The organism is Wohlfahrtiimonas sp. G9077 (assembly GCF_002252155.1).
Lineage (GTDB): Bacteria > Pseudomonadota > Gammaproteobacteria > Cardiobacteriales > Wohlfahrtiimonadaceae > Wohlfahrtiimonas.
Genome location: NZ_NEFD01000007.1, coordinates 57,672 through 115,342 on the forward strand (window position 1 = coordinate 57,672; position 57,671 = coordinate 115,342).

Annotated in this window: 57 protein-coding genes and 1 tRNA gene (2 of these 58 cut by a window edge); 17 read left to right on the top strand and 41 right to left on the bottom strand. The window is 43.8% G+C overall.

The features are described from left to right. From ispD to B9T20_RS08935, 4 genes are all read left to right on the top strand, one after another. On the top strand, window positions 1-660 hold the 3' portion of the coding sequence (ispD, locus tag B9T20_RS08920) for a 2-C-methyl-D-erythritol 4-phosphate cytidylyltransferase (RefSeq protein ID WP_094490726.1). The gene continues 39 nt to the left of window position 1, outside the view; only the last 660 of its 699 coding nucleotides appear in the window; its start codon lies beyond the left edge, outside the window; its stop codon occupies window positions 658-660. Beyond that, on the top strand, window positions 651-1,130 hold the full coding sequence (gene ispF, locus B9T20_RS08925; RefSeq protein ID WP_094490727.1) for a 2-C-methyl-D-erythritol 2,4-cyclodiphosphate synthase: 480 nt from the start codon (window positions 651-653) through the stop codon (window positions 1,128-1,130). The genes ispD and ispF overlap by 10 nt, the downstream gene beginning before the upstream one ends. A 69-nt stretch (window positions 1,131-1,199) precedes the next feature. After that, window positions 1,200-3,299 (top strand): methionine--tRNA ligase, encoded by a 2,100-nt coding sequence (gene metG, locus B9T20_RS08930; RefSeq protein WP_094490728.1) that lies wholly within the window; start codon window positions 1,200-1,202, stop codon window positions 3,297-3,299. Between the two features lie 108 nt (window positions 3,300-3,407). Next, window positions 3,408-3,638: a YccJ family protein gene (locus B9T20_RS08935; protein ID WP_094490729.1), complete on the top strand. Its 231-nt coding sequence runs from the start codon at window positions 3,408-3,410 to the stop codon at window positions 3,636-3,638. Window positions 3,639-3,696: 58 nt separating this feature from the next. Here the strand turns inward: B9T20_RS08935 and B9T20_RS08940 are convergent, their stop codons facing one another. After that, entirely contained in the window at window positions 3,697-5,085 is a 1,389-nt protein-coding gene (locus tag B9T20_RS08940; RefSeq protein WP_094490730.1) for a sodium:alanine symporter family protein, read from the bottom strand. Window positions 5,086-5,375: 290 nt separating this feature from the next. Here B9T20_RS08940 and yedE point away from each other — a divergent pair, with 290 nt between their 5' ends. Together yedE and yedF are read left to right on the top strand one after the other, a co-directional pair. Next, window positions 5,376-6,608 carry a selenium metabolism membrane protein YedE/FdhT gene (gene yedE, locus B9T20_RS08945; RefSeq protein ID WP_094490731.1) on the top strand — a complete coding sequence of 411 codons (1,233 nt, stop codon included), beginning with the start codon at window positions 5,376-5,378 and terminating at the stop codon, window positions 6,606-6,608. A gap of 27 nt (window positions 6,609-6,635) precedes the next feature. After that, window positions 6,636-6,869, top strand: a complete 234-nt coding sequence (gene yedF / locus B9T20_RS08950; protein WP_039950061.1) for a sulfurtransferase-like selenium metabolism protein YedF — start codon at window positions 6,636-6,638, stop codon at window positions 6,867-6,869. Between the two features lie 54 nt (window positions 6,870-6,923). Here yedF and B9T20_RS08955 read toward each other — a convergent pair whose 3' ends face one another. The 6 genes from B9T20_RS08955 to B9T20_RS08980 form a co-directional block, all read right to left on the bottom strand. Then, a complete protein-coding gene (locus B9T20_RS08955; protein ID WP_094490732.1) occupies window positions 6,924-8,612 on the bottom strand; it encodes a deaminase in 1,689 nt (562 codons plus the stop codon). Window positions 8,613-8,698: 86 nt separating this feature from the next. Continuing rightward, the gene (locus B9T20_RS08960; protein ID WP_094490733.1) at window positions 8,699-10,054 is read right to left on the bottom strand and encodes an adenosylmethionine--8-amino-7-oxononanoate transaminase; all 1,356 of its coding nucleotides are present in this window, start codon (window positions 10,052-10,054) and stop codon (window positions 8,699-8,701) included. Window positions 10,055-10,057: 3 nt separating this feature from the next. After that, window positions 10,058-10,738 (bottom strand): dethiobiotin synthase, encoded by a 681-nt coding sequence (gene bioD / locus B9T20_RS08965; RefSeq protein ID WP_094490734.1) that lies wholly within the window; start codon window positions 10,736-10,738, stop codon window positions 10,058-10,060. 132 nt (window positions 10,739-10,870) lie between these two features. After that, a complete protein-coding gene (locus B9T20_RS08970; RefSeq protein WP_094490735.1) occupies window positions 10,871-11,506 on the bottom strand; it encodes a TenA family protein in 636 nt (211 codons plus the stop codon). Next, the gene (locus B9T20_RS08975; RefSeq protein ID WP_094490736.1) at window positions 11,506-12,210 is read right to left on the bottom strand and encodes a class I SAM-dependent methyltransferase; all 705 of its coding nucleotides are present in this window, start codon (window positions 12,208-12,210) and stop codon (window positions 11,506-11,508) included. Before B9T20_RS08975 ends, B9T20_RS08970 begins: the two co-directional genes overlap by 1 nt. A gap of 12 nt (window positions 12,211-12,222) precedes the next feature. Further along, a complete protein-coding gene (locus B9T20_RS08980) occupies window positions 12,223-13,614 on the bottom strand; it encodes a PLP-dependent aminotransferase family protein (RefSeq protein WP_094490737.1) in 1,392 nt (463 codons plus the stop codon). A gap of 117 nt (window positions 13,615-13,731) precedes the next feature. Between B9T20_RS08980 and pdxS the strand changes: the two genes are divergently transcribed. The 3 genes from pdxS to B9T20_RS08995 all read left to right on the top strand — a co-directional run bounded on the left by pdxS (window position 13,732) and on the right by B9T20_RS08995 (window position 16,677). Next, window positions 13,732-14,583 carry a pyridoxal 5'-phosphate synthase lyase subunit PdxS gene (gene pdxS / locus B9T20_RS08985; RefSeq protein WP_063455474.1) on the top strand — a complete coding sequence of 284 codons (852 nt, stop codon included), beginning with the start codon at window positions 13,732-13,734 and terminating at the stop codon, window positions 14,581-14,583. Window positions 14,584-14,660: 77 nt separating this feature from the next. Then, window positions 14,661-16,154, top strand: coding sequence for a YifB family Mg chelatase-like AAA ATPase (locus B9T20_RS08990; RefSeq protein WP_094490738.1), 1,494 nt, complete (start codon window positions 14,661-14,663; stop codon window positions 16,152-16,154). A gap of 46 nt (window positions 16,155-16,200) precedes the next feature. Next, on the top strand, window positions 16,201-16,677 hold the full coding sequence (locus B9T20_RS08995) for an S-ribosylhomocysteine lyase (protein WP_094490739.1): 477 nt from the start codon (window positions 16,201-16,203) through the stop codon (window positions 16,675-16,677). A gap of 207 nt (window positions 16,678-16,884) precedes the next feature. Here the strand turns inward: B9T20_RS08995 and murJ are convergent, their stop codons facing one another. Continuing rightward, window positions 16,885-18,447 carry a murein biosynthesis integral membrane protein MurJ gene (murJ, locus tag B9T20_RS09000; RefSeq protein WP_094490788.1) on the bottom strand — a complete coding sequence of 521 codons (1,563 nt, stop codon included), beginning with the start codon at window positions 18,445-18,447 and terminating at the stop codon, window positions 16,885-16,887. Between the two features lie 110 nt (window positions 18,448-18,557). Between murJ and B9T20_RS09005 the strand changes: the two genes are divergently transcribed. Next, on the top strand, window positions 18,558-19,391 hold the full coding sequence (locus B9T20_RS09005) for an EamA family transporter (RefSeq protein ID WP_094490740.1): 834 nt from the start codon (window positions 18,558-18,560) through the stop codon (window positions 19,389-19,391). Between the two features lie 42 nt (window positions 19,392-19,433). Here B9T20_RS09005 and B9T20_RS09010 read toward each other — a convergent pair whose 3' ends face one another. Then, window positions 19,434-20,201, bottom strand: coding sequence for a pirin family protein (locus B9T20_RS09010; protein ID WP_094490741.1), 768 nt, complete (start codon window positions 20,199-20,201; stop codon window positions 19,434-19,436). Between the two features lie 340 nt (window positions 20,202-20,541). On the opposite strand from B9T20_RS09010, the gene B9T20_RS09015 reads away from it, so the two are divergent. After that, window positions 20,542-21,186: an alpha/beta hydrolase gene (locus B9T20_RS09015; protein WP_094490742.1), complete on the top strand. Its 645-nt coding sequence runs from the start codon at window positions 20,542-20,544 to the stop codon at window positions 21,184-21,186. 38 nt (window positions 21,187-21,224) lie between these two features. Here the strand turns inward: B9T20_RS09015 and B9T20_RS09020 are convergent, their stop codons facing one another. The 13 genes from B9T20_RS09020 to B9T20_RS09080 all read right to left on the bottom strand — a co-directional run bounded on the left by B9T20_RS09020 (window position 21,225) and on the right by B9T20_RS09080 (window position 33,886). Next, window positions 21,225-21,353 (bottom strand): DUF3149 domain-containing protein, encoded by a 129-nt coding sequence (locus B9T20_RS09020; protein WP_008316156.1) that lies wholly within the window; start codon window positions 21,351-21,353, stop codon window positions 21,225-21,227. A 115-nt stretch (window positions 21,354-21,468) separates the two neighbouring features. Next, window positions 21,469-22,188, bottom strand: a complete 720-nt coding sequence (gene phoU, locus B9T20_RS09025) for a phosphate signaling complex protein PhoU (RefSeq protein WP_094490743.1) — start codon at window positions 22,186-22,188, stop codon at window positions 21,469-21,471. A 12-nt stretch (window positions 22,189-22,200) separates the two neighbouring features. Continuing rightward, on the bottom strand, window positions 22,201-22,971 hold the full coding sequence (pstB, locus tag B9T20_RS09030; RefSeq protein WP_094490744.1) for a phosphate ABC transporter ATP-binding protein PstB: 771 nt from the start codon (window positions 22,969-22,971) through the stop codon (window positions 22,201-22,203). A gap of 4 nt (window positions 22,972-22,975) precedes the next feature. Continuing rightward, the gene (gene pstA, locus B9T20_RS09035) at window positions 22,976-23,836 is read right to left on the bottom strand and encodes a phosphate ABC transporter permease PstA (protein WP_094490745.1); all 861 of its coding nucleotides are present in this window, start codon (window positions 23,834-23,836) and stop codon (window positions 22,976-22,978) included. Then, complete coding sequence (pstC, locus tag B9T20_RS09040) at window positions 23,836-24,795, bottom strand: phosphate ABC transporter permease PstC (protein ID WP_008316150.1); 960 nt, start codon at window positions 24,793-24,795, stop codon at window positions 23,836-23,838. Before pstC ends, pstA begins: the two co-directional genes overlap by 1 nt. Window positions 24,796-24,809: 14 nt before the next feature. After that, complete coding sequence (gene pstS / locus B9T20_RS09045; RefSeq protein ID WP_094490746.1) at window positions 24,810-25,841, bottom strand: phosphate ABC transporter substrate-binding protein PstS; 1,032 nt, start codon at window positions 25,839-25,841, stop codon at window positions 24,810-24,812. Between the two features lie 83 nt (window positions 25,842-25,924). After that, on the bottom strand, window positions 25,925-27,208 hold the full coding sequence (gene phoR / locus B9T20_RS09050; RefSeq protein ID WP_233491665.1) for a phosphate regulon sensor histidine kinase PhoR: 1,284 nt from the start codon (window positions 27,206-27,208) through the stop codon (window positions 25,925-25,927). A gap of 5 nt (window positions 27,209-27,213) precedes the next feature. Then, complete coding sequence (phoB, locus tag B9T20_RS09055) at window positions 27,214-27,906, bottom strand: phosphate regulon transcriptional regulator PhoB (RefSeq protein WP_094490747.1); 693 nt, start codon at window positions 27,904-27,906, stop codon at window positions 27,214-27,216. A gap of 82 nt (window positions 27,907-27,988) precedes the next feature. Further along, window positions 27,989-28,549, bottom strand: coding sequence for a toxin-antitoxin system YwqK family antitoxin (locus B9T20_RS09060; protein ID WP_094490748.1), 561 nt, complete (start codon window positions 28,547-28,549; stop codon window positions 27,989-27,991). Between the two features lie 55 nt (window positions 28,550-28,604). Beyond that, complete coding sequence (locus B9T20_RS09065) at window positions 28,605-29,828, bottom strand: HlyD family efflux transporter periplasmic adaptor subunit (protein WP_094490749.1); 1,224 nt, start codon at window positions 29,826-29,828, stop codon at window positions 28,605-28,607. Window positions 29,829-29,861: 33 nt separating this feature from the next. Continuing rightward, window positions 29,862-32,024, bottom strand: coding sequence for a type I secretion system permease/ATPase (locus B9T20_RS09070; RefSeq protein ID WP_094490750.1), 2,163 nt, complete (start codon window positions 32,022-32,024; stop codon window positions 29,862-29,864). A gap of 146 nt (window positions 32,025-32,170) precedes the next feature. Next, the gene (locus B9T20_RS09075; RefSeq protein WP_233491667.1) at window positions 32,171-33,529 is read right to left on the bottom strand and encodes a TolC family protein; all 1,359 of its coding nucleotides are present in this window, start codon (window positions 33,527-33,529) and stop codon (window positions 32,171-32,173) included. A gap of 268 nt (window positions 33,530-33,797) precedes the next feature. Beyond that, window positions 33,798-33,886, bottom strand: a tRNA-Leu gene (locus tag B9T20_RS09080). 89 nt (window positions 33,887-33,975) lie between these two features. Here B9T20_RS09080 and B9T20_RS09085 point away from each other — a divergent pair. Beyond that, entirely contained in the window at window positions 33,976-34,704 is a 729-nt protein-coding gene (locus tag B9T20_RS09085) for a tyrosine-protein phosphatase (protein ID WP_094490752.1), read from the top strand. A 91-nt stretch (window positions 34,705-34,795) separates the two neighbouring features. On the opposite strand, the gene B9T20_RS09090 is transcribed toward B9T20_RS09085, so the two are convergent. After that, window positions 34,796-35,518: a cytochrome b/b6 domain-containing protein gene (locus B9T20_RS09090; protein ID WP_094490753.1), complete on the bottom strand. Its 723-nt coding sequence runs from the start codon at window positions 35,516-35,518 to the stop codon at window positions 34,796-34,798. 146 nt (window positions 35,519-35,664) lie between these two features. Here B9T20_RS09090 and sstT point away from each other — a divergent pair, with 146 nt between their 5' ends. Continuing rightward, window positions 35,665-36,879, top strand: coding sequence for a serine/threonine transporter SstT (gene sstT, locus B9T20_RS09095; RefSeq protein WP_094490754.1), 1,215 nt, complete (start codon window positions 35,665-35,667; stop codon window positions 36,877-36,879). A 68-nt stretch (window positions 36,880-36,947) separates the two neighbouring features. On the opposite strand, the gene B9T20_RS09100 is transcribed toward sstT, so the two are convergent. The 18 genes from B9T20_RS09100 to B9T20_RS09185 form a co-directional block, all read right to left on the bottom strand. Next, window positions 36,948-37,370 (bottom strand): F0F1 ATP synthase subunit epsilon, encoded by a 423-nt coding sequence (locus B9T20_RS09100; RefSeq protein ID WP_008316842.1) that lies wholly within the window; start codon window positions 37,368-37,370, stop codon window positions 36,948-36,950. Window positions 37,371-37,392: 22 nt separating this feature from the next. Beyond that, a complete protein-coding gene (gene atpD, locus B9T20_RS09105; protein ID WP_094490755.1) occupies window positions 37,393-38,766 on the bottom strand; it encodes a F0F1 ATP synthase subunit beta in 1,374 nt (457 codons plus the stop codon). 45 nt (window positions 38,767-38,811) lie between these two features. Then, complete coding sequence (atpG, locus tag B9T20_RS09110; RefSeq protein ID WP_094490756.1) at window positions 38,812-39,723, bottom strand: F0F1 ATP synthase subunit gamma; 912 nt, start codon at window positions 39,721-39,723, stop codon at window positions 38,812-38,814. A gap of 36 nt (window positions 39,724-39,759) precedes the next feature. After that, window positions 39,760-41,307, bottom strand: a complete 1,548-nt coding sequence (gene atpA / locus B9T20_RS09115; protein ID WP_008316835.1) for a F0F1 ATP synthase subunit alpha — start codon at window positions 41,305-41,307, stop codon at window positions 39,760-39,762. Window positions 41,308-41,356: 49 nt separating this feature from the next. After that, a complete protein-coding gene (locus B9T20_RS09120) occupies window positions 41,357-41,911 on the bottom strand; it encodes a F0F1 ATP synthase subunit delta (RefSeq protein WP_094490757.1) in 555 nt (184 codons plus the stop codon). A gap of 14 nt (window positions 41,912-41,925) precedes the next feature. After that, window positions 41,926-42,396 (bottom strand): F0F1 ATP synthase subunit B, encoded by a 471-nt coding sequence (locus B9T20_RS09125; RefSeq protein ID WP_008316831.1) that lies wholly within the window; start codon window positions 42,394-42,396, stop codon window positions 41,926-41,928. Window positions 42,397-42,470: 74 nt separating this feature from the next. Then, the gene (gene atpE / locus B9T20_RS09130; RefSeq protein ID WP_008316830.1) at window positions 42,471-42,704 is read right to left on the bottom strand and encodes a F0F1 ATP synthase subunit C; all 234 of its coding nucleotides are present in this window, start codon (window positions 42,702-42,704) and stop codon (window positions 42,471-42,473) included. Between the two features lie 59 nt (window positions 42,705-42,763). Then, window positions 42,764-43,579, bottom strand: a complete 816-nt coding sequence (gene atpB / locus B9T20_RS09135) for a F0F1 ATP synthase subunit A (protein WP_094490758.1) — start codon at window positions 43,577-43,579, stop codon at window positions 42,764-42,766. A 29-nt stretch (window positions 43,580-43,608) separates the two neighbouring features. Beyond that, window positions 43,609-43,956 carry a hypothetical protein gene (locus tag B9T20_RS09140; protein ID WP_094490759.1) on the bottom strand — a complete coding sequence of 116 codons (348 nt, stop codon included), beginning with the start codon at window positions 43,954-43,956 and terminating at the stop codon, window positions 43,609-43,611. 105 nt (window positions 43,957-44,061) lie between these two features. Then, the gene (locus B9T20_RS09145) at window positions 44,062-44,958 is read right to left on the bottom strand and encodes a ParB/RepB/Spo0J family partition protein (RefSeq protein ID WP_094490760.1); all 897 of its coding nucleotides are present in this window, start codon (window positions 44,956-44,958) and stop codon (window positions 44,062-44,064) included. Between the two features lie 15 nt (window positions 44,959-44,973). Beyond that, the gene (locus B9T20_RS09150) at window positions 44,974-45,747 is read right to left on the bottom strand and encodes a ParA family protein (protein ID WP_094490761.1); all 774 of its coding nucleotides are present in this window, start codon (window positions 45,745-45,747) and stop codon (window positions 44,974-44,976) included. A gap of 52 nt (window positions 45,748-45,799) precedes the next feature. After that, window positions 45,800-46,429 (bottom strand): 16S rRNA (guanine(527)-N(7))-methyltransferase RsmG, encoded by a 630-nt coding sequence (gene rsmG / locus B9T20_RS09155; RefSeq protein ID WP_094490762.1) that lies wholly within the window; start codon window positions 46,427-46,429, stop codon window positions 45,800-45,802. A gap of 14 nt (window positions 46,430-46,443) precedes the next feature. Further along, entirely contained in the window at window positions 46,444-47,625 is a 1,182-nt protein-coding gene (gene glp, locus B9T20_RS09160) for a gephyrin-like molybdotransferase Glp (protein WP_094490763.1), read from the bottom strand. Next, complete coding sequence (mobA, locus tag B9T20_RS09165) at window positions 47,619-48,218, bottom strand: molybdenum cofactor guanylyltransferase (protein WP_094490764.1); 600 nt, start codon at window positions 48,216-48,218, stop codon at window positions 47,619-47,621. Before mobA ends, glp begins: the two co-directional genes overlap by 7 nt. Next, window positions 48,211-48,669 carry a molybdenum cofactor biosynthesis protein MoaE gene (locus tag B9T20_RS09170; RefSeq protein ID WP_094490765.1) on the bottom strand — a complete coding sequence of 153 codons (459 nt, stop codon included), beginning with the start codon at window positions 48,667-48,669 and terminating at the stop codon, window positions 48,211-48,213. Before B9T20_RS09170 ends, mobA begins: the two co-directional genes overlap by 8 nt. Continuing rightward, window positions 48,670-48,918 (bottom strand): MoaD/ThiS family protein, encoded by a 249-nt coding sequence (locus B9T20_RS09175; protein ID WP_094490766.1) that lies wholly within the window; start codon window positions 48,916-48,918, stop codon window positions 48,670-48,672. A 9-nt stretch (window positions 48,919-48,927) separates the two neighbouring features. Next, window positions 48,928-49,794: a metal ABC transporter permease gene (locus B9T20_RS09180; protein WP_094490767.1), complete on the bottom strand. Its 867-nt coding sequence runs from the start codon at window positions 49,792-49,794 to the stop codon at window positions 48,928-48,930. Window positions 49,795-49,797: 3 nt separating this feature from the next. Further along, window positions 49,798-50,547: a metal ABC transporter ATP-binding protein gene (locus B9T20_RS09185; protein ID WP_094490768.1), complete on the bottom strand. Its 750-nt coding sequence runs from the start codon at window positions 50,545-50,547 to the stop codon at window positions 49,798-49,800. Between the two features lie 149 nt (window positions 50,548-50,696). On the opposite strand from B9T20_RS09185, the gene B9T20_RS09190 reads away from it, so the two are divergent. The 4 genes in view from B9T20_RS09190 to B9T20_RS09205 are tightly spaced (at most 58 nt apart) and all read left to right on the top strand, a layout consistent with a single transcriptional unit that may run on beyond the window. Further along, window positions 50,697-51,068: a PleD family two-component system response regulator gene (locus B9T20_RS09190; protein WP_094490769.1), complete on the top strand. Its 372-nt coding sequence runs from the start codon at window positions 50,697-50,699 to the stop codon at window positions 51,066-51,068. A 10-nt stretch (window positions 51,069-51,078) separates the two neighbouring features. Then, on the top strand, window positions 51,079-51,537 hold the full coding sequence (locus tag B9T20_RS09195; RefSeq protein WP_094490770.1) for a chemotaxis protein CheW: 459 nt from the start codon (window positions 51,079-51,081) through the stop codon (window positions 51,535-51,537). 30 nt (window positions 51,538-51,567) lie between these two features. Then, window positions 51,568-53,028: a methyl-accepting chemotaxis protein gene (locus tag B9T20_RS09200; RefSeq protein WP_094490771.1), complete on the top strand. Its 1,461-nt coding sequence runs from the start codon at window positions 51,568-51,570 to the stop codon at window positions 53,026-53,028. Between the two features lie 58 nt (window positions 53,029-53,086). Further along, window positions 53,087-57,671: the 5' portion of an Hpt domain-containing protein gene (locus tag B9T20_RS09205; protein WP_094490772.1), read on the top strand. 302 nt of this gene lie beyond the right edge of the window; 4,585 of the gene's 4,887 nt are visible here — the first part of the coding sequence; the start codon lies at window positions 53,087-53,089; its stop codon lies off the right edge, out of view.

The window sequence follows — 57,671 nt, forward strand, 5'->3', positions numbered from 1 at the left end:
GGCGCACGCATGCAAGCGGATCGTCCGAAGCAATATTTGATGCTGACAGAGTCTCAATCTGTCCTTGCAGCCACGTTATCGCTCCTTAAAAGCCAAGGTGAGCATACGATTGCTGTAGGGGTTTCTGCCGATGATGGTTATTTTGCCAACCTTGATTTACCTAAAGATTTATTGCGCTATGATGCTGGCCCCAATCGCTCTGACACCGTTCGTTTGGGTTTACAAGCCATTTCGCATTTAGCCAAAGATGATGATTGGGTGATCGTCCATGATGCAGCGCGCCCAGGTTTAACGCCCGAAGAGCTCCAACAATTCATCGAGCAAGTGATGAAAGAACCCAATTCCATTGGTGGCATCATGGCGTTGCCTGCGGTAGACACAGTCAAACAAGTCCATGCGCAACAAATCACACACACCATTGATCGGAGCACCATTCATTTGGCGCAAACGCCGCAAATGTTCCGCTATGGCATTTTAAAAGCCGCTTATGAAGAGGCATTGACGGGGAATTTAGCCGTCACCGATGAAGCCTCTGCCGTCGAAGCGCTTGGCCATCATCCATTTGTGTATCAAGGTTATCCCCATAATTTTAAAATCACGCATCCGACCGATTTACGATTGATGCAATTTTTATTTTCAGAGAGGACAATATGCGAGTAGGCATTGGTTTTGATGTGCACGCCTTTACAGAAGGTGATCATGTAATCTTAGCGGGTGAAAAAATCCCTCACACTCAAGCATTTTTAGCCCATTCCGATGGCGATGTGGTGCTCCATGCCTTAACCGATGCCATTTTAGGTGCGGCAAAATGCGGTGACATTGGCGTGCTCTTTCCCGATACAGATCCGACCTATAAAGGTGCAGACAGCATGATTTTACTGCAAAAAGCGTACGAGAAAGTCAAAGCCAAAGGCTGGTGCATTGGCAACATTGACATCACTGTGATGGCCGAACGCCCAAAACTGATGCCCCATAAAGAGAAAATGGCCTCAAACATTGCCAAAGCTTTAAATTTACCGGAAGATGATGTCAATGTGAAAGCCACCACGATGGAAAAACTCGGCTTTATCGGCCGTGAAGAAGGCATCGCCGCACAAGCCATCGTACTGCTGAACCCTTGTCAAGATTAAGGTTAATATAAATCGTGTAGAGTGCTACACTATTTCATTCGTTTTATTTTTCATTGAGAGCAAAACAACATGTCGATAGAGAAACGCAAGTTATTCATTACCAATGCACTTCCATATGCCAATGGTGATATACACTTAGGTCATTTGTTAGGTTACATCCAAGGTGATATTTGGGCGCGTTTCCATCGGATGTGTGGCTCTGAAGTGCATTTCATCTGTGCAGATGATGCCCACGGCACACCCATCATGATCCGCGCACAAAATTTAGGCATAACGCCTGAAGAGCTCATTGCCAAAGCGCAAAAAGCCCACTTAGAAGATTTCGTGGATTTCCACATCGAGTTTGACAATTACTACACCACAAACAGCGAAGAAAACCGCCGACTCGTTGAAGACATCTATTTGAAATTAAAAGATGCAGGCTTGATCGAAACCCGCGAAATTCAGCAGTTTTTCGATGAAGAGAAACAGATGTTCCTGCCAGATCGCTTCATTAAAGGCGAATGCCCTAAATGTCATGCCAAAGATCAATACGGCGACAACTGTGAAGCCTGTGGCGGTGTGTATCATCCCACAGAATTGATCAACCCGTTTTCTGTGGTGTCCGGCAAAACTCCGGTGATGAAAGGCTCTGAGCACTTCTTCTTTAAATTATCCGATGAGCGCTGCGTCACTTTCCTTCGCGAATTTTTAGCCAACAGTGATCGCTTACAACCTGAAGCGGCCAACAAAATGAAAGAGTGGCTCGGCACAGATGAAGACAATAAGCTTTCCGATTGGGATATTTCCCGCGATGCACCTTATTTTGGCTTCCCAATTCCGAACGCACCCAATAAATACTTTTATGTATGGTTAGATGCGCCGGTGGGTTACTTTGCTTCATTGGCCAATTACATTGCGCGCCATCCTGAATTTGCTTTAAATGACTTCATTGAGCGCGATGCTGCTGAAAAAGCGGGCACAGAAATGGTGCACTTCATTGGTAAGGACATCATGTATTTCCATACCTTATTCTGGCCTGCAATGCTCAATTTCTCAGGTTATCGCTTGCCCACGCAATATGCCGTCAATGGATTTATCACCGTCAATGGCGCAAAAATGAGTAAATCACGCGGTACATTCATCACGGCGCGTTCTTACTTAGATGAACAATTGAATCCTGAATGGTTGCGTTATTACTTTGCCGCTAAATCATCGGGCGCGATTGATGATCTTGATTTAAACTTAGAAGATTTGGTCAGCCGCGTCAATTCTGATTTAGTGGGTAAATTTGTGAACATTGCATCCCGTACGAGCCGCTTTGTCTCTAATTTATTTAATAATCAGCTCAGCACTTTTGCACAAGAGACCACAGAATTATTGGCCACAATTCGCACGATGCAAGCGAACATCATCAATCATTATGAAGATCGTAACTTTGCAGCAGCCATGCGCGAAGTGGCACGTGGTTGTGATTTGGTCAATGAGCACTTTGATACCACAAAACCTTGGGAATTGGCAAAAAATGAAGCCGATCATGCCCGTTTACAATCTTTGTGCACCAGTTATTTAGAAGCGTTTAGATTGCTAAGCATCTATTTATACCCAATCTTGCCACAAACGGTGAAAAACATTGCCGCTTACCTTAACAGTGATCTTTCGACGTTTGATGCCACGCGCAATAACCTAGAAAATGCCACCATCAACAATTATGAGCACTTGATGAAGCGCATTGACATCAAACAGCTCAATCAATTGGTGGATCGCAATAAAGAGTCCCTCAAAGCGGCTGAGCCACAAAAGAAAGCGGAAAAAACTGAGAAGAAAGAGAAGAAAAAAGCTGAAGTTGTGTTGCCTGAAGGCTGCATCAACATCGATGACTTCTCTAAAGTAGATTTGCGCTTAGGCAAAGTATTGAGCTGCGATTTTGTGGAAGGCTCGGATAAATTGCTCGCATTTACAGTGGATTTAGGCGAAGAGAAACCGCGCAACATCTTCTCTGGCATTCGTTCAGCATATGGTGAGCCACAATTATTGGTGGGTAAATATGTAATTGTGGTGGCCAACTTAGCGCCACGCAAAATGCGCTTTGGCGTCAGTGAAGGCATGATTTTATCTGCATCCATTGATGGCGATTTGGCCTTGTTGACCACATTGAGTGAATTAAAACCGGGTGCGAAGATTTCTTAATGCACATCAACAAAGCTTGGGTTTCCCCAAGCTTTTGTTTTATTTATCATCATGCTTTGCTATATTAAAGATGCACCATAAACATTTTCATCAATAAAGGAGATAACAATGAACGAACATAAAAAAGACATTCATGAATTAAAATCCTGGGCACAAGCGCATGAGTCCACTTCTTTAGAGATCGCTGAGGCCATTTTTGAATTGGCCAAGGGTGATGATGCATTGGCCGAAAAAATCTGGAGTGAAGCACAAGATGAAGTCTTGCCGCTCGCGTTTTCAAAAACCGACGCTGATCATCTTTTCTGGGGTTTACAGCGCATTGATCGCAAAGATGTTTAACAGAAACTGAATACAAAAATCCCCGTCGTAACGGGGATTTTTTATGATGATTCATGCACTATTTTTTCTGTGCCGCCTTGGTGATTTTCACCACAATGGTGGAAAGTAAAATTAAGGCCAAAATGTTTGGCAATACCATCAAGCCATTGAACATATCCGCCATATCCCACACCAAATCCACTTTAAAGAAAGCGGCGATGAAAATACATGCCACCACCATCATTTGGAAAATGCGGATCGCCACTTCAGAGCCAAAGAGATAACGCACATTTGTCTCTGCATAATAATACCAACCCACAATGGTGGAAAAGGCAAAACACAATAAGGCAATGCTCACAAAGTAGCTACCAAAGGCACCAAAGACCGATTGATACGCTTGCTGCGTCACGGCAATGCCTTTCACTTGATAGACAGATAAAAAGTTACCTTGCCCCACCACATTGCCAAGGGCTGCCCAATCTTTCAGTGCGGAAGTAATGATGACAAAACCCGTTAACGTCACAATCGTACACACAATGAAAACACCCATCATGGCTAAAAATGCTTGCTGTTCAGGCGCGGTGTCTTTCGCCACCGCATGCGCGTGTGGCGTTGACCCCATCCCTGCTTCATTGGAGAATAAACCACGAGCAATACCAAAGCGCGCCGCCTGTTGAATCGCAATCCCCGCGCCCGCGCCTAACACAGCTTCAGGATCAAAAGCCGCCACAAAAATCACGCGGCAAGCATCCCATAAATAGGCTGAATTGATGGTTAAAATCACCACAACGCCCAATAGATAAAAGAGCGCCATCAACGGAATCAATTTTTCCACCACCGCTGCAATGTTTTTAATGCCGCCCATAATCACTAAACCTGTGATGCTGGCCAATATTAAACCCATTAACCATGTTGGTGTATTAAATGAGTTGCTAAATGCCTCCACAATTGAGTTGCTTTGCACCATGTTGCCAATTAAACCCAATGCCATGATGATGAGCACTGCAAACAACACCGCCAACCACTTCATGCCAAGCCCGCGCTCAATATAATAAGCCGGTCCGCCCACCACTTGCCCATTGCGATCTTTAGTTTTGAAATGAATGGCCAAAATGGCTTCTGCATAAATGGTGGCCATGCCTAAAAATGAGGAGACCCAAATCCAAAAAAGCGCACCGGGTCCACCCAATAAAATGGCGGTGGCAGGTCCGGCTAAATTCCCTGTGCCCACTTGGCCGGCAATCGCTGTTGCAACAGCCTGAAATGAGCTCATCCCGTTTTTCCCAGCTTTTTCACCTTTTAGGGAAACGCCTGAAAAAAACATCTTCATCCCCGAGAAAAACCCTCGCACCTGAATGAATTTTAATCTGAATGTGAAAAAGATACCCACGCCAACGAGTAGGTAAATCAGAATATTGTTCCACAAAATTCCATTAACGGCATTCACGACCGTTTCTAAAGCATGCATGTTACCTCCTTAATACAGCCGTATAGTGTATAATTTTTTTCACAGGTTGTATGGGAATAATTCAAAAAATCTACTACTCTATTGTCTCGATTTCCATTAGAATGGCGCTCTTTTCTCAGCGCATTTGAGACCACACACTTTATGATCAACACCGCACGCTTTTTCTTACAGCAGTGACGCACTCACAGAATCTCTAGGTTAGAGATAGGCTCGGGTGCTCGTCGTTGATTGCGTGTTGATGGTGAACACCCGTCTTTTGTCGACCTCAAAAAACAAGGACAGGGTTCAACATGACCACATGGCACACTTTTAAACAAAAATATCTGATTCAATTTTGGAATCCCGTGGCAGCAGTGATTGCTGCTGGGATTTTGGCCACTTATTACTTTGGCATCACCGGCACTTTATGGGCCGTAACGGGAGAATTTACGCGCTGGGGCGGGCACATTTTACAAGCCTTTGGCGTGGATCCAAGCGATTGGACGTATTTTAAAATGATCGGCTTTCAAGGCTCGCCTTTAGATCGCACCGATGGTTTATTATTGATTGGGATGTTTGGTGGTTGTATCGCTGCAGCACTTTGGGCAAACAACATCAAATATAGAAGCTCACCCCATAAAATCCGTATTTTCCAAGCATTGCTTGGCGGCATCATTGCCGGCTTTGGCGCCCGTTTAGCGATGGGTTGTAACTTAGCGGCATTCTTTACCGGCATTCCACAATTCTCCTTGCACGCTTGGTTCTTTGCCATCACAACGGCAATCGGCTCATATGCAGGTGCGAAAGTGGCCTTGCATCCGATTTTTCGCATTCCACTCAAAGTGCAAAAAGTCACCGCTCAAGCGCCTCTTCAACAAAATCCTGCCCAAGTCAAACGCCGTTTTATCATCGGTTCCATCGTGTTTGCGGCATTGTTCATCACAGGGCTTGTTTTACTCTTCATTAAACCATTGTTTGGCATTGCATTGATCTTCGGGACGGCATTTGGTTTACTCATCGAGCGCGCACAAATCTGCTTTACCTCAGCATTTCGTGATTTATGGATCACAGGACGCACACACATGGCCAAAGCCATCATCATCGGTATGATTGTGAGCACCATTGGGACATTTGCATTCATTGAAGCAGGCATTGCACCTAAAATTTACTGGGCAGCACCAAATGCCATTTTAGGCGGCTTACTCTTTGGCTTTGGCATTGTGTTGGCCGGCGGCTGTGAAACTGGCTGGATGTATCGTGCCGTTGAAGGCCAAGTGCATTATTGGTGGGTTGGCGCAGGCAACATCATTGGTGCCACAGTTTTGGCTTATTACTGGGATGATTTATCCCCTTATTTGGTGGCGGATTTCGATAAAATCGACCTCTTAAAATCCATGGGCACATATGGCGGCTTAATCTTTAACTATGCGCTGATGATGATCTCCCTTGGCCTGATTTTATGGTGGGAACGCCGCTTTTTCAATCGACGCGCAAAAGCAGCTCAAGCAGCCATCACGCGCCCCATTAATGTTGTGAATTCATAAGGAATAATCATGGACAATTCAATTAAAATCGAAGACATCGTACCCACCTTACGCCTTGACATGGTGGGCGAACCTTGCCCATATCCTGCCGTGGCAACCCTTGAAGTCATGCCGCAGCTCAATGATGGCGATATTTTAGAGGTGATCAGCGATTGCCCACAATCGATCAATAACATTCCAATCGATGCAAAAAATCATGGCTATGAAGTGCTCTCCATTGAGCAACATGGCCCTACGATTCGTTATTTGATTCGTAAGTAAGTGAATAAAAAAGCGAGAACACAATGTTCTCGCTTTTTAAATACTCATTACCATTTAAACGTTATAAAACTCATCTTTAATATTGATTAAAGGTTTATATAATTTCATAAAAGCACTTTCCGCAACGCCCACAAACATATCTAATTTAGGATATTTATCTTTATCCCCTGATTGCAAGGTTTGCGCATTCGAAATATCAGGATATGCATCAATATACACAATTCGACTAACACCTAATTGCATGGCTTTTTTAGCACACAACTGACATGGACTGGCAGTGGTATACAAAATACTATGTTTTAAAGAACCACCTCCAACTTTCGAGGACTGCAGAAATGCATTTTCCTCTGCATGTAGTGCGCGTTCACGCGTTGTATTTTTAAACTCTTTTAATAAAGCCTCTTGCAGTTTTGGCGATAAATTTTCATCTTGATTTTTTGCCATCACTTCGCTTAATTTCTCTTGACCATTTCTACGGTTTTCTAAATCTTTAAAGCAAAATGGCTGATAATTCACACCGATGGTTGCTGCAACATGATGCTTAAATCTTTCACTTGTTTCATATTCACTAAATTCAGGGCTGCCCTTATGATCCATTAATAACGAATGTGATGAGCGATATAAGCATGGAATTGAACCTTCAGGCACATCATTCCATCCGATGCCGAGCACATAACCATCTTTCCCTACAACACATGCGCCAACTTGACGAGAAATACATCCTGAGTTGTATCGTGCAGTTAAAGCAATCTGCATACTTCTCTCATCTTTAGAAGGCGTAAAAAGACCCGGACGACGAATTAAACAGACATATTTCACCAATTGATATTGAAAATCTTTAATGTCTAAATTATTGGTAATAAAAACATCACCATTACCAATACACTCATTAATATTTTGTGAATGATTTTCATCTTTATTGGTTTCATGCTTTTCAATCAATTCATAGTCATCTAATTTATGCCCAAATTGGGACAATATGCGATTCTTGCGCTCCTTCTTGCTAGCATTAATCGAAAACAAATAAAAATTTGAGTATCGTGCTTTGAAATAGTTGATTTCATAAAGATTGCGCAGCGCATCAAGCACAAAAAATTTATACCCTTCTTTTCTTAAATGCTTAATGGTTTGCTTAATGAAATCCGCTATCGCAAAAACAGATGCAATCTTTTTTTGGTACAGCAATGTACTATTAATGAATGCTTGTAAGCCTTGTTCACGTAATTCTGAACCAATTTTCTGAAAAACCTTTGTATAAGGGCTCTGTGTCTTCACTACATGTTGTTGAATGCATCCATTCAATTGCTTTAATAATTCAGATAATTGCCCTGATTCTTGACCACTGGGCGTTAAAATTGCTGCACAAATTTTTTGGCACAATTGATGGGTTGCACGATACACTTCAGCATCACCCTTGAACCACTTCTTGACTTGATACTCTTCATCAAGATACTTATCCTCATGATTAAAGAATATGCAAAACAATAAATTAGAAACTTTTAAATGGTAAAACTCTTTCCATTGATGTGTCTTCAAAAAATTCTGAATCTTATTCAGTCGATAAGGTTCTAATGCATCAAACTCCCGCTGATGCTCCCTAAGTGGTAACAATGATTCTATATTAATGGCTGAGCTTAAAATCTCCGCACTTTTGGTACAACCACTGCCTAACGCGCCGGTTAAACCAATCACAATAAAATTCTCTCTTAATTCTTGGTATATTTCATTATTATGATTCATCATTCCTCTCCTGCACAGATTAAAGTGATGACTCCATCATGGCACATTAAAATAAAAAAGCCACTTCCGTGGCTTTTTCATCATATGGTTTATACCTGCGTCAATGCATAATCAATGGCATCGGTGGCGATGTTCACCATCCATTTGATCTGATCTTCCGTCACAATGTAAGGCGTATTGAAATAGACAATGCCACCCAATGGACGAATGAGCAAACCGTGCTTCATGGCATAATCAAACATTTTCAGCCCAATGCGGCTTTCCCATGAAAATGGCGTGCGCGTTGCCTTATCCTTCACCACTTCAATCGCCGTGATCATCCCTGTTTGACGAACTTCTGCCACATTTGGATGATCCTTTAAAGGCGCTGTATATTTTGCAAAAGCTTGGATCAACGCTTGATTCTGATTGATCACATCATCTTCTCTAAAGATGGACAATGTCGCTAAAGCTGCACTGCATGCCAACGCATTGCCTGTATAGCTGTGGGAATGTAAAAAGACCGATTCAGGATGATATTCACGATAAAATGCATCATAAACTTTCTTGCTGGTCATGCACACAGACATGGGTAAATAACCGCCCGTCAATGCTTTTGATAAGCACAAAAAGTCTGGCACCATATCTGCTTGCTCATGGGCAAACATTGTACCGGTGCGCCCAAAGCCAACGGCAATTTCATCCAAAATGATGTGCACATTGTATTGATCACACAGTTCGCGCAATTTTGTTAAATACAAAGGCGAATGCATGCGCATGCCGCCGGCACATTGCACCAAAGGCTCAATGATCACGGCAGCAATCTCATGATGATGCTCATGAATCAATGCTTCCATCTCCGCAAAGCGCTTTAACGTATACGCTTCTACCGTCTCATCTTCTGCTTTTTCATACAGATCAGGCGCTGTGACTTTAAAGGTATCAAAGAGCATTGATTTATAGCTTTGCGTATATAAAGGCGCATCGCCTACAGACATCGCGCCCACCGTTTCACCATGATAACTGTTGGTAAAGGTGACAAATTTATTCTTCGTGGGCTCGCCCACATTGCGCCAATAATGCATGCTCATTTTAAGAGCAGATTCAATGCACGATGAGCCATTATCGGCATAAAAACAGTAATCTAAGCCATCACGCGTGATGCGCACCAACTCTTCAGACAAGCGAATCATCGGCTCATGGGTAAAACCTGCCATGATCACATGCTCCAATTGATCCAATTGATTTTTAACAGCTTGATTGATTTTAGGATTCGCATGACCAAAGACATTCACCCACCATGAACTGATGCCATCTAAATATTTGTTGTCATCAAAGTCATACAGCCAAACCCCTTCCCCGCGCTTAATGGGCACTAAAGGATAGGTTTCATGATCTTTCATTTGCGTACACGGATGCCACACCACGGATAAATCGCGCTGCATCCATTTTTGATTTTCTGTCATTGTTTATGCGTCCAAAGGAAGGGATAAATGATCAGCGGCGCTTTCATCCGCTTGTAAAAATGGAACGATGCCAAGGCAAGGCGCCGGCATGTGTGCCATGAGATAATCCAGATTTTCTTGTTGATAGGGCATGTCAGGATCTACACAATTGGCCACCCAACCGGCCACCGTTAAACCTGAACGCTCAATGGATTCCACCGTCAATAATGCATGATTAATGGCCCCCAATTTCACGCCCACCACAACAATAACCGGTAAACCTGCTGCTTTGACCCAATCAGAATAACACTCTGTTTGATTTAAAGGCGTGTGCCAACCGCCTGCACCTTCCACCAAGACAAAGTCCGCCGGCTCTGATAATGCAGGCTTTAAGGCTTCTGTAATGCTGGCAACAGTAAGGGTGACTTTCTCTTGCTCTGCCACAATGTGGGGCGCAATCGCAGGTGCAAAGCAAAAAGGATTAATGATGTCATATGGACAAGGATAAGATGATGCCGCTTGATGAGCGAGAGCATCTTCATTGCGAAGGCCATTGATGGTCATTTCACTGCCGCTGGCCACAGGCTTAATGCCCAAAGATTGCAAACCTGAACGGGCAGCTTTTTCCAATAAACCCGCAGTGATGCGTGTTTTACCAATTTCTGTGTCCGTGCCGGTCACAAAAAAGCGTTGTGTTGTTCTCATATTCACTCTGTTTTGGTTAATCAAACAGGTAAAATTGTAACCCCGCAACGCTTTATGTCAAACAATTAAAATATTTTATGGTTTACATAATCACTTAATGACTTGTATTCATTCACTTATTTTGTTTCATATTCATGCACCAAGCGCATAACAACTCACCCAAAATCGCTGATCCCACAAGCAACCTTCGCGGTAACTCGCCATCATTGCTTGCTGCAACTCAGTCGATGCATGTGCACCATAATCATCACACACTTCTCGCAATTTATGCACAGATTCAGCATGCTCAATGCCCGCATACATATCAATCCATGCCGTATATGGATTATTTTCCCGCGCATGATTCGCATAAATGTATTGCCCAAGGCGCTGATACACAATGAAACAAGGCAAAATCCCTGCCAATGCAATCTCTATGGGCGCATTGCACAATTGATCATAAAAGTTGAGAAAACCTTTGAGCGTTTCACTCTCAGTAATGCTAGATAAATCCCGCGTGAGATATTGATCATGCAGCGCTTGTTCACCGGCCATATTTTCTGCCACAAAGCCTTCAAAATAGCGCTGATAACGGGGATCTGTCATGCGTTGTGCAAAGTGCAACAACACCGCAGAAAAGCCACGTAAATACAAAGCATCTTGCTCAATGTAAAAGGTAAAGCGCTCTTTTGCCAATGTGCCTTTCATCAATTGCTGAATAAAAGGCAACTGCTTTGTGGTTTCATACAATGGCAATTGCGCTTGCCATACCGCTTCACTCCACTGCATTATTTCGGTTTATATGCACAAATGGCCACATAATCGCCTTTATCAAAGCCGCTCACAGGTTCTTCAATCTGTGAGTCTGAGTAGACCGGATGCGTGGTTAAGGTTTGATAGAATTCAAAATCCACAAAACCCACTTTTTCCATGATGTCGATCTTCTCGCCTGTGGTGCGCCAATTCGCTTGATCCACCAATTCAATGGGATAAGGATTGCGCGGATAAACGCCTGTTAATAAAGGATGATCCCAAGATTTCACCGCTTTTGCCAAGTTATACAATAAGCCATAACCGCTCTCTTTTGGGATGTCGATCACAATCACTTTGCCACCGGGATTGAGCGCATTGAAACTATTGGTCAATGCTTTGCCTAAATCTGTGATGTAACCTGGGCAACCGTTGTACAAAATGGTGTCATAGGTGCGGCCAAGATAATCATAATTTTCTGCTGTTTCAATCATCACTTCTAAGCCACGTTTCGCCGCAATTGCCGCCATATCTTTTGAGGGTTCGACGCCATCTGTGATGTGAATGCCAAACTCTTGGCGCAAAATGGATTCAAATAAACCGCTGCCACAGCCGACAGATACAATGTTCTCACAGCCTTCTAAGGTTTTGGCCACCAATTTAACTTCTGACATCAATACATTGCTGTTGTCTAAAAACCAACTGTCATATTTTTGTGCGTATTGATCAAAACTTTTTTTCATGATTATCGTCTCTTAATGGGATTCGGATGGGGCGATTGTAGCATGCACAAAACTGATGCGGGCGCTGTTTTTAATGCGTGCATCCCCGAAAAACTCACCTTCTGTGGCAAGAATCTGATGATCCGCTAAATCCTGCACAATCGGTTTTTCATACGCTTTGTGATGATCAAGGCGCGTCAAATAGAGATGAAAGCCGCCTTGGGGCACATCAAATCGATAATGATTCGGCAAAATGTTGCGTAAGTGCGCCACGCAATGCTGCATGCGCATCGATAAAGTGTCACGCAGCAATTGCTCGTGTTGATCTGCATAATGATTGAGATAATTTTCCGCCATCACTTGTGGCAACGCGCTCAAACCTGAATCTAATTGATGACGAATGTTTGCTAAATTATTGACAACCGCCGCCGGTGCAATCATCCAACCAATGCGAATGGAGCGCCCTAAATATTTGGACAATGAGCCAATGTAAATGGTGTTGCCGTGATTATCATGCTGAGCAATGGGCGATACATCCAACGTTGAATGGAGTTTTAATTGGCTGTACGCATCATCTTCCACGATTGCCAGTTTTTTACGATGACAAAAATCCACCAATTGCTTTTTACGCTGCGGGCTCATCACGTAACCTGTGGGATTTTGAAAATTCGGATTCACAAACAGCATTTTCAGAGAATGTTTATGCACCAACTCATCTAGCTTATCTATGCAAATGCCTTGCTGATCCACCGGAATGCCATAAATTCGTAGCCCAACCGATTGAAAAATCGGCAGCGCATAAAAATAAGAGGGTTGCTCAATGCCAATGGCATCTCCCGGTTTTAACAAGCCCAAAGCAATCAACGAAATGGCTTGCTGCGCGCCTGAAGTGATTAAAATTTGTTCTATCGGCACTTTATAGCGAAAGCGCTCATACAAATAGCGTTGTACCGCTTCCCGCAAGGAGACAATGCCAAGACGCGCGCTGTCATCTTGCAATTCTGCATGGATTAACGTTTGCCAATCGGTTTCTGGCAATTGTAATGGCGGATAAAGATCAATGGGTAAATCGCCGCTTCGTAGATCATAACTGTGTTGCTGCGGGCGCACAGATGATGGTCGCGGCTGGAACAATTGATCCAAACTATTGTGCCGCCAATTGAGGGATGGATGGGTCAATAAGCCCCATTTTTGATCATTCACAAAGGTGCCAGAACCCGCGCGCTTAATAATGATGTTGCGCGCTGCCAATTCATCAAATGCACGAATGACGGTGGAACGATTGACCATTAATCGTTCACTCAAGGCGCGCTCTGAGGGTAATCTTGCCCCGGCTGGCAATTGGCCATTGATGATGGCTTCTTCAATCATTTCAATAATTTGCTGATAAAAAGGTTTACGATGATCTCGGTCAATCACAAACATGTTGCATCCTTTAAAAAAGTGGATGGTATAAAAAGCAACCAACTGGTTCTATGATGACGGTTTTTCCCTTGGTAGGCTAGTGTTACTTTTAAACAAAACCAATCAAAGGGGAAAAAAATGAGTCAAGAAGTTGTGATGCCACCACGCGGCGTAATCATGGATGTTGTGAGCGTAGAAGAAGCAAAAATCGCAGAAGCGGCAGGTGCCGTTGCGGTGATGGCTTTAGAACGTGTACCTTCAGACATCCGTAAAGAAGGCGGCGTAGCACGCATGACAGATCCTGAATTGATCCACGCCATCAAAGCTTCTGTATCCATTCCAGTCATGGCAAAAGTGCGCATCGGCCACATTGCAGAAGCGCGCATTTTAGAAGCGATCGGCATTGACTACATCGATGAAAGCGAAGTATTGACGCCAGCAGATGACGTGTATCACTTACTCAAAAGCGATTACAAAGTGCCATTCGTTTGTGGCTGCCGCAATTTAGGTGAAGCACTTCGCCGCATTGGTGAAGGCTCTAAAATGCTTCGTACTAAAGGCGAACCTGGCACAGGCAACATCGTAGAAGCAGTGCGCCACATGCGCCAAGTGAATGAAGAGATCCGTTTGTTGACCACAAAATCTGATGATGAGTTGATGGTATATGCACGCGACATCGGCGCACCTTACGAACTGATCAAAGACATTAAGAAAAATGGTCGCTTACCTGTGGTGAACTATGCTGCAGGCGGCGTTGCAACACCAGCAGATGCGGTATTAATGATGTTATTAGGCGCAGATGGCGTATTTGTGGGCTCAGGCATTTTCAAATCTGAAAATCCAGAAGCTTTTGCACGCGCCATCGTACAAGCAACGGCAAACTACGAAGATTTTGAATTGTTGGCAAAATTGTCTAGAAACTTAGGCGCGCCAATGAAAGGCATCGAGATTGCCACATTAGATGAAACGCAAATCATGGCGGGTCGTTAATTTAACAAATCAATCAAACACACTTCACACTCGTGGTAGATTAATGATCATAATCAATCACATAAAGAGGGTGAAGTGTGAATTTATCCATTCTTTATACGCGTGCACAAAAGGCGCTCACATCTGAGATTGTTCGCGTTGAAACTCACATCAGCAATGGTTTACCTGCCTTTCACATCGTCGGGATGCCAGAAACCGCCGTCAAAGAGAGCAAAGACCGCGTTCGCGCGGCCATCATCAACTCAGGCTTTGAGTTCCCTGCGCGTAAAATCACCGTCAATCTCTCCCCAGCCGATCTGCCTAAAGAAGGCGGACGTTATGATCTTTCCATTGCCCTTGGCGTATTGATCGCCTCCGGACAATTGCAATCGCCCTTAATCGACACACATGAATTCATTGGTGAACTGGCCTTAACCGGTGACTTACGCGCCATTCGTGGTTTATTGCCTACGGTGATTGCGGCTGTCTCCCACCATAAAAACATCATCATTCCAAAAGATCGCAGCAATGAAGTGGGATTTTTAGACAGCCCTCATATTTTAGTGGCCAATTCCTTAAAAGAAGTGGTGACATTTTTAGAGCAGAAAACTACGCTGAGTCCACCTGATGAAGCGGACATTCATCACATGCATTCGCACCTTGATATGCTCGATATCAAAGGACAAGTCTTTGCAAAACGTGCGCTGAAAATTGCCGCAAGTGGCGGACACAACATCTTATTGATTGGCCCGCCGGGCACCGGTAAAACCATGCTTGCCTCACGCTTTATGACGATTTTGCCGGACATGACACAAGCCGAAGCCATCGAAGCGGCGGCGATTGCTTCTGTCAGCCATCAAGGCTTTGACATTGAACAATTTGGCATTCGTCCATTTCGCGCACCACATCATACAGCATCTTCTGTTTCGCTTGTCGGTGGCGGCTCTAATCCGCGCCCCGGCGAAATCTCCCTTGCTCATCATGGCGTGCTCTTTTTAGATGAATTGCCTGAATTTGATCGCAAAGTTCTTGAAACTCTGCGAGAACCCTTAGAATCAGGAGAAATTCACATCTCACGCGCCACCAGCCAAGCAAAATTTCCTGCACAATTTCAATTGATTGCGGCAATGAATCCTTGTGCTTGCGGATTTTATGGGGACAAAGAAAAAGCATGCCAATGCAGCAGCGATGCCGTGGCTCGTTATCGTAATAAAATTTCAGGGCCTTTTTTAGATCGCATCGATCTTCATGTGGAAGTGCCGCGCCTGATGACATCAGAGCTGCAATCGACACAATTGGGCGAATCCTCAAGCGAGATGCGAGAAAGCGTCCTCAAAGCCCGTGCCCGTCAATTGGCAAGACGCGGCAAACACAATGCACTGCTCTCTGTTCGCGAGATCGATGAAGATTGTCATCTTGGCATCAAAGAACTCGAATTGATGGATAAAGCACAAAAAAGATTAAATTTATCCCCAAGAAGTTTTCATCGAATTTTACGCGTTGCCCGCACCATTGCTGACTTAGAAGGATCAGATGATATTAAGGCCACACATTTAACTGAAGCTTTAGCCTTCCGTGCCATGAATTTTTAATGTATATATATTACATAACCAACCAAACATATAGGAGAAGATAAAAATGGCAGAAGTTGAAAGTTTTACCCTTGATCATGACAAAGTGATTGCCCCATACGTGCGTTTAATCGCAACAGAAAATGGCCCAAAAGGTGATGTGATCACCAATTTCGATGTGCGACTGACACAACCCAATGAAGTGGCGATCGAAACCTGTGGCTTACATACCATGGAGCATATTTTTGCAGATTTGATGCGCAATCACTTAGATGGCATCATTGACATTTCACCCTTTGGCTGTCGCACAGGTTTTCATTTGATTGCGTGGGGTGAACCGAGCGCAACTGATGTTGCCAAAGCGCTTAAAGCCACATTGGAAACAATCGTCAAAGATGATTACACCATTGATCAGGTGCAAGGCATTGCGCGTGTTGCCTGTGGTAACTATAAGGATCATTCGCTACATTCTGCAAAAGAATGGGCAAAAATCATCTTAAAACAAGGCATCAGCGAGGATGCATTTGTACGCAAAGTGATCTAAACACTACATAAAAAAAGCGCCTAATTTTAGGCGCTTGCTCAATTATTGTTATGTAACCTTGTTATTTCTCAAACTTGTGCAGTGTCATTCAGTCTGTAGCTGCTTAGTAGGTGACACAATACGCGAAATGATCAGAAAGCTCAAACAAAAATTTACACATGGATAATTTACATACAAAACTTTACTTTTTGATCCAGATCAATGTATTTACGAGACATTTTTGAATTGCCTCACAGAAAATCCAAGCACATGTAACGTTGCAAAGTAACCCACCAGTGCCACCATCATAACCACTACAAGCGCCGCTAAGCGTGGCAATAAGCCTGAATCAAACCAAAAGTCCTGATACGTTGAGACCCAATATAAGAAAATGCCGAGCATAATATTCGCAGGCACAATCACCCACAATTGCCCTGTCCATAAGCGCTGAATGCGATAAATGCCCAAATGATGCAAACCCATCATCAACAGCATTGCATTGACCCACGCCGCAATCGAGGTCGAAAGCGCAAGCCCTGCATGCGCATAATAACGCACCAAGACAAATTGCAATGCAATGTTCACACCAATGGCCACTAAACCAAATTTCAGCGGTGTTTTGGTATCTTGCCTTGAGTAATACACGGGCGCTAAAATCTTAATGAGAAAATACGCCACAATGCTTGTGCCATAAGTGACCAAGCTCAAGGCGGACATCTTCACATCATACAAAGTAAAAGCGCCGCGCATGAAAAGAAGCGCCAATAAAGGCTCTGCCAAAATGATCAGCCCAATGCTTGATGGCACGCCAAGCACCAATGCCAAGCGAATGCCCCAATTGACGGTTTTTTCAAAGCCTTCACGATCATTTAATGCATTTAAACGGGACAATTTGGGCAACACAACCGTGCCTAAGGCAACTGCAACCGTGCCCAATGCAAATTCCACCAAGCGATCGGAATAGTAGAGCCATGTCACGCTGCCTGTTTCTAAGCGCGATGCCAATTGCGTATTGATGAGAATATTGATCTGACTGCTTGATGAGCCAATCAACGCCGGCACCATCAACACAATCACTTGTTTCACGCCCGGTGCATCAAACGCAACGCGCGGCATTTTCGTCAATAAATTTTGGCGGCGCACACTCATCATAATGATCATGCATTGCAAAATTCCCGCAATCAATACGGCATAACCCAAGCCCATAATGGGAATCTCTAAAAATTCCACGCTCACAAAAGCGCCAATGATCAAGGCAATGTTCAACAAACTTGGCAGCAATGCAGGCAAGGCAAAGCGATCAAGTGAATTTAAAATGCTCGAATACATCGCAAGCATGCAGATTAAAAAGACATATGGAATCATGATGCGTACCAAATCTGCCGTTAGGGCAAATTTTTCAGGGTCCGCTTTAAAGCCGTTTGCAAACACTGTGACCAATTCAGGTGCAAAGAGGATGCCAAGAGCGGTAATCGCAAGCAACACAATGCCTAAAGATCCAGACACTTCTGCCACAAACAGCGGCAATTGATCGCGCTTTTTCTCATAATATTCACTGAAAACCGGCACAAATGATTGGTTAAACGCCCCTTCCCCAAAAAATCTACGAAATAGATTCGGAATTCTAAAGGCCACATTGAATGCATCCATCATGGCACTTGCGCCAAAGAAGCTTGCAAATACAATATCACGCACAAGGCCTAAAATCCGTGAAACCAACGTCCATGCGCTGATGGTGAAGAGTGAGCCTAAAAGACCGCGTTTTTTCTTTGTCTGTATTGTTTGTGCCATGATCGTCTGCATGCTGAATCAAAGGGCAAATTATATCAGGTCGTTTGAGAATATTCGCTTTTTACCAAGGGCTGCACTATGATGTCGTTTTTAGCTCAGCAAAATTCATTATGTTAGAACTGTCCGTCATCTCCATTTTGTGGTCACTCTCTTTTTCACTGATTGGCCTTTACATCGCCCCTTTTGTGGATCCTTATTTAGCCGTTTTGATTCGCATTATGTGCGGCATCGTGATCTTTTTGCCCTTTGTGCGTAAAACATCGTATCAAGACATTTGGCAATTGATGCTTGTGGGCGCATGCCAATTTGGTTTGACGTACATTTTTTTGTATCAAGCGTTCCATTACATCAGCGTGATTGAAGTTTTGCTCTTTTCCATCACAACGCCGATTTACATTGTGATCATTCGAAGCTTTTTTGACAGAACCTTTCAATCTCGTGCATTTGTGGCTGCATTTTTAGCGGTGATTGGTGCTGCGATCATTCGTTATCAAGCCATTTCCCCATCCTTCATCATGGGCTTTGTACTCATGCAGGCGGCCAACTTTGTCTTTGCCTTTGGCCAAACGTTTTATCAACGCACACAAAAGCAATCGAATAAAAATTATCAAAGTTTCTTTTGGTTCTTTGCCGGCGCTTTTGTGATTGTCTTCCCAACATGGTTACTGCTTGGCACGACAAAGTTCACCGTGCAAACCAGCACGCTCTTATCTCTGTTTTATGTAGGCTTTTTAGCCACAGGACTTGGGCAATATCTGTGGCTGCAAGGCGCAACGAAAGTATCGGCCGCAACATTATCGGTGATGAACAACCTGCTCATTCCATTTGGAATTGTGATCAATCTATTGTTTGGCGGCACGATTGACATGCCGATTGAATTCACCATTGGTTCCACCATCATTTTAATTTCCCTTTGGGTGGCCAAACAACCGAAAAAAGCCTGATAAAATCAGGCTTTGCTTCTAGTAATGCTGACGATTCTTCGATTACATCTTAGGTGGGATAGTGATCGAATCTTCTGAATCGTACAGCGTTACATTCATCGGCAATTCCAGCAAAACAAAACGATTTTGCGTAACGCCTTCAATCTTGATGTCTTGCTTATCATCAAAAGCAATGCAATCGCCTTCTGACAAGACATGATCACGCACCTTAATGTCGCCATAGCACACACGAATGAACACACCATTTTTGGCATCTTTCTTCGTATAGGTGATTTTTTTCTTAGGATCGACTTCTGAAGCCGCAACCCATGCATCTTGATGAATCACGGCGCGATCTTTGCTGATCACATTATCAGGTGCAACAAAATAGTGAAAACGATTGGCAAACATATCTGTATCCACAGCACACACTTGATGACGCGGCGTTAAACCACGTCTGCGAGGCATAACCCAAATTTTTAGATAATTGACTTCTTCTTTAGGATTCACACTGTTAATGGCATAACTTAAGCCTGTTCCTGCACTCACCACAAGCACTTCTTCTTTTTTCACAATTGAACGATGCGCTCGATTGTCCGTATATTCAATTTCACCATTTAAAGGCATAATGATCACTTCTAAATCGCTGTGATGCTGCTGGCCAAAGCGCCCTGGACCTGTAAAAAAGTTATTATTCAATAAACGCAAGGTTCCGAACTGCGTACGATCCGCATCATAAAAGCCGCCATAAGAGAAAAAGCGATGGCTGCGATAGTTGCCGCGTTCACACACATTGTATTCATTCGCTCTGTAGACCATATTGGTTTTCATTATCGTTCCCCTTTCTGTTTTTCCATTTGAAAACATGATCGGAACATCTTTAATCAATGCCTAAATCATGGAAATAAGATTACGCCCTTACATAAGTTTACGCAATTTATTTTCTTAAATTAAAGACAGCATCTTACAAGATAATTTCAATAATTTATGTATAATTGCAAGTCAATAACATATATTTTTTAAATAAAAATCGTTATTTTTTCACCATATAACCCTTACAAATGTTTTCAAATGCATTATGATAGATCCGACATGCCGATCATGTTAAAATAATTTATATTAATTATTAATATATACTTTTTAATAATATTATCAAATATAGGGATGAATAATGCTCGCAAATACTCTACAACCGATGCCCACTATCGTCCTCGTTCATGGACTCTTTATGTCTGGCGTCGTCATGGTCCGCCTCAAGCATTTTTTTAAACATCACGATTATCAAACAGAAATTTTCTCCTATCACACGCTGACGCAATCCACAGAACAGAGCGCCGAACGCCTAGCCGATTACATTGAAAAAATTGATGGCCCTGTCATTTTGGTTTGCCACAGTTTAGGTGGTTTATTGGCACAACAAGCCATCCCATTACTGACAGACATCACCAAGGTGCAAAAGGTGGTCACACTTGGCACGCCGTGGCAAGGCGCTTCGGTGGTCACATTTGTGCAACAATATCGTTTAGATGCATTGATGGGTAAAAGCCTTGCCACACTGTTGCCAAAGCACAACGAATGGCAATGGCCAAACATTCCATTAGGTTCAATTGCTGGGCATTCATCAATGGGCGCCCGTTTACTTTTTGCACGCGGCAAAAACATTCCCTCAGATGGCACTGTCACCATTGAGGAGACCAAAATCAAAGGCATGACCGATCACACCATTTTACCAGTGAGCCACACAGGACTGATTTTCTCTGATGAGTGTGCAAAAAAAATACTTCAGTTCATAAAGGATGATTCCTTTACGGCGTGAAGCATTTTCCATGATCGTTGATGATCGTCAGAAGATGATTATGATTGGCTTTGTGAGTTTTCCTCTTTAATTTTTGAACTCACAAACCAATACATCCATGCAGCAAACCCAATAATGAATGCCACACCCAATAAACTGAACATCACCGGCATCGTAAACCAACCCATCTTCATCCCCCTTGTTAGTAGAGTTTTAGGAACCACTGAGATCAGTATAGCTTAGCCCTTACCTTCGATCCTTGATCGTAATCAACTAAAATGATTTCAAACATTTATCTGAAATTTAAGCTTGATTTTCACGCTCTTTTAAGAGCTTTTCAATCACATCATCACCCACGTGGCGATAATCTTGCCCTTTGACAAAATAAAAGACCAATTCGCTGATGTTTTGGCAACGAGAACTCACCCGCATGATGGAGCGTGCACAATTTAACGCAATCAAAATATTCGGGATCGAACGAGGATCTTCCATCATAAAGGTCATCATTTGGCGGATCACCAAATCATATTTTTGCGCAATGCGTTTATCTTCTAAATACACTGTCAACGCAGCATCCATATCCATGCGCGTGAAGGCATCGAGCACATCTTTGAGCATCTTCATGACGCTGTTGCCCATCGCCTCTAGAGAGGTTAACAAACTCAATTGTTCAGTGGTAAAATCTTGTTTCGCGATCTTACAGATGGCTTCAGCCGAATCGCCGATGCGCTCAAGCTCTGCAATCAATTTTAAAATCACCATGATCAAACGTAAATCACTGGCCGTTGGCTGGCGTTTTGCAATGATTTTCACGCACGCTTCATCAATCGCCACTTCCATCTGATTGACTTTTTGATCTCCCGCAATCACTGCCTCTGCCAATGCCACATCATGCTCTAACAATGTGCGAATCGCGTTACTGAACTGCTGCTCAACCAAGCCGCCCATTGTCATCACTTCACGGCGAATGTGCGCTAAATCAGCATCATATTGCCCTGAAATGTGTTTACCTAAATAATCCATGCCTCGCCCCTTTTAGCCATAACGACCGGTAATGTAATCTTCTGTCTGTTTTTTCATCGGCGCAGTGAAAATGTCATCGGTTTTGCCATATTCCACCAACTCGCCTAAATACATAAATGCTGTGTAATCAGAGCAGCGTGCCGCTTGCTGCATGTTGTGCGTCACAATCACCACGGTATAGCTGTCTTTCAGCTCGGTGATGAGCTCCTCAATGCGCCCTGTAGAAATGGGGTCAAGCGCTGAACATGGCTCATCAAGCAGCAACACTTCAGGCTTAATGGCAATGCCGCGCGCAATGCACAAGCGCTGCTGTTGCCCGCCTGATAAACTGTTGCCACTTTGATGGATCTTATCTTTCACTTCATCCCACAGCGCTGCCTTCGTCAATGCCCATTCCACGCGCTCATCCATCTCCACGCGGGATAATTTCTCAAACTGCTTAATGCCAAAGGCAATGTTGTCATAAATGGACATCGGAAAAGGCGTTGGCTTTTGAAACACCATGCCAACTTGCGCGCGCAGCAATGAAATGTCACGGCGATCCGTTAAAATGTTTTGCCCATTGAGCAAAATCTCCCCTGTCGCATGTTGCTCAGGATAGAGCTCATACATTTTATTGAATGTGCGCAGCAATGTGGATTTACCGCAACCTGAGGGACCAATGAACGCCGTAACGGCATTGGCTTTAATATCAATCGAAATCTCTTTTAAAGCATGAAATTTTTGATAATAAAAATTCAAATTGCGCACTTCAATTTTATTGTGTGTTGAATTTTGCGTCATGGATTTACCTTTTCTTCTGACTGAACAATACGCGGGCTAAAATGTTGAGGAACAACACAAACACCGTGATCAATAAAACCCCTGCCCAAGCAAGCTCTTGCCACTCTTTAAATGGACTCATGGCAAATTTAAAGATGGTGACCGGTAAGTTGGCAATCGGTGCATTCAAATCGGTGCTCCAGAACTGATTCGACAATGCCGTAAACAGTAACGGTGCCGTTTCCCCTGCAATGCGCGCAATCGCCAATAATACACCGGTGACAATGCCGGACATCGATGCCTTTAAGGTGATGGTTAAAATCATGCGCCAACGCGGCGTACCCAGCGCATAGGCCGCTTCCCTTAAATTGTTTGGCACCAATAACAACATATTTTCTGTGGTGCGCACAATGATGGGCAACTGAATCAATGCCAATGCCACAATCCCTGCCCAACCGGAAAAATGCCCCATCGGCACAATCATAATCATATAAACAAATAAACCAATGATGATGGACGGCGCAGAGAGCAGTACATCATTGATGAAACGGATCGTGTTTGCCAACCAATTTTTGCGCCCATATTCTGCCAAATAGATGCCCGATAAAATACCCAGCGGCGTGCCAATCAAAGTGGCCACGCCCACCAACAATAAACTGCCCATCATGGCATTGGCCAAACCACCGCCTTCAGTGTTTGGCGGTGGCGTCATCTCTGTAAATACAGCAAAAGATAAGCCACCAATCCCTTTTGTCACCGTGGCATATAAAATCCACGCCAACCAAACCAAACCAAAAAGTACGGCAATCATCGAAATGCCAATGGCCAGGCGATTTTTAATGCGGCGGCGCTTTTGTAAACGCATCGCCATGCTTTCATCTCTCATCAGCGATTCCCCTCTTTTTGACTCAAGCGCAACAACATCAATTTAGACAATGCCAACACAATGAACGTGATCACAAATAGGATCAAACCCAATTCCATCAACGCAGCCGAATGTAAGCCCGGCTCTGCCTCTGCAAACTCATTGGCCAAGGATGAGGTAATGGAGTTGCCCGGCATAAAGAGCGATAAACTGTCTAATTGATACGTATTACCGATGATGAACGTCACCGCCATCGTTTCCCCAAGGGCGCGCCCTAAACCAAGCATCACGCCGCCAATGACACCATTTTTAGTGTACGGCAACACAATGTAGCGAATGCATTCCCATGTTGTGCAGCCAATACCATACGCCGCTTCCTTCATTAAAGTCGGCGTTTGCTCAAACACATCGCGCATCACTGATGTGATGTACGGAATGATCATGATGGCTAAGATGAAACCTGCCGCCAATAAACCAATCCCGAACGCTGGGCCTGTAAAAAAGAGATTTAAAATCGGGATGTTCGCAAGAATGTCATTCATCGGCATCTGAAAATATTCTGCAAAAATGGGCGCAAAGACAAATAAGCCCCACATACCATAAACGATGCTAGGAATGGCTGCCAATAGCTCAATGGCGATCCCAAGCGGACGGCGCAACCATAACGGCGAGAGCTCTGTTAAGAAAAAAGCAATCCCAAAGCTGACCGGTACCGCAATCACCAAAGCAATGATGGATGTAACGATCGTGCCATAAATGGGCACCAGGGCGCCATATTCATCCATGGGTGGATCCCAGTTTTTATCCCATAAAAACGGCAATCCAAACTCTTTGATGCTCGGCATTGAGGCGATGATTAAAGAAATGATGATGCCGCTCAGCAGCAACAGGACAAAAATGCCCGCCACGCGAACGACATTATCAAAGATGAGATCCCCAACCTTCGATGGGGATCTTTGTGTATTTTTCACTTTAGCCATAGGGATGACTGATCCTATTCAATGAGTGCTTTGCCATCTTTGGTTGTGAGCGTTGTTGCCCACGCTTTTTTGATCTCTGCAATCACGTTGTCCGGCAATACCGCATAATCTAATGCCACCGCAGCTTGTTGACCATTTTGATATGCCCAGTCAAAGAAACTCAACACCGCTTTACCTTTTTCAGCATTGTCCTGCACCTTTTGCAATAAAATGAACGTCGTTGATGTGATGGGCCATGCATTATCACCGGATTGATACGTTAAGTCTTGGGCAAAAGTCTCTGCCCAATTGGCGGTTTTTGCAGCTGCACTAAAACTGTCTGCCGATGGCGAAATCACTTGACCATCTGCAGAATAAAGTTTTGTGTACGCCAAATTGTTTTGTTTGGCATATGCGTATTCCACATAACCGATGGAGCCTGGTAAACGTTGTACAAACGCGGCAACGCCATCATTGCCTTTACCACCAACGCCCACAGGCCATTTCACTGTTGTACTTTTACCCACTTGTTGTTGCCATTGAGCATTCACTTTACTTAAATAACTTGTGAACACAAAGGTTGTGCCTGAACCATCTGCGCGGCGCACCACATTGATGTCTTGATTGGGCAAGGTCACATTTGGATTTAATTTTGCAATTGCCGCATCGTTCCAATTTTTGATTTTACCTAAGTAAATGTCCCCAAGGGTTTGACCATCGAGCACCAATTGATTGGACTCAATGCCCTTGACATTCACTGCCACCACAACGCCGCCAATGACTGTTGGGAACTGAATTAAGCCATCTTGTTTTAATTGATCGTCAGATAACGGTGCATCACTGGCACCAAAATCCACAGTTTTTGCATTGATTTGTTTGATGCCGCCAGATGAACCAATCGCTTGATAATTCACTTTAACGCCCGTCTCTTTATGATATGTATCTGCCCACTTTGCATAAACAGGCGCTGGAAAGGATGCACCGGCACCTGTAATGTTCACATCTGCGTGTGCTGCATTAAAGGAAACGGCTGCAGTCAATGCGAGGGTCCAACCAATCTTTTTCATGCTTAACTCCTTGTTAGAGATGTTTTAATTCAACTGACCTTAGTGTAAAAAATGAATGTGACAAGAAGATGACAACAATGTTTTTATGCCACAATTAAATGTGCAGGAATGACAAATGAGAAGGTTGACCCGCGATTTGGAAAACTCTCAATGCTTAAATCGCTGCCATGGTGACGAAGGGCATGTTTAACAATCGCAAGCCCAAGCCCTGAGCTGTTTTTTTGATGTGTGTGCGCGCCATCCACTTGATAAAATCGTTCAGTTAAACGATTCAAATGGTGCCCTGCAATCCCAACGCCATTGTCTTGCACACTAAATAGCGCGCCTTTAGATGCCCGCGCCCACGTAATTTGAATCTTCGTGCCGGCGGGATTGTGTTTAATGGCATTATCAATGAGGTTACACATTACGCTGTAGAGCTGATCTTGGTGCCCCATGATGGATAAATTCGCCTCAATGTTCGCCACAATCTCATAATCAGGATGCACCTCAACGATGCTGCTGATCCATTGATCTAACAGCTCTGCCACATTGATTCGATGCATCACTGCATGTGCGGACATGTTTTCAATTTTACTTAATAATAAAATCTGTCCAATGAGTGATTCCATTCGCTCAATTTGTGACTGCACTTTTTGCCAAGTTTGCGCCTTTTGATCTTCTGGCACTAAATCTTCTTCGAACATCTCTACATAACCTTTGACGACCGACAGCGGCGTTCTGAGCTCATGGCTTGCGTGCGTGAAAAAGTCTTTGCGCTGCAATTGGGCTAAATAAATGTCATTCACATTGCGCGCCACAATGATATGGCGGCTGTGTTCATATGGCAGCACCCGAAATTCCATATAATGTTTTTGATGAATTTTTAAAGTTAACGGCTCGCTAAAATCTTCTTGTTGCAGATAATCCGCCAATGCCGGATCACGAATGAGATTGACAATGTTTTGCCCTTTGTCATCGGGCCAGCGGATGTTGAGTTGTGTTTTCACGCGCTGATTGCACCATTGAATGTTGCCTGCATCATCCACAATCATCAAAGCATCCGGGGATGTGTCCACGCCATGACGAAATAAACGGATGATCTGTGCCAACTCATTTTGCCGTGAGCGCAAACGCTGTTGATGCTTATGAAGACCATAATAAATGATCTCCCAACTGCCAAAGCTTTCGGGTGGATACAAGGCATTTTTCTGCCAAATCCAGCGCGATAAGCGAAAGAGATGATAGCAATGCCAGCACACCAAACCCACAAATCCCACCAGCAAGCCCAATAAGAAGTGCCCAAAGAACAGCCCTATTACACCGCACAACAATAATGTTAAAAAAAGTTCTAATAAAAAGCGCTTGAGGAAAGTTTGCTTGAGCATAATGATCACTCTTTGACTTGAGCAGATAAACGGTAACCCGCGCCGCGCACCGTTTGAATCATTTTGGCAACACCGCCTTGTTCAAGTTGTTTGCGTAGGCGGCCTATGTGCACATCCACGGTGCGATCATCGATGTACACATCATTGCCCCAAATATGATCGATGAGTTGATCACGACTGAAGACGCGCTCAGCACGCTGCATTAAAAAGCAAAGTAATTTATATTCTGTGGGACCAAGCGGCACTTCTTCTTCATCGATGAACACACGATGCGAGGCTTCATCAATGGCAAGATTATGGATGGTTAAGCGCGGTTGATTCTCGGGATAAACGCGCCGCAGCAGCGCTTTGATGCGCACTAAAAGCTGTTTATTTGAAAAGGGCTTGGTGACATAATCATCCGCTCCGACATCAAAGCCTTCAATTTGATCATCTTCTGCGGTTTTTGCCGTCAGCATAATGATGGGAATATGTTTTAGATCATCATCTTTACGCAGCTGCTTGATTAACAAAATGCCGCTGCCGCCTGGAATCATCCAATCAACCAAAGCAAGATGCACCGTTTGTGCTTTCAGTAATGCGAGCGCGGCCGGCTGATCACGCGCTTCGAGCACCGTAAAACCGCTGCTTTGCATCAACATGACTAGCATCTGCCTTAAGGCATCATCATCTTCGACGATCAAGATAGTTTTCTGCATACATCATCTTCCACCTGAGAAATATGACAATTATGCGTCAATTATATGACAGTTTTATGAATCACCCGATTGATTCACTCAATCAACGAAAACCAAAGCGCCAAATGTCCACGCGACACACATCTCCTTTAGTGGAGCGCTGACGATCAAGGCGGCCTTTTTCATAATAGAGCTCTGTTTCTAACACATCGCGCTCGCCCCATGTGCGACACCAACCATCATTCACACCATCGCTATAACTCACTTCTGCCACTTTTAAACCCGTTGGCGCATATTTGATGAGTGTTCCCTCTTTGCGCCCTTTTTTCGATTGAAAACGGTGGCTTACTTCACCTGTGCTGTACCATGCTTCTGTGGTTAAAATCCCTGTGGCATCCTCTAAGGTTTCACGCATACGCATCTGTCCTTCAGGATAATAAGAGACTGTACTGACCACTTGACCATGGTCATACATCACTTCCATAGATGTTTGGCCATTTTTATACCAATGTTTGGTTAAGCCGTGCTGAATGCCATCGACAAAATGGGCTTCATTTTTAATTTGGCCATTTGGATAATGGTTCGTTTGCACCTCATCGGCCAATAACGGTGAAAATAGCGCACTGATCAACACCGTGCAAAGGGCAATTTTATGGATTGTCATGTGTGTTCCTTTATTCTATTCGATCATGTGCGCCCATTCTATAACATGTCACCATTTAGCGCTCACGCAATGCTTCTTTTACGCGCCCAAAAGGCTTCATGAGGTAATCAAAGACCGTTTTTTCACCCGTTTTGATGTCCACCGTTGCAATCATTCCAGGCACAATCGGAAAGGCGTGTCCTGTTTTTTTATCCACCAATGAATCTGTATCCGTCAAAATAAAGACGCGATAATAAAAAACATCTGGCTTGACTTCATCTTGAATGGTATCTGGCGAGATCACCGTCACATGGCCATCTAACCCACCAAAAATGGCATAATCATACGCTGTGATCTTCACTTTTGCCTCTTGCCCCGGATGAATATAAGCAATGTCACGCGGGGAGATGCGTGCCTCAATCAGCAATTGATCATCAAGTGGCACAATGCGCATCAACTCACCATTTGGTGGCACAACGCCGCCGCGCGTCGTTAGCATCACATTTTTCACAATGCCACGTACCGGTGAACGCAATGTTAAACGGGACAAAGAATCTTCACGCCCACGCACCACAGATTCTAATGATTCCGCCTCTGCCTGCACACGACTTAATTCTTGGCGGGCTTGCACCATGTATTCAGACATTTTATCGGTGATTTGCAGCTCTAAATCTGCCACTTGGCGCTGTAATTTCAGCACATCAACATTGCTTGCGGCGCCCTTTTGAGCTAAGTTTTCTGTCAATTGTAATTCAGATTTCACCAAATTAAGGGATTGCTCAAGCCCACTTAATGACTGCTGCAAGGCATCTTTACGCGTTTTATAGAGACGCGTTTCTGCTTGAATGAGTTCAGGAAATTCATCTAACTCATCTGGAAACATTAAATCACTTTGCTCCACTTCTGCCTCTAAACGGGCGATGCTGGCTAAGGCGGCACGGTATTTTGCAGCGCTCTCCTCAACGATTGCTTCTGTTTTGGTCAGATCTAATTGCGCAAGGATTTGATCTTTTTCTACAATGTCACCTTCACGCACATGTAAATCCGAAATGATCCCGCCTTCTAACGATTGAATCACCTGTTCCCTTGATGTGGGCACCACTTTGCCTGAACCGGTGGAAACTTCCACTAAATTCGCAAAGTATGCCCAAATGATCAAGGCCATAATCAAGCACACAAAGCACCAAATGATGCGCGATGATTTCACAATCTCAGCATCCCCAATATCATCTTTATAACGGTGCTGATCCTCATCATGATCAATCAGCAAAATGTGTTTGTTTTGCTTAGCTTTATCCATGCAAACCTCTATGATTTCTTTAAACTGTTGTGCTTATGCTTGGCCTGATAAGCGTTTTAATGCATTCTCTTTATTGTCATCGAGCACAATCTGCCCATCATCAATCACAATGATGCGATCGGCGAGATTCACAATGCTCATTTTATGCGTTGCGATCACCAATGTTTTACCCACGCGCCATTGATCAAGTGCAGCAATGAATTGTTTTTCCGTCACCTCATCAAGCGCGGAAGTGGGCTCATCGAGCAATGCAATGTGAGGATTGCGGATGAACAAACGGGACAACAATAAAGATTGGCGCTGCCCGCCCGATAAACCGCGCCCGCCTTCAGCAATCACATAATCGAGTCCTGTGGGAATTTTTTGAATGAAAGACAATGCACCGGTCATGCTCAATGCACGCATCAACTCATCATCCGTGGCCAAAGGCGCCCCTAAAGTTAAATTGTCACGAATGGTGCCATGAAATAGCCCTGAATTTTGCCCCATTAAACCAATATCGCGGCGTACATCGGCAGGATCAATGTGCCCAAGGCTCACGCCATCGATGGTCACGGTGCCATCTTTCGGTTCTAATAGACCGGACAAAACTTGTAACAATGTGGATTTTCCAGCGCCATTGCGACCCAACACCGCAATCGTTTCGCCAGGTTTAATCTCTAAATTTTTAATGCTAAGGGATGCATTTTGTTGCTCTGCATGATACGCAAAATGCGCATTTTTAATCTGATAGTGCCCTTGCAAAGCACTTTTATGCACTTTCTTTTGCCCAACAGGATGATCAACAGGCAATTCCATCAATTGATTCAAGCCACTGAGTGCAACTTTAGCTTGTTGCCAACGGCTGAGAATTTGTGTAATCCCCGCCATTGGCGCAATCATGCGGCCACCTAAAATGGATGCTGCAATCAAAGAACCTGTGGAGAGCTCTCCATCCATCACCATGGGCGCCCCAAAGAGCACAATCACTGCAAAGGCAGCCGTTTGCACACTTTGCGTCCAACTGTTGAGCGTGCTGATCAAAGAGCGAAGACGCAAATTCACATCCGCAGCCACTGCATTGTAGTTATTCCATTGCGCCTGAAAGCGCTGCTCCGCTTGCAGAGTTTTAATGTCTTCATTGCCTTGAATCGCCTCCACAAGCATGGCGTTACGCAACGCACTTTCACGCATGGCTTGATTGGCATAAGCGCGCAATTTACCTTGTGCTAAAAGTCCAGGCAATATCATTAAAATCACAGCGGCAATCGGCACCCACACTAAAGAGCCGGCAATGTACCAAAACACAATGCAGAATAAAAAGAAAAAGGGCATGTCTGCAAATGCCGTCACGGTTGTAGAGGTCAAAAGCTCACGTACACTGTCCAGTTCACGGATTTGTGAGATGAATGTGCCCGTTGAACGTGGACGATGCGTATTTTTAATGCGAAGCGCATGACCAAACACGCGATCTGAGATGCGTAAATCTGCGCGCTTACCCAATAAGTCAGTGACTCGAGTGCGTAGTTTTCGCATCACAAAACCAAAAATGATCGCCACAAATACACCGCTAAAGAGCACATACAATGTTGGATAAGATTCAGCCGGAATCACGCGATCATACACTTGACGCGTGAATAAGATGCCGGCCAATGCCAAAATATTGACCACTAAAGATGCAATAAAAATATGGCTGTAAGGCTTCCAATCACGCAATACAATCTTTTTAAACCAATTGCGATCATGCGGCTTGATGTAATCATCAATGCGTGCATCCGACACTGTGTGCGATGGGCGCAGCACCAATGCTAAGGTGACATTTTCTAAAAGCGTTTTCTGGCTGATACGGCTTTTCGCACCTTGATCCCCACAATAGGTAATGCCGATGTTGCCTGCATCATCTAAAGTGTCAATCACCCCAATTTGCCCTTGCTTAAATTGCACCACTAACGGCAAGCGCCAAACGGTCAATTCACTCTCTTTAAGCGCAATCACACTTAAAGTTAAACCCGCTTGACGCGCCATGCTGCGCAGTACATCGACGGTGGATTCTTGTTGCAACCACTGACTGGTGAGCAAAATGCTCTCTTTTGAACACTCAAGACGATAATGTTTAGCCACCATTAAAATGGCTTCTATCCAAGGTGCATAGAGATTTCGACCCGTTTGCTGTGTGGAAGATTCCGTCGTTGTGTTATTGTCTATTGTCTCGTTCACAAATATTGTTCCAATACATTGCTTAGTTATTTCAGGGTATTATATATTTTTTTGCTAAAAGACAATATACAAAACTATACACTTTTCAATAAAAAATCCCCAAACACCGGTTGGGGATCATCATGGCAGCCCATCATTGATTTTAATTATGGTTCAATCTTCAAAAGATTGATTAATTTACCTTGATAAAAGGCACAATCCACTTGAGTTTGAACAATGTCTAATTGATTGTTCACAACTTCCATTCGTGCCTGATGATACTCCTGCTCAGAATTGAGCAAATCTAACAATGAGCGCGTACCTAACTCTAAGTACTGCTGTTTATATAATTCTTTGGTGTTTTTTAGATTTTCCACACGACGAGACAATAAATTTGCACGCTGCTTTAAATTCTCTAAACGCACTTGGGCTTCTGTCATTTTTTGACCAATTTCCAGCTGAACATTGGCTTTACGTGCTACAGCAGACTCCGCTTGCCCTTGTGCGGCGCGTTTCGATGCAGATAAACTGCCACCTTGATACACAGGCACCGTCACATTTAAGCCTACGGTGGCATCTGTACGTGAACCATAACGAGGTTTCGCATTTAAAGGATGGGATGCATTGCCACGTAGTGCAATGGTGGGCAATTCATTAGCACGCGCGCGCTCTAAATCTGCCAACGCTTGCTCAGCCTCTAATTCAGCAACTGCATATGCGGGGACTTTTTTCCAGTCAGGCTCGGTTGAGCAAGCAAAAGAGAGCGCCGCGGGCAATTGACCAACTTGTGCACCTGTAATGTCACGCTGTCCTGTGATGATCCCTAACGTGCGCAAAATGCTTTGATATTGTGAAATCGTATCGAGCTCTTCTGACTGCACATCATCTAAACGCGAACGCGCCTGATACACATCAGACAAGTTACTTGCGCCCTTTTCATAACGCTGTTCTACCAAGCCACCTAAATCTTTCACACGCGCCACTTGCTCTTTTGCAAGATTGATCATTTTTTGATAACGCTCTGTTGAGATCACCGCTAAGGACGCGGCATGCACCAGCTCCTCATTGGTCATGTTTGTATAGGCTTTTGCGCCTAAATAACCATATTCTGCACTTTTAACGGCACTCGCGGTTTTGCCAAAGTCATACAACACTTGATTCACTTCAAGATTTAAATTTTGGATGTAATCTTTGCCGTATCGATCATTACGGGAGCGATTATTGTTATATTGTGTGCCCAATCCACCGCTGATCTGAGGATAATATCCTGCTTTGGCAATGTTGATGCGCTCTTGCTCACTGCTTTCATTGCCCTTTGCTTGAGCAACACGTGGATGGTATTTGAGAATCTCTTCTGCTGCTCTCTGTAAAGAGAGCGTACCATGAATCTGTTTCGAAGGTTGTTCACTTGCTTGCGCTTTTAACACATAATTTGGATCATCTTCCACAGGATCCCATGTGTGTGTCTGATGTCCATCATTCACTGCACAAGATGCAATGGCTAAGCCACATAACAGTGTCACCATATTTCTTTGATACTTGAAACCTTTTTTTATGTGCATTCGCAACTCACTCAGTACAAATTTAATTTAGAAAATCTAAAAAACTCATTGATGTTTATTTAAACTCAATGAAATATTATTAATATCGATCATGATCGCGCTTATGATAACGTCTAAAGACAGACATTGTCACGGGGAAAGTATTCACTATAAAAAAGCCCACCAAGGATTGGTGGGCTTTTTCGACAGGCAACAAAAAACCTGACATAAAGTCAGGTTTTTTTGATATATATGGTGCCTAGGGCCGGAATCGAACCGGCACGACCGTTAAGGGTCGGCAGATTTTAAGTCTGCTGCGTCTACCAATTTCGCCACCCAGGCATGGATTGCGTTGAGGTGCGTATAATATCCATTTATAATAAGCTTGGCAAGCATATGTATAAAAATAGATCATTTTTTAGGAGTACCCAATGAATTCCATCTTAAATTTCCGAGACTTCTCACCCCTTAAGACCAGAGAAAATGCGGCCATTCGCGCAAATAAACTTTTTCGAAGCGCCGCACCTGAATATGGCACAAAAGATGACTTTTCACGCTTGCATGCACTCAATTTAGACACAATTATTGATTTTCGGGAAGAAGATGAAAAGCGCCCTGAATTGACACAAACCTTTAATGCACAATTTCCTCGTCAAGCGGCTGCCATTAATGTTGCAAATTTATTTGATCACAACACTTTTGACTTAAACCATTTAACAGAAGAGAACATTGATTTTTATTACCAATCCATCTATGAGAAATTGCCCACGCATTTTCATCATCAATACCGCACGCTCATTGATTGTGCCAATCGCGGCGAAACCATGCTGTTTCATTGCAGCGCGGGTAAAGATCGCACCGGTTTTGGAGCTTATTTATTACTGAGCGCACTCGATGTACACATCGATGACATTATGGAGGATTATTTACGTTCAAATGATTCAGCCGTTGCGCTTTATGAGGCGCGTAAACATGAACATGAAAAGATGGCGTGCGTAGAGATCCCTAAAGCGACGATTGAGCGCTTATTTGGCGTGAAAGCAGCGTATTTAGACACTGCCCTTCACACCATACAAGCCACCCATAAAACGAGCGATCGATATCTTAAAGAAGCGCTCTTCGCCGACATCGATGCCATCCGCGCGCACTATTTGCTGTAAACCACAAATAGCAAAATCAGCGTCATAGGAATGATGAGCATCATAGCGATTCCTATGCGCTCTAAAGCGGATGATTTTAATAAACTGCGACTCACAACAATAATCCTTTTAACCAAATCAATGTATTTTCAATCCATGTGATCAAACCAATGTTTTTCACATAGCCATATAAGAAATAAGGCACCAAAATGCCCACTAAACCAAAGATGAGCAATGCCAACCACGGACGATTGCCCTCAATGGAGGTTGCAAATGGCGTGTGGCACTCATTCTCTGTACGGGTACCGACAACCATTGTTTTCACCAAATTTTGCCCTTTGACTAAGAAATAGAGCACAATCGCTGCCACATGTAATCCCACCATCGTATAAATCACATAAAGATTGTATTGATGAATGGTTTTTAAAACTGCGCGCGTATCGCTGCTCACCCATTTATATAAGGGTGAATCTTGGTGTAAATAGGTGTTATCTGTTAAAAATAACCCTGTGATTGTTTGCGTAAAAAGCACAAGCAACATAAAAAGCACCATATAAGCCCCGAGCGGATTGTGCCCTTCTGTTTTTGTGATGCCATAGCGTAAATATTGATACGCAGACACCGGCCCTTTCACAAAGTCCCAAAATTTTGCCGTCGTGCTGCCCAATACTCCCCAAAGCACACGAAAAAGCAATAACACCAATACAAATGTCCCTGCGTATTGATGCGCTGTCACATTGTCCACGTTAATGGTATAGATACAAACAACGATCATCACCACCAAAGACCAGTGAAACAGTCGAATGGGCAGATCCCAAACCTTGATTTTCTTCATAACCACTCCCTTAAATGTCAAGCATCCCTCTATTGTATAAAAAGCATTTTCGGATGGCGAGTTTATTCGGTTTTCAAACTGGCAATTACTTGCTATATTTTTCCTTTCGAGCGACGGCTTGTCGCCTTTATTTTGCAGGAGCACTCATGAGGAAACTACTTAATTTTATCAATCGGTACAGCTTGATCCAACAAATCTTTATTGGCCTTGTTTTAGGGATCATTATAGGCTTCACCTCCTCAACCACCGCTCACGCATTACAAATTTTAGGGGATATCTTTGTCAATGGTTTAAAAGCCATCGCCCCTGTGTTGGTTTTCTTCTTAATTATGTCGGCCATCTCTAAGTATAAAACCTCCACTGAAAATCAATCTGCGATTCGCCCAATCTTGGTGCTTTACCTACTTGGCACCTTTGCCGCATCTGTTGTGGCTGTGATTGTGAGCTTTATCTTCCCGCTCACCATCTCATCATTGCCTGAAGCGGCAGTGCAATCTTCACCCAGCAATATTTTGGATGTCTTACATTCTTTGGTGATGAAGATGGTGGATAACCCCGTCGATGCGCTGGTTTCTGCCAACTACATCGGCATTTTATTTTGGGGCTTGGTGTTTGGCTTTGCGCTTCGTCATACTTCGGATACCACCAAAAAAGTGGTGGAAGATGGCGCTGAAGTGGTGACAAAAGCCGTGCGTTTTGTGATCAGCTTTGCACCTCTTGGCATTCTTGGCTTGGTGGCTTCAACAATTGCCACAACAGGCGTCGATTCGCTGTTAGATTACGTGCAATTGGTGCTTGTATTATTGCTTGCCATGGCGATCGTCACATTTGTGGTCAATCCCATTTTGGTTTATTGGAAAATCCGCTCAAACCCTTATCCTCTCGTTTTTCAATGCTTGCGTGAAAGTGGTTTGACCGCATTTTTCACACGAAGCTCAGCGGCAAACTTACCCATTAACTTTGCATTGTGTAAAAAATTGGGCGTCAAAGAAGAAACATACTCCATTTCCATTCCTTTAGGTGCCACCATCAACATGGCGGGTGCGGCTGTCACCATCACCATTTTCACATTGGCTGCAGTTCATACGAAAGGGATTCAAGTGGACTTACTGTCTGCCATCTTATTGAGCTTTGTGGCCGCTGTGGGCGCATGTGGCGCTTCTGGCGTGGCGGGCGGCTCATTGTTATTGATTCCCTTAGCTTGCAGCCTCTTTGGCATTGATAACACCGTTGCGATGCAATTGGTTGCCATTGGCTTCATTGTGGGCGTGATTCAAGACTCAGTGGAGACTGCCATCAACTCATCGACCGATGTGCTCTTTACAGTGGCAGCAGATCGTTCTATGAATGGCAAAGATTAAATCTTCTCAACTTCAGACATAAAAAAACCTGCCAATGGCAGGTTTTTTTGATTTGATGATTCACATCATTAAACTTTACCGATACGACGATAACGTTCAATGGCATCGATTTTTGCACTGATCTCACGTAATTCTGTTTGAGCCTTCGCAAAGTTAAAGTCGCTCTCATGTTTATTCAACATAGATTGAACGCGCTCTTTCGCTGCTTTAGCTTCCGCTTCATCAAGATCATCCGCTCTTTCAGCAGACTCAGCTAGCACGATAATTTGATTCGGTTGAATTTCTAAAATACCGCCAGAAATCCAGAACACATCTTCATTACCTTCAGCTGTCTTTAATCGAACTTGACCAGGAACCAATTGCGTTAACAATGGCAAGTGACCAGGAAATACCCCTAACTCACCTGAAATACTTGTTCCTGCAAAAAAAGTGACATCTCCAGAAAACAATTTTTTTTCTGCGCTTACGATGGCAACATGCATTGTATTCATTGAGACTCCCTATTCAATTAGATTAAAGCGTCGCTGCGCGTGCTTTAGCTTCTTCAATATCGCCAACCATGTAGAAAGCTTGTTCTGGCATAGAGTCACACTCACCTGCCAAAATTGCTTTAAAGCTTGCAATGGTATCTTTCAAGCTCACATATTTACCAGGTGCACCTGTAAATACTTCCGCTACGTGGAAAGGTTGAGATAAGAAACGTTGAATCTTACGAGCACGTTGAACAACCAATTTGTCATCTTCTGACAATTCGTCCATACCCAAGATTGCAATGATGTCTTTCAACTCTTTATAGCGTTGTAATACAGTTTGTACGCCACGAGCAACTTCATAGTGTTCTTTACCGATCACTTGAGGATCTAATTGACGTGAAGTTGAATCTAATGGATCTACCGCAGGGTAAATACCTAAAGATGCGATGTCACGAGACAATACGATGGTTGCGTCTAAGTGAGCAAACGTTGTTGCAGGTGATGGATCCGTTAAGTCATCCGCAGGAACGTATACAGCTTGAACTGATGTGATCGAACCTTTCTTCGTAGATGTGATACGCTCTTGAAGCACACCCATCTCTTCAGATAATGTTGGCTGATAACCTACCGCAGATGGCATACGACCTAACAATGCAGACACTTCTGTACCTGCTAAGGTATAACGATAGATGTTATCGATGAACAATAATACGTCTTTACCTTCATCACGGAAGTATTCAGCCATTGTCAAACCAGTCAAAGCAACACGTAAACGGTTACCAGGTGGTTCATTCATCTGACCATAAACCATCGCAACTTTATCTAATACGTTAGAATCTTTCATTTCGTGATAGAAGTCATTACCTTCACGAGTACGCTCACCAACACCAGCAAACACAGACAAACCTGAGTGCGCTTTAGCGATGTTGTTGATCAATTCCATCATGTTTACAGTTTTACCAACACCGGCACCACCGAACAAACCAACTTTACCACCTTTTGCAAATGGGCAAAGTAAGTCGATCACTTTGATACCAGTTTCTAATAATTCTGTAGAACCTGATTGTTCTTCGTAGCTAGGTGGTTTGCGGTGAATACCCCAATGGTCTTCAGTGCTCACTGGACCTGCATGATCCACTGGCTCACCCAATACGTTCATGATACGGCCTAAAGTCGCTGCACCCACTGGTACAGAGATTGGCGCTTTTGTATCAATAACGGTTAAGTCGCGTTGTAAACCGTCTGATGAACCCATCGCGATTGTACGAACGACGCCGTCACCCAATTGTTGTTGAACTTCAAGAACCAAATCTTGGCCTTCAACTTTTAATGCATTATAGATACTAGGCACTGCATCGCGTGGAAATTCTACGTCTACGACAGCCCCTATAATCTGAATAATTTTTCCTGACATATTTAACCTCTAAAAATTACTATTCTCATTCAATCTGCCCAGATTTTAAAGGGCTGCTGCACCGCCAACAATTTCAGAAATTTCCTGAGTAATTGCAGCCTGACGCGCTTTGTTATACACGAGCTGTAAATTATCAACAATGGCTTCAGCATTATCTGTCGCAGCTTGCATCGCCACCATACGGGCAGCCATTTCACATGCGATGTTTGCAATAACACTGTGGTACATTGTCGATTCAAGATAACGATTTAACACCAATTCAACGAGTTTTTTAGGATCCATATCGTAGATATAATCCCACTTCATTGTTTGCGTTAAATCAATTGTCTCAATCTCATCTTTTTCGTCAAACTCAGCTTTCAGCGATTTGAATGTAGATAAGTCTAACGGCAACAACTTCATACCATATGGTTTTTGAACCATAGTATTCACAAAAGCATTCGAGTAGATGTGTAATTCATCAATATCACCGTCACGATAGGCGGTTAACATCACATTCATTACACCTAACAAGTCAACCATAGAAGGCTGGTCACCTAAATGACTTGCTGTTGCCAAAATTTTCCCACCATAACGGTTAAAGAAGGTATTTGCTTTATTACCGATGGTCGCAAACTCGACATCAATGCCTTGTTCTGACCATTTCGCCATGTCCGCAGAGAGGAGCTTGAATAAGTTATTATTCAAGCCACCACATAAACCGCGGTCACTACTTACGACAATGATACCAATCTTCTTCACTTCACGTTTAGTGAGGTAGACATGATCAAATTCAACTTCAGCCTGAGAAAGATGAGAAACCAATTTCACGATCTGCTCTGTATATGGTTTAGTAGCAAGCATTCTAGTTTGCGTTTTACGCATCTTGCTCGCTGCAACCATCTGCATTGCACCTGTGATTTTCTGAGTGTTTTTAACACTCTTAATCTTTGTACGTATCTCTTTACCAACGGCCATGAAAGATCCTAATATTTAAATAAAGAAAGAGAAAAATTATTTCACCCAAGCTTCTGTCATTTTGTATGACTTAACGGCTTGTGCAAATTCGCTTTCAATTTCGTCATTGTAACTACCAGTCTCATTGATTTTTTTCATGAGATCAGCTTTTTCAATGTTCATTGTAGTGATTAAACCTTCAGTGAACGGACGAATTTGCTTCACTTCGATATCGTCTAAATAACCTTTTTCTACTGTAAATAACACGATGGCCATTTCAGAAACAGTATAAGGACGATATTGAGCTTGCTTCATCAATTCCATTACACGCTCACCACGCTCTAATTGCTTACGGGTTGCTTCATCTAAGTCAGATGCAAACTGTGAGAACGCTTCCAATTCACGGTATTGAGCCAATGCCAAACGCACACCACCACCCAATTTCTTGATGATTTTAGTTTGTGCAGCACCACCAACACGCGATACAGAGATACCGGCGTTGATCGCAGGACGAACACCCGCATTGAATAAATCTGATTCTAAGAAGATCTGACCATCTGTGATGGAGATTACGTTTGTTGGAACGAATGCAGAAACGTCGCCGGCTTGTGTTTCAATGATTGGCAATGCAGTTAAAGAACCTGTTTTACCTTTCACTTCACCGTTTGTGAATGCTTCAACATAGTCAGCATTAACACGCGCAGCACGTTCTAATAAACGTGAGTGTAAATAGAATACGTCGCCAGGGAACGCTTCACGGCCTGGAGGACGACGGAGTAACAATGAGATTTGACGATATGCAACAGCTTGCTTAGATAAGTCATCATAAATGATCAACGCATCTTCACCGCGGTCACGGAAGTATTCGCCCATTGTACAACCAGCATATGCTGATAAATATTGCATTGCAGCAGGATCAGCCGCGCTTGACGCCACAACGATTGTGTGTGCCATCGCATCGTGCTCTTCTAATTTACGAACGATGTTCGCAATTGTAGAGTTTTTCTGACCAATCGCTACGTAAATACATTTTACGCCAGTATTTTTTTGGTTAATGATGGTGTCGATTGCAATCGCTGTTTTACCCGTTTGACGGTCACCGATGATCAACTCACGTTGGCCACGGCCGATTGGAATCATAGAGTCAACGGCGATGTAACCTGTTTGTAAAGGTTCATCAACGGATTGACGCTCAATAACACCTGGTGCCACTTTTTCGATTGGCGCAGTTAAAGTGGTGTTGATTGGACCTTTACCATCGATTGGCTGACCCAATGCGTTCACAACGCGGCCTAATAATTCAGGACCGATTGGAACTTCCATCACTTTACCTGTACATTTTACAACGTCACCTTCGGATACTTTACCGTAGTCGCCTAAAAGTACAACACCTACTGAATCGCGCTCTAAGTTCAATGCTAAACCACGAACTCCGTGCGGTAATTCAACCATTTCACCTTGCATTACTGCATCTAAGCCATAAACGCTAGCAATACCATCAGTCAAACTAATGACTGTTCCTTCAGTACTTGCTTCTGGCTTAACATCAAATTCTTCAATCTTAGATTTGATAAGATCACTAATTTCTGATGGATTCAATTGCATAATTCAAATCATCCTTTAAAACATAATAAATTCTTTTATCGTTAATTCATTAAGCTGGTTGCACTAAGAAAGAGCTCATTTCCTCTAAACGTCCTTTAACAGATCCATCCATGACCCAGTCGCCAGATTTGACAACTGCACCACCAATTAAACTTGGATCCACAGAAACATTTAATTTAATACTTTTTTGGAAATGCTTTTCTAAAGCCTTAACGAACATTTCGTATTCTGATTCTTGCACTTCAAAAGCTGAGACTAATTCAGCTTCCACAATAGATTCATCTACCAGAACCATTTCGTCAAAAATTTGACGAATCGATGGGAACGCTTCATAGCGCTTAGCATCGAGAATGACCGATAAAAAATTAGCTTCTTGATTCGTTAACTGACGCTTTAAAAGCGCAGCCACTGCTGTTTGCAAAAACTGAGTTTTTTCTTGCAGAGAAAAATCAGGGCGAGTGATAAAATCGCTCGCCTCTACATCGGCACTAATCTCATCGAGTACAGCCAAAAGATTACTCCAGCCAGAAATAGTATTCTCTTCCTTAGCAATCAAAAACACTGCTTTGGCATAGGGACGAGCAACTGTAATATAATCTGTCATGACTAACTATTGCCTTATAAACGTGATGCTAAATCTTTTAACAATGACTCGTGCGTTGCGCGATCAACTTCCTTACCTACGATCTTACTTGCACCTTCAAGTGCGAGTGCAACCACTTCTTGTCTTAGTTTTTCTTTAGCTTGATTAGTTTCAACTAAAATCTGATCTTGAGCGTTCTGAAGTTGCTTGTCTGCCACTTCTTTAGCTTGTGCTCTTGAAGCTTCAACAGCTTCCTCTGCGCGCTTATTCGCAAGTGCAACAATACTTGATGCTTCTTGCTTAGCATCTTTTAAGAGCACTTTGACTTCTGAATCAGCAGCCATTTTTTCAGCAACGCTATCTTCAGCAGCTTTTAAGCCCTCTGCGATTTTAGCACGACGCTCATCGATTGCTTTGATCATTGGTGGCCAGATGAATTTCATCACGAACCAGACCAACGTAAAGAATACGACAAACTGTGCAAATAAAGTAGCATTTAAATTCATGTTGTATCTGCCTGTCTAACTATTCTATGCATAAAAGGCGTTTGATGTGTATCAAACGCCACGATAATGGATGATTACTTGAATACAACCATTGCAAAGAAGATAGCGATACCAACACCGATTAAGAATGCAGCATCTACAAGACCAACAAGAATAAATACTTTAGGTAACAATTTATCCATCATTTCTGGTTGACGCGCTGAAGATTCAACATATTTTGAACCTAAAAGTGCGATACCAATAGCAGCACCGATAGCACCTAAACCAACGATAATTCCACACGCTAAAGCAATCATGCCCATGTCCATTTTTTTCTCCTAAAAATAATTAACTAAACTAACAAAACACCAACCAAAATGATTGAATTCTAATGAGCCTCATGAGCTTGACCAAGGTATACCAAAGTCAAAGTCATAAAGATGTAGCCTTGAAGAACAATGATCAAGATATGGAAAATAGCCCATGCTGATCCTGCCAACCAATGCAACCCAAAACCCCACCACGTGCCTGTTGCACCTAATAATGCAATCAAACAGAAGATCAATTCGCCCGCGAACATATTACCAAAAAGTCGCATGCCTAAAGAGAACGCTTTTGAAATATATTCAACGATATTTAAAATAATATTAAAAGGTAATAACCAGATACCGAAAGGCGCTGTGCATAACTCTTTAAGGAAGCCACCCACTTTTTTCACTTTAAATGAGTAGAAGAGAATCAACGCTAATACTGCCATAGACATGCCCAATGGACCGTTCACGTCAGCAGTTGGTAAAATTCTTTGGTGCTGTACATCTAAACCAAATACATTGATTAAGGTCATTGGTAGATCAACTGGCACTAAGTCCATGCAGTTCATCACAATCACCCATAAGAAAATTGTTAAACCTAAAGGTGCAATGTAGCCATTTGGACCATTGACAAGCGCTTTAGATTGGCTTTCGGCAAATTCTACAAGAATTTCCACAGCTGCCTGGAATCGGGTCGGTACGCCAGCGGTTGCTTTGCGAGATGCTCTGAACAAAAAGAATAGAACAATAATACCCGATACAACTGACCAAAGCACCGTATCTACGTTAATCAAACCAAAGTCCACAAAGTTTTCTTGTGGCAAATCTGTCTGAGTCATATTAACGAGGTGATGCTCGATATAACTACTAGCGGTAATCTCTTCTGCTGACATATCTTGTCCCAATCTCTGAATTTTATTACTTACATATCGTGCTTCAAATATTTATGGCCAAACCCTGTAATCATCATTGGTAGAAACACTGTCACCACTATTGCTGCCAAAAATGCCACCCAGTTTGGATCTTTTAAATATAAGACACTGCCCGCAAGCAGTAATGCACTGATAAATTTATTAACAAATGCGCCTAACCAAAATATTGCTTGTTTGCTTTTAATCAAAAAGGATAAAAACACCACAAAAACATTTGGCAAGGTAATGGAAAGTCCTGCCCAAAAGTAAGACCTTCCAACACTTTCCCCTAATACCAGCCAAAGCACAATTGAGGCACTTAGCGTAATGATCAATTGGATCGTTATTACTTGCTTCATCACATCAAAATACCTTTGGCAAAAGTAGCTCGATTATAAGCAGTTAGCCTTTAAAGTCAATCTTTTTAACACTGATATTGAATAAAAAAGTTAACAGATGTCCATTTATTGATCACGGATCTTTTGTAAAATCCCGTCTAACTGATCGAGAGAATCATAGTGAATAATCATCTTGCCTTTGCCTTGTGGATTTGATTGAAATCCAACCTTCGCACCAAAATATTCACTCCAAGCGTTTTCCAATTTTTTCACATCATTGTCCACTTTTTTTATGGTGGCTTTATCTGCTTTTTGTGAGCGAGCAGCCACAATGCGTTCAACTTCACGCACCGTTAGATTCTCTGCCATGATGCGCTCGGCTAACTGCACTTGTTCCGCATGTGACAAAGAGAGCATTGCACGGCCGTGGCCCATATCCAGCAATTTGTCTAATAACCATGTTTGCACTTGAGGTGCTAATTCTAATAAACGCACCACATTGCTCACTGATGAACGTGAGCGGCCAATCAAATCGCCCACCTCTTGATGGGTTAAATCAAATTCACTGATGAAACGCGCAATCGCTTCGGCTTCTTCAATCGGGCTTAAATCTTCACGCTGAATGTTCTCAATGAGTGCAACCGCCAAAGCTTCTTGGTCCGTCAATGATTGCATGATCACCGGCACTTTCTCAAGTTTAGCGATCTGCGAAGCGCGCCATCTGCGCTCACCGGCTAAGATTTCATATTTTTTCTGACCATCACGCAAAACTTCACGCACAACAAGCGGCTGAATGATCCCTTGAGAGCGAATGGAATCTGCCAAGGTTTCCAATGCATGGGCATCAAACACTTTACGTGGCTGATAAATCCCCGGTACTAAAAACTCAATGGGCAACTCTTTAATGGCGCCTAAAATGGCTTCTGATGATGGTTTGTCTTTATTATTTGTTGCCGCATCCATGGGTAATTTTGTTTTATTCAACAAAACATCCAATCCGCGACCTAATCCACGCTTTTTCAAATCAGTTTCCTCAGTTTATCTTCGTTTGCTTCGGCGGCTGATCTCTTTCGCCAATTCTGCATATGCCACAGCCCCTTTAGATGCTGCATCATATTTGACAATGGATTCACCAAATCCGGGCGCTTCGGCTAAACGCACGTTACGCGGAATGATGGTTTCCAATAATTGATCCCCAAAGTGGGCTTGTAAATTTTCGGACACTTGTAATGATAAGGCGTTACGGCCATCGTACATGGTGCGCAAAATTCCCAAAATGGATAAGTCAGGATTTGTGGTGCTTTTGACCTCTTCAACCGTGCCCATCAATGCCGATAAACCTTCTAACGCATAATACTCACATTGCACAGGCACAACCGCATAATCGGCCGCCGTCAACGCATTAAGGGTCAGCATGTTTAAAGATGGCGGACAATCAATGATGATGTAGTTAAAGTTACTTTGAATGCTAGAGAGCGCTTCTTTAAGCACAAATGCGCCCTGCTCTCTTTGTGTCAATAACACTTCAGCACCGGTTAAGTCGCCATTGGCACCAATTAAACGAATGGCATTTTCATCGAGCTCAATGATTGCTTCATTAATGGGCACATCGTCTAATAAAAGATCCACAACACCCAATTCCAATGAATGCTTATCCACGCCCATGCCAGTTGTGGCATTGCCTTGAGGATCTAAGTCTAACAATAAGACATTCGGGCGCGCCTTCATGCTTGCTAAAGAGGCCGCTAAGTTAACGGCAGTCGTGGTTTTGCCCACGCCGCCTTTTTGATTTGTTACTGCTATGATTGCCACTGAAATATCCTACTCATCAAATTATTAATTATTACGCGGGAAGTATATCAAATTACGATCGCGACAAAAAAACCAAATGTCTGGCATCATTCAAGCGCGGCACTTTCAATTCAACCACATTGGTTTGATATTCACCGCTGGCAAACTGCCATTCACTCGGCGTAATGTGCCCTTTCATGGCAGCAAATACCCCCTGCCCTGCCAACAAATGCTCGGACCAATGCACCATATCTTCAGCGCTCGCAAAGGCGCGCGATAAAATCACATCAAACAATTCAGTCGGATGGTAATCCTGCACACGCGAATGGATGATCTCCACATTTTGAATGCCAAGTTCCATTTTCATCTGTGTCATAAAGCGCGTGCGTTTGCTGTTGGTGTCTAATAACGTGAAATGAGATTCAGGCATCGCAATGGCCAATAAAAAGCCAGGCAATCCTGCGCCGGTACCCACATCAATCAAGCGATCATGTTTGATATTTTCTAAATGTGGCACCAAAACCAGCGAGTCAAACAGATGCTTGACCACCATTTCATCGGGCTCTGTGATGGAGGTTAAGTTATAAGCTTTATTCCATAAACGAATGCCATTTAAATAATGGGTCCAAGCTTTGACTTTGGCCTCATCAAAAGTAAATCCTTCTGCGCTGAGCGCCTGCTGAATGTATTCAGTTGTGATCATAGTGTGACTTTATATTAATGAATGGGATAAAAATTAAGGGTCATGCCTTCGCTGACGGCCGTATTTGGCGTGATTTCAATTAAACAATTGGCGACGGCTAAACCTGATAGCATTGCAGAGCCCTGCCCTTTAGCGATCGTCAAATCAAAGCCGCCATTGGGATTTTCTGTGTACATGCCACGCAAAAATTCACGGCGCGGTTCTAATTTTTCACGCGTAAAATGGGCGGTGCCTTTCATAAAGGTGGCCGCTGTTGCACCAATGCTTTGCTGTAAAAATGGATAGACAAAGAGATAAAACGTCACATAGGCTGAAACAGGATTACCCGGCAACATAAACACATGGGCATTGCCAATTTTTCCCCAGCCAAAAGGTTTTCCGGGCTTAATGGCGATCTTCCAACCATTGAGTTCACCAACTTCTGCAATCGCTTTGCCCACGTGATCCTCTTCGCCCACAGAAGCGCCGCCACTTAATAAAATGACATCATGCTTTGCGGCCAACTCAAGCAATGTGGCTTTGGTCTCTTCGTAATTGTCTTTAATGATGCCGCCATCGAACACATGATGTTGCTTTTTCAACCACGCTTGTAGCATAAAACGGTTGGCATCATAAATTTTACCAGGACTTAATGCGGTTTCTTGCGGAATCAATTCACTGCCTGTGGATAACACAGCAATGGATAAGCCATCAAACACAGGAATCGTGGCATAACCTTGGGATGCACATAACGCAATCGTTGCCGCCGTCATCTCGCGATGTTTGGCCAACAATAGATCGCCCTTTTTCACCTCTTCACCTTGATAGCGAATGTTCATATTCGCGCGGTGCGGCTCGGTTAAATGGATTTCATCGGCCACGCGCTCAACATGCTCTTGCATGATCACGGTGGTGGCACCTTTGGGCGTCGGCGCACCTGTGAAAATACGCACCGCTTCCCCTGCTTGCAATGTCATTGGTGCTAAATCACCGGCGGCAATGCGTCCGATGACCTTAAAGATTAAGCAATCCCCATTGGGATCACACACAGCATAACCATCCATCGCGCTGTTATCAAAGAGCGGCGCATCATAATGAGCCACTAAATCTTCGCTCACATAATGACCTAAGCTGTCCACCAACGATGCTTGACGTGTTTTAGATGGCAACTGAACCGCTTTTGCCAATTCTTCGAGTGCGACATGAAAATCTAACATGTTTTATCCTTTAAAATTGTTGCGATGCGTTCAAGCGCCGGCGAATCATTGCCATTGATAAAGGCTGTCGGATCGGCAAATGGCACAGCATCACTGTTCATTTGTGTTAAAAAATCGCGAATTCTGCGCTGCTGATTCCTCAATAATTGCGTCAGCTGTGGCAAACATCGCCCTTTGACCATCAATAAGCCATAATGATCACGCTCGCCATCAAATGGCCACACTGCATCTAATTGATGGGCGCGTAAATAATTTTGCTGCACAATGACTAAATCACGCGGCAAAAGCGGCACATCACACGTCACCACCTGAATAAGATCATCATCGGCCACATGCGGGATTAAACTTTGCAATCCGGCAAGCGGACCATCACGATAAAATTCGGGTTGATCATGGATGATGTTTATGCAAATCTGTCGATATGCAGCTTGATCATGATTGGCCGATACATAAACTTCATCCACTTGCGGCGCAAGACGATCATAAACATGCGCGGCCAAAGGCTTGCCGGCTATTTCGACCAATCCTTTATTGACGCCGCCTAAACGGCTGCCCGCGCCACCGGATAAAATGAGCCCAATGACGTTACTCATGCCAACGCTGCTTACGCTGTTGATCACTCGCCTTCGCTTCTACCCAGTGATCAGTATTGTCATCAAATACCTCTTTTTTCCAAAAAGGCGCATCTGCTTTTAAATAATCCATGATGAATTCTGTGGCATGAAACGCCGCTTCACGATGTGCAGCAATCGTGGCCACCAAAACAATCGGCTCACCCACAGGAATTTCTCCCACACGATGCACCACGCGGCAACCTGTGATCGGCCAGCGAGTTTTGGCAATTTCAATGATGCGTAAAATCTCGCGCTCCGTCAGCCCTGCATAATGCTCTAAAAAGAGCGCACGCAAATCTTTGGCATGATCATGCCCACGCACATAGCCCACAAAGCTACTTGATGCACCAATGTTATGGGCATCTTTCATCAATCGCGCCAATTCATCATCATGGACAAATTTTTCCGTTTGAATCACCACCGAAAACATTTAGCCTCCTGTCACGGGCGGTAAAATGGCCACGCGATCCCCAGATTGAATGTTAGTGGCTTGATAAATGATTTCATCATTGACCACCACACGAAACACGCGCTCAGGCGCCAAAGCGGCTTGCCATTCGTCACTTCTGGCACGCAGCGCATTTAATAATGCATCCGTATCGCCATCTACCCATTCGATGGACTCTTCTGTCACACCTAAACGATCTTTTAACACACCAAAATATTGAATTGTGATCATCACCATCTCCTACGCGGTTTTATGCTTTAAGCGAAACACCCGCGTTAAAATGCCCCCTGAACGACCAAAGAGCAGTGAAAAAAAGTAGAGGATGCCCGCAACACCAATGATGGCCGGTCCACTTGGCACATCTAAATAAAATGAGGACAACAAACCAAAATATGCAATCAAAAAGCCTAAAATGACAATCACGATGAACAGCCCTTCGATCGAGCGCACCCACAATTGTCCAATGATCACCGGCAACATCAATAATCCCACCGCCATCAATGAGCCGAGCGCCTGAAAACCAGCAATCAAGTTAATCACCACAATGAATAAGAAAATGGCGTAATAGCTGATGCCACGAATCTTCATGGATTGTAAGAAAATGGGATCGATGATAAACAACACAAGCGGACGATAAATGATCGCCACTGCAAGGAGCGTAATGCACATGATCGCCCATAAAAAAACCAGCATTGCATTGTCAATCGTTAAAACTGAGCCAAATAAAATGTGCAATAAATCCACTTGGGAGCCGATTTTAGAGATGATCACAACGCCGATCGCCAATGAAATCAAATAAAATGCCGCAAAGCTTGCATCCTCATTGAGTTTTGTAAAACGTGAGACCACAAAGGCCAATAGTGCAATGAGTGCGCCGGCAATCACGCCACCGATGCCCATTGCCACAAGGTTAAAGCCATAAAACATAAAGCCCAAAGCAATCCCCGGCAAAATGCCGTGACTCAATGCATCGCCCACTAAACTCATCCGGCGCATCACTAAAAAGCTCCCCACAATGCCAGAGGAGATCGCCACCATTAAAGATGCCAATAATGCACGCTGCATGAAAGGAAAGGTGATGAAGGGCGTGATGAAAAAATCCCACATGTTTTATGATTCTCCCGGTTGAGGCGTTGAGCAAACATCTGCATGATCATCCCAATAGAGGGAGGCTGAATAGGCTTTTTCAAAGTTTTGTTCGTTTAAGACGGTTTGCGTTGTGCCAAATGCCACTTTTTCACATGCAATCATCAATGTGTAATCAAAATGCGCTTTGGCCACATGAAAATCATGAATCACCGCAATCACAGTTTTACCCTGTTTGCGCCAATTATTAATCACGCTGCATAAATCCAAATTTGTTTTTGCATCCACCGCATTAAAAGGCTCATCTAATAAAATCACATCGGCATCTTGCACGATGATGCGAGCAAAGAGCGCGCGCTGAAATTGACCGTTAGATAAATTATTAATGGTGCGATTTTCAAAGCCCGTTAATCCCACAATGGCCAAAGCCTCTGCCACTTTTTCCATCGCAGCTTTGGTGATTTTAGCAAATAATGAGCCATGCGCCAAAAAGCCCGTGGCCACTAAATCTTCCACCGTAATCGGCAATGAACGATCAATGTCTGATTGCTGCGGCAAATAGCTCACCGTTTCATCGTGATGGAAGGTGACTTTGCCTTCATCGGGCGAGAGCATGCCCATCATCACTTTTAAAAGTGTACTTTTGCCGGCACCATTTGGCCCAATGATTGCATTGGTATGGCCACACGGAAAATCCACACTCACATGGTGCACCACAGGATGACGATGATAACTCACCGTCACATTGTCAACAGTAATACAAGGGTCCAACATTTCCATCATCACTTTTTTATATCGATCGAGTAGTATAATATAAACCACAAACATTCGATAATGACATTTATATCCATATGTTTGCTTTATACCAAATCCATTTAAATCACGTATAATATTGCGATGAAATTTCAGGTTGCGAGTACATAATGAATAAAACAGCATTAATTATAGATGATAGTGCAACAGCTAGAATCGGCATTAAAAACATGCTCCAGAATTTGGGCTACACCGCGCATACGGCCAACAATGGCTTAGATGCCCTTGAGCGTGTGCTCAGCGTTCAACCCGATGTAATTTTATTAGATCTTTCCATGCCTGTTTTAGAAGGCACCGATGTGCTCTCACTACTCAAACAGCACGCAACCACACAACAGATCCCTGTCATCATTTTATCTGGCAAAGAAGGCATTTGTGATCGCATTCGCGCCCAAACATTAGGCGCAGCAGGCTTTTTAGGCAAGCCTTGTAAGGCAGAGTTATTAACCGATCTATTGACTTCTCTCAATTTAACCGCATAAAGGCTGACGCATGAACATTAGAGGCATTGTTTACACCATCGATAACATTCTGTGCATCACAAAGATTGATGACATCTCAGAAGTGGTTCAAGGCATCAAACCCACGCCTGTGCCTTTGACAAAAGATTGGTTGGTGGGCACGATTCAGCTTCGTGGGAACATCGTCCCTGTGACAGACATTTTAAAATTTTCCAATCAATCCATCATCAACCGCTCTTCTGAACAGCATAAAAATAACATTTTAATCATTCAGAAAAATGAGTGGCAGTTTGGCATTAAAGTCAATCGTTTGATGGGGATTCGTGTCATCCGCGCAACGCAACAAGCTGCGCATCAATTGCCGCCTGAATTTTCAGGGGTCCCCGAGATTGTTCAAGGGATGTATGAGATCGATGAAGGTTACTTGTACAACATTAACCTCACCAAATTGATCGATCATCCACAATTTATGCATCCAGAACTCCTATAGATCACGTTTAATTTAATGAGGCAAGCAACCATGTCCAAATCCAACAGCTTTTTTTCCACTCACATTCCCCATATTCTGTGCGCCATTGCGCTTGTTGTATTCACAGGTCTTAGCATCGCACTCATGATGACAAAACATGATGAAACCTATGAAAATCGCAACAGCATTTTGCAATCACAATTGACGAGCAGCCACTTAAATGAGAAAAACACCGTCAAATTGCTCAATGCCATCAAATCTGACAACGATGAACAAGCCATCGAAGCTTTAGCCGCCCTTCAACAAAGCTTACAAGCACAAAATCAAAGCTTAGCGAACGTGAATCAAAGCCTCAAACAAGAATCTGACACAGTCGAATTTCATGGCATTGAATTGCCAAGCTACACCATCTATATTTTATGGGGTTTAGCAGCATTGAGCTTGTTGATTTTATTGGCATTAATGTCCCGCAATAACAACACGGTTTCTGTTGAAGACACGCAATCTTTGCATGCTCAGCAACACACGCAGCAAGCCTTACTTGAGTTTTTAGAAGTGATTCAAGCCCTCTCTGAAGGTGATTTAACGGTGCAAGCTCAAGTGTCTGATGACATCACAGGTACACTTGCTGACTCCTTTAACTATTCAGTCGAAGAACTTCGCAACCTTGTATCTATGGTGAATCAATCCACGAAAAAACTCTCTGAAGCGGTTGGTGATTCATCCACCGTTGCCGAAGACTTACTCAACGCCTCCACAGAACAGGCGCGCCGTATTGCAGAAGCATCAAACACGGTGATTCACGTCACAGAAGCGATGATCGATGTATCGGATCAAACCTCCTCTGCCGTTGACATTGCCATGAGCTCCACCGAAGTGGCGCGCTCTGGTTCTGAGCGTGTGCGCTCAACCATTTCAGGTATGGATCAAATCCGCGATCACATCCAAGAAACCTCTAAACGCATCAAGCGCTTAGGTGAATCTTCTCAAGAGATTGGGGACATTGTTGAACTCATCAATGACATCGCCGACCAAACGCACATTCTCGCATTGAACGCCTCCATTCAGGCGGCGGCAGCGGGCGATGCTGGCCGAGGTTTTGCGGTGGTTGCCGATGAAATCCAGCGCTTAGCGGAACGTACGGGTAACGCAACACGCCGCGTTGAAAACATCGTTAAAGCGATCCAAACGGATACCAACGAAGCGATCTTTGCGATGGAAAAAAGCACTAGCGAAGTGGTCAATGGTGCCAATCTTGCTGAGCGCGCAGGTGAGTCCTTAAACGAAATTGAATCAGTGTCCACGCAATTGGCCTCCATGATTCAAAACGTCTCGAAATCTTCCCGCGAAGTGTCATCCCTTGGCAATAAAATGAAAGACAGTATCGATTCGATCAAGAAATTGACGGAACAAAACGTAACCAGTACACAAATCACCAATCGTTCTGTTGAGAAAATCAACGAATTGGCCAATGAGTTACGTGAATCCATCAGTGGCTTTAAAATCAAATAATCAATTGAGCATCCCAAGGGGCTTTATGCCCCTTCACATCGAACATAGGAACTAATCAATGGCAGCATTGCGTGATGAGTTAACAACAGCCGTTAAACGTTTACGAGCATTTTTAATTCGTAAGATTTGGAGCACCTCGTCCTCGGAAAAAAACCAACAAGCTGTGGATTCATTTGACCTAGAATCGCTCCTTGAACTCATTGAACAAGATCCTGAACATGCTGACATTTGGCAACGCTTTTATGCCTTTCATCAGCGCCGTGATCAACGTTATTTCCAGCACAATGAGCAAAAGCGGATTCATGCCCTCATCCAATGCCTCAAACAGATCGAACACGGGCATTTTCCAAGCACCGACGCGATGATTGAGCACTTTGATGCCCTCAACATTGCGCCGTTGGTGCCGCCCGTTCGTGCGCCGATTGTGGAAGCCGTTGCCATTGAGCCTGAGATCATCGAAGCGTCAGAGCCAATGGCGTTGGCCCTTCATGAGCTGCCCATCGATGTGTTGCAAAAACTGATTTTAGAGATCAACACCCAAGGCCAATTGCCAGAGCATGCGCTTGAATGCTTAGCGCCTTATCATGCCGCCTTGTGTGAGATTTACACCAATGCGCCCGACATTAACCAAACAGCCACAGAGCAACAACTCATTGCTGTGATTGAAATTGCAGACTTCTTTGAGCATTCCGCGGCCCTGAATCATTATGGCGTCGGGGATGATTTTGCCAAAGATCTTGCCGAGCGCCAATGCTTGATGACCCACAAACGCTATTTTGATGCCGTTGAGCGTTTAAAAAATGCGCCAAAAGAGAACACAAAATACCTCAAAGATGTGCATGATCTTGTCAGTGCTGCACAATCTCAACTTCTGTTTACGCCATCAAAAGCCACACTCACGCTTTGTGAACGCTTCACGGATGAGGAAAATGCACAAAACGCCGCGCGTGTTTTAGACGCCTTGCATGCTGAATTAAGTCGCGTACTTGAAGCCTACATTCAAAAAGCCACACCGATTGTAGAGACTCAACCCACGATTGAGGCGCCGGCGAACACAACATCTGAACACACCAAACATCCGTATTACATTACTGGCCATTTGACGCCAACTTTCAAAGAGTGCCCACAATACGATGATGAGTTGATTGCCGAACTTAAAGAGAGCTTCTTAGAAGAGTCACAAGATGAGATTTTCCCGCTCATTGAAATCTCTGTACAAAATTTGCGTGCCAATCCCTATAAAGAGACAGACATTTTAGACCTTCGCCGCTGCTTCCATACATTAAAAGGCAGCGGTTACACTGCCTCAATGCCAATGATTGGCGAAATCGGCTGGCAAGTTGAGCGTGTCATCAATGGCGTGCGTGATAATCATTATCCCTTCAGCGATGCCATTTTATATCATGCATTAGATGGCTATCATGCCATTCGCGCCTTGATTGCCGAGCCATCGAACGACATGACAGAGCTCGAGCGCATTGCCTATCAAGCCCAATATTTGATTGATCACAAAGGTCAGGTCGATCCTGCCGATGTCTCAATGCCCTCTGAGGCCATTGAACCCGCGCCCGTCGCTAGCAATGACACCACAGAACACTTTGAAAACTTTGATGCCATTCCTTTTGGTTACATTTCCCCTTATCATCTTGAAGGCAGCGCTGAAGCTGAACCTTCTGAAGCCACGCAGTTAGATGAAGATTTGGTGGTGGTGCTTAAAGAAAACATGCTCGAAGAGACGCAGCGCGAAATTTTGCCTGCCCTGAACGATGTTTCGAGCGCATTTTTAAAAGATGCGGCCACACAAAGCGACTTTGAACGCGCGCGCCGCGCCTTTCATACCATTAAAGGCAATGCCCGCATGATCGGGCTCAATGTGCTCGGTGAAATCACAGGCACAGCTGAAAAATTACTCGATAAAATCTTATCGGGCGCCCATAAATTAACACCGGCCACCACTGCGCATTTAGCCGACATTTACTTGATGGTGAAGGCACAAATTTCCAATCAAACCGTGCCTGATGAAGAGATTGCGCGCTTACTCAATCAAGGCAACATGCTCTTAGCCCACAAAGGGGATTTATCGGCGTTTTTAAATGTCGCGCCGCCTGTTGTCAACATCGTGCCAGAAGTCATCAACGAGACTGAAACCGATCCAAACCCTGCCTCCACAGAAGATCTGATCTCAGAAAAACGTCAAGCGATGTTTGAAAACATTCAAAGTGTGATCGAACAAAGTGAAATGCATGAGCGCGATTATAAGCTTCATGATGAAGAGCTAAATCTTACCAATGAAGAGCTCAGCCAAAAATTGATCTCAGGCTTCACCAAATGTGAAACGCGCACCTATTCAACGTTAAAACGCTACAGCCAAGATGTGGGCTTATGTTTGTTGCACCCCAATTTCTCTAAAGATTTCCCACTGCATCAGGCGCTCATTTCTGCTTACCATAAGCATTTGCTTTTGTTCCGTGCTCATGGTTTGACGCCGCTCGATGAACGCTTGATCTTCTGGGGTAAAGTGCTGACTGCTGTTTTGACCATCATCAAAACCAACACCATTGATGAAAAAATCGCACAAAACTACATCGAAGAGTTAAAAAAACCAATTTTAACCATCGAGCAAGCCGAAGCATCGCCTGCGCCACAACACATTGAGGAGGCGCAAGAAGAGATTGACCCTGAAATTATGCAAGCCTTTACTGAAGAGGCACATGAAGTGCTTGAACAAGCCGATGAGCTCATTCAGGCATGGCAAGGGGAAAACTTTAACCCACAATCGGATCTCATCTCTGAACTGCGCCGCCAAATGCACACGTTAAAAGGTGGCGCGCGAATGGTGGGCAAAGAAGGCTTAGGCCAGCTCAGTCACGCCCTTGAATCCTTGTTAGACGCCAATTACATCACGCTCTTTGACTCCGATCCAAAACGTTTTGAAGTGTTGCAACGTGCCCTTGATCACTTACAAGTGCTGCTTGAAAGCCCAGCTAAAACTTTAGATCGCGAAGGCTTTAACCTCCTCTCTGCCCTTCATCTATTGCTTGGCCATGAAAATCCGCCAGAGATGAACATCGAAGGTGAAGTGATCACAGAGAGCAATGCCACTGTGGTTTCTGAACAAACGGCCATTGCCGCTCAAGCAGAGCTCAGTACCTTAAAAATCACGCCAATGCAGCTATCACGCATCAGTGAAAAAGTGTCTGAAAATAATATTCTGACAACGCAATATAACAATGCAGTTTCCAGCATCATCAATACGCTCTCTGAGCTGACGCGCACCATGCAATACCTCAATATGACCGCGCGTAACATTGAGATTGAAACAGAAGCACAAATGATCTCCCGTCACGCGAAAGCTTCCCAAAATAAAGAGAGCTTTGACCCATTAGAACTGGATCAATTCTCTGAATTACAGCATTTGGCGCGTTCGATTTCTGAATCCATTGAAGATGTGAACGAATTCCATCGTCACATTGCTGAATCTGTGGAATCGATGAATGCATCTTTATCAAAATTCTCCGGCAATCAGACGTTGATTTCAGACACGTTAACCGACATCGGTACAGTCAGCTTTAATCACATTGTGCCCCGTTTACGCCGCATCGTGCGTCAGGTGAGTAAATCTAACAATAAACAGGTGGATTTAGTGGCCATCGGCGCCGATACACAAGTGGAACGTTTGGTCCTTGAACAGATGACAGCCGCCTTTGAACACATGATTCGTAATGCCATTGTGCATGGCATTGAATCACCTGAAGAGCGCATCAGCGCTGGCAAATCTCCAAATGGCACCATCACGTTACGCGTCATGAAAACAGGTTCTGATCTATCCATTGAAATCAGTGATGATGGCCGCGGTTTTAATGTGGAAAAAATCCGTGAAAAAGCCATTGCACAAGGATTGGTGACCGAAGCGCACACCTTAACAGATCATGATCTGGTGAATTTGATCATGTTACCAGGTTTTACCACTGCCACTAAACTCTCGCAAGATGCAGGGCGCGGCGTGGGGCTCGATGTGTTGGCCAAAGCCATGACGATTTTAAAAGGCAATGCACAATTGTCCTTTGTGCCCAATCAAGGCGTGACCTTTAAAATCTCCATTCCTGCCACCTTGATGATTGTACAATCTTTGATCGTAAGCGCCGATGGCCAAAAATATGCCATCCCGATTGATGACATCATTGGCGTAACGCAAGAGAAAGATGTGATCTTTGATCGTAAACGCACGCACTTTGTCTATCACAATGAAAAATATGATGTCTATGATCTCGATCGCATCTATTCAGGTGCCCATGCCGGTCATTTAAACTATATTTATCTGCTCTTTGAATTCAATGGTCAGCCGATTGCTTTAGGCGCAGAATCCATCATCTCGCAGCTTGAAGTGATCATGCATCCGCTCAATCCACAAATCGCGCACATTCCCGGTTTAACAGGCAGCGCAGTGACGCCAGATGGGGAAACAATTTTCACAGTGGACATTTCTGCCTTCACGAAAACGGATTTCAAACTTGCGCACAAACGAGATCATGTCCAAGAGAAGATTCAAGAGAGCAAAGAAGCTCAACCGCACAAACCGCTTGTAATGGTGGTTGATGACTCAATTACCATGCGCCGCGTCAGTCAGCGCATGCTTGAGCGCG

Coding starts and splice junctions, on each gene's coding strand:
- phoR (WP_233491665.1), bottom strand. CDS start 27,208: ATGCTCAAGCAAACTTTCCTCAAGCGCTTTTTATTAGAACTTTTTTTA.
- B9T20_RS09005 (WP_094490740.1), top strand. CDS start 18,558: ATGTTAGAACTGTCCGTCATCTCCATTTTGTGGTCACTCTCTTTTTCA.
- B9T20_RS09140 (WP_094490759.1), bottom strand. CDS start 43,956: ATGAAGCAAGTAATAACGATCCAATTGATCATTACGCTAAGTGCCTCA.
- B9T20_RS09180 (WP_094490767.1), bottom strand. CDS start 49,794: ATGTGGGATTTTTTCATCACGCCCTTCATCACCTTTCCTTTCATGCAG.
- pstA (WP_094490745.1), bottom strand. CDS start 23,836: ATGAGAGATGAAAGCATGGCGATGCGTTTACAAAAGCGCCGCCGCATT.
- B9T20_RS08960 (WP_094490733.1), bottom strand. CDS start 10,054: ATGACAGAAAATCAAAAATGGATGCAGCGCGATTTATCCGTGGTGTGG.
- glp (WP_094490763.1), bottom strand. CDS start 47,625: ATGTTAGATTTTCATGTCGCACTCGAAGAATTGGCAAAAGCGGTTCAG.
- B9T20_RS08995 (WP_094490739.1), top strand. CDS start 16,201: ATGGCAGAAGTTGAAAGTTTTACCCTTGATCATGACAAAGTGATTGCC.
- B9T20_RS09200 (WP_094490771.1), top strand. CDS start 51,568: ATGTCCAAATCCAACAGCTTTTTTTCCACTCACATTCCCCATATTCTG.
- B9T20_RS09190 (WP_094490769.1), top strand. CDS start 50,697: ATGAATAAAACAGCATTAATTATAGATGATAGTGCAACAGCTAGAATC.
- phoB (WP_094490747.1), bottom strand. CDS start 27,906: ATGCAGAAAACTATCTTGATCGTCGAAGATGATGATGCCTTAAGGCAG.
- yedE (WP_094490731.1), top strand. CDS start 5,376: ATGACCACATGGCACACTTTTAAACAAAAATATCTGATTCAATTTTGG.
- B9T20_RS09015 (WP_094490742.1), top strand. CDS start 20,542: ATGCTCGCAAATACTCTACAACCGATGCCCACTATCGTCCTCGTTCAT.
- B9T20_RS09060 (WP_094490748.1), bottom strand. CDS start 28,549: ATGACAATCCATAAAATTGCCCTTTGCACGGTGTTGATCAGTGCGCTA.
- atpD (WP_094490755.1), bottom strand. CDS start 38,766: ATGTCAGGAAAAATTATTCAGATTATAGGGGCTGTCGTAGACGTAGAA.
- B9T20_RS09195 (WP_094490770.1), top strand. CDS start 51,079: ATGAACATTAGAGGCATTGTTTACACCATCGATAACATTCTGTGCATC.
- atpA (WP_008316835.1), bottom strand. CDS start 41,307: ATGCAATTGAATCCATCAGAAATTAGTGATCTTATCAAATCTAAGATT.
- pstS (WP_094490746.1), bottom strand. CDS start 25,841: ATGAAAAAGATTGGTTGGACCCTCGCATTGACTGCAGCCGTTTCCTTT.
- B9T20_RS09010 (WP_094490741.1), bottom strand. CDS start 20,201: ATGAAAACCAATATGGTCTACAGAGCGAATGAATACAATGTGTGTGAA.
- atpG (WP_094490756.1), bottom strand. CDS start 39,723: ATGGCCGTTGGTAAAGAGATACGTACAAAGATTAAGAGTGTTAAAAAC.
- bioD (WP_094490734.1), bottom strand. CDS start 10,738: ATGAGAACAACACAACGCTTTTTTGTGACCGGCACGGACACAGAAATT.
- B9T20_RS09020 (WP_008316156.1), bottom strand. CDS start 21,353: ATGGGTTGGTTTACGATGCCGGTGATGTTCAGTTTATTGGGTGTGGCA.
- rsmG (WP_094490762.1), bottom strand. CDS start 46,429: ATGATCACAACTGAATACATTCAGCAGGCGCTCAGCGCAGAAGGATTT.
- mobA (WP_094490764.1), bottom strand. CDS start 48,218: ATGAGTAACGTCATTGGGCTCATTTTATCCGGTGGCGCGGGCAGCCGT.
- phoU (WP_094490743.1), bottom strand. CDS start 22,188: ATGGATTATTTAGGTAAACACATTTCAGGGCAATATGATGCTGATTTA.
- B9T20_RS09170 (WP_094490765.1), bottom strand. CDS start 48,669: ATGTTTTCGGTGGTGATTCAAACGGAAAAATTTGTCCATGATGATGAA.
- pstC (WP_008316150.1), bottom strand. CDS start 24,795: ATGGCTAAAGTGAAAAATACACAAAGATCCCCATCGAAGGTTGGGGAT.
- B9T20_RS09120 (WP_094490757.1), bottom strand. CDS start 41,911: ATGACAGATTATATTACAGTTGCTCGTCCCTATGCCAAAGCAGTGTTT.
- pstB (WP_094490744.1), bottom strand. CDS start 22,971: ATGACGCAAAATTCAACACACAATAAAATTGAAGTGCGCAATTTGAAT.
- B9T20_RS08975 (WP_094490736.1), bottom strand. CDS start 12,210: ATGAAAAAAAGTTTTGATCAATACGCACAAAAATATGACAGTTGGTTT.
- B9T20_RS09085 (WP_094490752.1), top strand. CDS start 33,976: ATGAATTCCATCTTAAATTTCCGAGACTTCTCACCCCTTAAGACCAGA.
- murJ (WP_094490788.1), bottom strand. CDS start 18,447: ATGGCACAAACAATACAGACAAAGAAAAAACGCGGTCTTTTAGGCTCA.
- B9T20_RS09175 (WP_094490766.1), bottom strand. CDS start 48,918: ATGATCACAATTCAATATTTTGGTGTGTTAAAAGATCGTTTAGGTGTG.
- B9T20_RS09100 (WP_008316842.1), bottom strand. CDS start 37,370: ATGAATACAATGCATGTTGCCATCGTAAGCGCAGAAAAAAAATTGTTT.
- B9T20_RS09185 (WP_094490768.1), bottom strand. CDS start 50,547: ATGTTGGACCCTTGTATTACTGTTGACAATGTGACGGTGAGTTATCAT.
- pdxS (WP_063455474.1), top strand. CDS start 13,732: ATGAGTCAAGAAGTTGTGATGCCACCACGCGGCGTAATCATGGATGTT.
- B9T20_RS08980 (WP_094490737.1), bottom strand. CDS start 13,614: ATGTTTGTGATTGACCGAGATCATCGTAAACCTTTTTATCAGCAAATT.
- sstT (WP_094490754.1), top strand. CDS start 35,665: ATGAGGAAACTACTTAATTTTATCAATCGGTACAGCTTGATCCAACAA.
- B9T20_RS09090 (WP_094490753.1), bottom strand. CDS start 35,518: ATGAAGAAAATCAAGGTTTGGGATCTGCCCATTCGACTGTTTCACTGG.
- B9T20_RS08955 (WP_094490732.1), bottom strand. CDS start 8,612: ATGATGAATCATAATAATGAAATATACCAAGAATTAAGAGAGAATTTT.
- B9T20_RS08970 (WP_094490735.1), bottom strand. CDS start 11,506: ATGCAGTGGAGTGAAGCGGTATGGCAAGCGCAATTGCCATTGTATGAA.
- B9T20_RS09065 (WP_094490749.1), bottom strand. CDS start 29,828: ATGGATAAAGCTAAGCAAAACAAACACATTTTGCTGATTGATCATGAT.
- B9T20_RS09125 (WP_008316831.1), bottom strand. CDS start 42,396: ATGAATTTAAATGCTACTTTATTTGCACAGTTTGTCGTATTCTTTACG.
- B9T20_RS08935 (WP_094490729.1), top strand. CDS start 3,408: ATGAACGAACATAAAAAAGACATTCATGAATTAAAATCCTGGGCACAA.
- metG (WP_094490728.1), top strand. CDS start 1,200: ATGTCGATAGAGAAACGCAAGTTATTCATTACCAATGCACTTCCATAT.
- atpB (WP_094490758.1), bottom strand. CDS start 43,579: ATGTCAGCAGAAGAGATTACCGCTAGTAGTTATATCGAGCATCACCTC.
- B9T20_RS08940 (WP_094490730.1), bottom strand. CDS start 5,085: ATGCATGCTTTAGAAACGGTCGTGAATGCCGTTAATGGAATTTTGTGG.
- ispF (WP_094490727.1), top strand. CDS start 651: ATGCGAGTAGGCATTGGTTTTGATGTGCACGCCTTTACAGAAGGTGAT.
- atpE (WP_008316830.1), bottom strand. CDS start 42,704: ATGGACATGGGCATGATTGCTTTAGCGTGTGGAATTATCGTTGGTTTA.
- B9T20_RS09075 (WP_233491667.1), bottom strand. CDS start 33,529: ATGGTGACACTGTTATGTGGCTTAGCCATTGCATCTTGTGCAGTGAAT.